The 57,671-nt window shown below is 35.0% G+C and carries 50 protein-coding genes and 1 other RNA gene (1 of these 51 running past the window's edge); 38 read left to right on the top strand and 13 right to left on the bottom strand.

Features of this window, described 5'->3' with window-relative positions; translation table 11 throughout:
* Window positions 1-233, bottom strand: partial view of an aminotransferase class V-fold PLP-dependent enzyme gene (locus DFQ05_RS03270; protein WP_132703530.1) — the 5' portion only. It extends 1,279 nt beyond the left edge of the window; the window shows 233 of its 1,512 coding nt (coding positions 1-233); its start codon is at window positions 231-233; its stop codon lies off the left edge, out of view.
* A 28-nt stretch (window positions 234-261) separates the two neighbouring features.
* On the bottom strand, window positions 262-1,650 hold the full coding sequence (glmM, locus tag DFQ05_RS03265) for a phosphoglucosamine mutase (protein ID WP_132703528.1): 1,389 nt from the start codon (window positions 1,648-1,650) through the stop codon (window positions 262-264).
* A 71-nt stretch (window positions 1,651-1,721) separates the two neighbouring features.
* Here glmM and DFQ05_RS03260 point away from each other — a divergent pair, with 71 nt between their 5' ends.
* The 5 genes from DFQ05_RS03260 to DFQ05_RS03240 all read left to right on the top strand — a co-directional run bounded on the left by DFQ05_RS03260 (window position 1,722) and on the right by DFQ05_RS03240 (window position 11,119).
* Window positions 1,722-2,324, top strand: coding sequence for an acyl carrier protein phosphodiesterase (locus tag DFQ05_RS03260; RefSeq protein ID WP_132703526.1), 603 nt, complete (start codon window positions 1,722-1,724; stop codon window positions 2,322-2,324).
* Complete coding sequence (gene ggt / locus DFQ05_RS03255) at window positions 2,321-4,024, top strand: gamma-glutamyltransferase (RefSeq protein WP_132703524.1); 1,704 nt, start codon at window positions 2,321-2,323, stop codon at window positions 4,022-4,024. The genes DFQ05_RS03260 and ggt overlap by 4 nt, the downstream gene beginning before the upstream one ends.
* 73 nt (window positions 4,025-4,097) lie before the next feature.
* Window positions 4,098-7,340 (top strand): S41 family peptidase, encoded by a 3,243-nt coding sequence (locus DFQ05_RS03250; RefSeq protein WP_132703522.1) that lies wholly within the window; start codon window positions 4,098-4,100, stop codon window positions 7,338-7,340.
* Between the two features lie 202 nt (window positions 7,341-7,542).
* On the top strand, window positions 7,543-8,310 hold the full coding sequence (locus DFQ05_RS03245) for a hypothetical protein (protein WP_241974200.1): 768 nt from the start codon (window positions 7,543-7,545) through the stop codon (window positions 8,308-8,310).
* Between the two features lie 76 nt (window positions 8,311-8,386).
* Window positions 8,387-11,119 (top strand): zinc-dependent metalloprotease, encoded by a 2,733-nt coding sequence (locus DFQ05_RS03240; RefSeq protein ID WP_132703520.1) that lies wholly within the window; start codon window positions 8,387-8,389, stop codon window positions 11,117-11,119.
* 79 nt (window positions 11,120-11,198) lie between these two features.
* Here DFQ05_RS03240 and DFQ05_RS03235 read toward each other — a convergent pair whose 3' ends face one another.
* Window positions 11,199-11,726 carry a hypothetical protein gene (locus DFQ05_RS03235; protein ID WP_132703518.1) on the bottom strand — a complete coding sequence of 176 codons (528 nt, stop codon included), beginning with the start codon at window positions 11,724-11,726 and terminating at the stop codon, window positions 11,199-11,201.
* Between the two features lie 189 nt (window positions 11,727-11,915).
* On the opposite strand from DFQ05_RS03235, the gene uvrA reads away from it, so the two are divergent.
* From uvrA to DFQ05_RS03105, 26 genes are all read left to right on the top strand, one after another.
* Entirely contained in the window at window positions 11,916-14,744 is a 2,829-nt protein-coding gene (gene uvrA, locus DFQ05_RS03230; RefSeq protein WP_132703516.1) for an excinuclease ABC subunit UvrA, read from the top strand.
* 42 nt (window positions 14,745-14,786) lie between these two features.
* Entirely contained in the window at window positions 14,787-15,473 is a 687-nt protein-coding gene (locus tag DFQ05_RS03225) for an LOG family protein (RefSeq protein WP_132703514.1), read from the top strand.
* A 7-nt stretch (window positions 15,474-15,480) separates the two neighbouring features.
* Window positions 15,481-18,321: a gluzincin family metallopeptidase gene (locus DFQ05_RS03220; RefSeq protein ID WP_132703512.1), complete on the top strand. Its 2,841-nt coding sequence runs from the start codon at window positions 15,481-15,483 to the stop codon at window positions 18,319-18,321.
* A gap of 153 nt (window positions 18,322-18,474) precedes the next feature.
* Entirely contained in the window at window positions 18,475-20,886 is a 2,412-nt protein-coding gene (locus tag DFQ05_RS03215; RefSeq protein ID WP_132703510.1) for an alpha-ketoacid dehydrogenase subunit alpha/beta, read from the top strand.
* 251 nt (window positions 20,887-21,137) lie between these two features.
* Window positions 21,138-21,992 (top strand): polyphosphate kinase 2, encoded by an 855-nt coding sequence (ppk2, locus tag DFQ05_RS03210; protein ID WP_073086425.1) that lies wholly within the window; start codon window positions 21,138-21,140, stop codon window positions 21,990-21,992.
* A gap of 10 nt (window positions 21,993-22,002) precedes the next feature.
* A complete protein-coding gene (ppk2, locus tag DFQ05_RS03205) occupies window positions 22,003-22,812 on the top strand; it encodes a polyphosphate kinase 2 (RefSeq protein WP_132703508.1) in 810 nt (269 codons plus the stop codon).
* 222 nt (window positions 22,813-23,034) lie between these two features.
* A complete protein-coding gene (locus tag DFQ05_RS03200) occupies window positions 23,035-23,778 on the top strand; it encodes a hypothetical protein (RefSeq protein ID WP_132703506.1) in 744 nt (247 codons plus the stop codon).
* 101 nt (window positions 23,779-23,879) lie between these two features.
* Window positions 23,880-25,052 (top strand): helix-turn-helix domain-containing protein, encoded by a 1,173-nt coding sequence (locus DFQ05_RS03195; RefSeq protein WP_241974199.1) that lies wholly within the window; start codon window positions 23,880-23,882, stop codon window positions 25,050-25,052.
* Between the two features lie 119 nt (window positions 25,053-25,171).
* Window positions 25,172-25,666 (top strand): DoxX family protein, encoded by a 495-nt coding sequence (locus DFQ05_RS03190; RefSeq protein ID WP_132703504.1) that lies wholly within the window; start codon window positions 25,172-25,174, stop codon window positions 25,664-25,666.
* Between the two features lie 21 nt (window positions 25,667-25,687).
* Window positions 25,688-26,173 (top strand): hypothetical protein, encoded by a 486-nt coding sequence (locus DFQ05_RS03185; RefSeq protein ID WP_132703502.1) that lies wholly within the window; start codon window positions 25,688-25,690, stop codon window positions 26,171-26,173.
* A 12-nt stretch (window positions 26,174-26,185) separates the two neighbouring features.
* Window positions 26,186-26,569, top strand: a complete 384-nt coding sequence (locus tag DFQ05_RS03180; protein ID WP_132703500.1) for a hypothetical protein — start codon at window positions 26,186-26,188, stop codon at window positions 26,567-26,569.
* 8 nt (window positions 26,570-26,577) lie between these two features.
* The gene (locus tag DFQ05_RS03175; protein WP_132703498.1) at window positions 26,578-27,471 is read left to right on the top strand and encodes a GIN domain-containing protein; all 894 of its coding nucleotides are present in this window, start codon (window positions 26,578-26,580) and stop codon (window positions 27,469-27,471) included.
* A gap of 98 nt (window positions 27,472-27,569) precedes the next feature.
* Entirely contained in the window at window positions 27,570-27,953 is a 384-nt protein-coding gene (locus DFQ05_RS03170) for a DoxX family protein (protein ID WP_338419697.1), read from the top strand.
* A 109-nt stretch (window positions 27,954-28,062) separates the two neighbouring features.
* Entirely contained in the window at window positions 28,063-28,719 is a 657-nt protein-coding gene (locus tag DFQ05_RS03165) for a hypothetical protein (protein WP_132703494.1), read from the top strand.
* The gene (locus DFQ05_RS03160) at window positions 28,706-29,767 is read left to right on the top strand and encodes a sensor histidine kinase (protein ID WP_132703492.1); all 1,062 of its coding nucleotides are present in this window, start codon (window positions 28,706-28,708) and stop codon (window positions 29,765-29,767) included. The genes DFQ05_RS03165 and DFQ05_RS03160 overlap by 14 nt, the downstream gene beginning before the upstream one ends.
* Window positions 29,760-30,449 carry a LytR/AlgR family response regulator transcription factor gene (locus DFQ05_RS03155; protein ID WP_132703490.1) on the top strand — a complete coding sequence of 230 codons (690 nt, stop codon included), beginning with the start codon at window positions 29,760-29,762 and terminating at the stop codon, window positions 30,447-30,449. The genes DFQ05_RS03160 and DFQ05_RS03155 overlap by 8 nt, the downstream gene beginning before the upstream one ends.
* Window position 30,450: 1 nt before the next feature.
* Window positions 30,451-30,930, top strand: coding sequence for a hypothetical protein (locus DFQ05_RS03150; RefSeq protein WP_132703488.1), 480 nt, complete (start codon window positions 30,451-30,453; stop codon window positions 30,928-30,930).
* A 10-nt stretch (window positions 30,931-30,940) separates the two neighbouring features.
* Window positions 30,941-31,495: a hypothetical protein gene (locus DFQ05_RS03145; protein WP_132703486.1), complete on the top strand. Its 555-nt coding sequence runs from the start codon at window positions 30,941-30,943 to the stop codon at window positions 31,493-31,495.
* Between the two features lie 139 nt (window positions 31,496-31,634).
* Window positions 31,635-32,717 (top strand): glycine cleavage system aminomethyltransferase GcvT, encoded by a 1,083-nt coding sequence (gcvT, locus tag DFQ05_RS03140; RefSeq protein WP_132703484.1) that lies wholly within the window; start codon window positions 31,635-31,637, stop codon window positions 32,715-32,717.
* Between the two features lie 27 nt (window positions 32,718-32,744).
* Window positions 32,745-33,575, top strand: coding sequence for a sugar nucleotide-binding protein (locus DFQ05_RS03135; protein ID WP_132703482.1), 831 nt, complete (start codon window positions 32,745-32,747; stop codon window positions 33,573-33,575).
* Window positions 33,576-33,625: 50 nt separating this feature from the next.
* Window positions 33,626-33,916 (top strand): 4a-hydroxytetrahydrobiopterin dehydratase, encoded by a 291-nt coding sequence (locus DFQ05_RS03130; RefSeq protein ID WP_132703480.1) that lies wholly within the window; start codon window positions 33,626-33,628, stop codon window positions 33,914-33,916.
* Between the two features lie 3 nt (window positions 33,917-33,919).
* A complete protein-coding gene (locus DFQ05_RS03125) occupies window positions 33,920-35,971 on the top strand; it encodes a carboxy terminal-processing peptidase (RefSeq protein ID WP_132703478.1) in 2,052 nt (683 codons plus the stop codon).
* Between the two features lie 2 nt (window positions 35,972-35,973).
* A complete protein-coding gene (locus DFQ05_RS03120) occupies window positions 35,974-36,999 on the top strand; it encodes an LIC11966 family surface protein (RefSeq protein ID WP_132703476.1) in 1,026 nt (341 codons plus the stop codon).
* A 48-nt stretch (window positions 37,000-37,047) separates the two neighbouring features.
* Window positions 37,048-37,794, top strand: coding sequence for a YebC/PmpR family DNA-binding transcriptional regulator (locus DFQ05_RS03115; protein ID WP_132703474.1), 747 nt, complete (start codon window positions 37,048-37,050; stop codon window positions 37,792-37,794).
* Window positions 37,795-37,859: 65 nt separating this feature from the next.
* On the top strand, window positions 37,860-38,324 hold the full coding sequence (locus DFQ05_RS03110) for a nuclear transport factor 2 family protein (protein ID WP_132703472.1): 465 nt from the start codon (window positions 37,860-37,862) through the stop codon (window positions 38,322-38,324).
* Between the two features lie 103 nt (window positions 38,325-38,427).
* Window positions 38,428-41,022 carry a zinc-dependent metalloprotease gene (locus DFQ05_RS03105; protein ID WP_132703470.1) on the top strand — a complete coding sequence of 865 codons (2,595 nt, stop codon included), beginning with the start codon at window positions 38,428-38,430 and terminating at the stop codon, window positions 41,020-41,022.
* A gap of 141 nt (window positions 41,023-41,163) precedes the next feature.
* Here the strand turns inward: DFQ05_RS03105 and DFQ05_RS03100 are convergent, their stop codons facing one another.
* From DFQ05_RS03100 to DFQ05_RS03080, 5 genes are all read right to left on the bottom strand, one after another.
* Window positions 41,164-41,712: a 1-acyl-sn-glycerol-3-phosphate acyltransferase gene (locus DFQ05_RS03100; RefSeq protein ID WP_132703468.1), complete on the bottom strand. Its 549-nt coding sequence runs from the start codon at window positions 41,710-41,712 to the stop codon at window positions 41,164-41,166.
* Between the two features lies 1 nt (window position 41,713).
* Window positions 41,714-42,796: an iron-containing alcohol dehydrogenase family protein gene (locus tag DFQ05_RS03095; protein ID WP_241974198.1), complete on the bottom strand. Its 1,083-nt coding sequence runs from the start codon at window positions 42,794-42,796 to the stop codon at window positions 41,714-41,716.
* 89 nt (window positions 42,797-42,885) lie between these two features.
* On the bottom strand, window positions 42,886-43,593 hold the full coding sequence (locus DFQ05_RS03090; RefSeq protein WP_132704138.1) for an HAD family hydrolase: 708 nt from the start codon (window positions 43,591-43,593) through the stop codon (window positions 42,886-42,888).
* On the bottom strand, window positions 43,590-44,321 hold the full coding sequence (gene kdsB / locus DFQ05_RS03085; RefSeq protein ID WP_132703466.1) for a 3-deoxy-manno-octulosonate cytidylyltransferase: 732 nt from the start codon (window positions 44,319-44,321) through the stop codon (window positions 43,590-43,592). The genes DFQ05_RS03090 and kdsB overlap by 4 nt, the downstream gene beginning before the upstream one ends.
* A 48-nt stretch (window positions 44,322-44,369) precedes the next feature.
* Window positions 44,370-45,800 (bottom strand): ATP-dependent DNA helicase, encoded by a 1,431-nt coding sequence (locus tag DFQ05_RS03080; RefSeq protein WP_132703464.1) that lies wholly within the window; start codon window positions 45,798-45,800, stop codon window positions 44,370-44,372.
* A gap of 147 nt (window positions 45,801-45,947) precedes the next feature.
* Between DFQ05_RS03080 and DFQ05_RS03075 the strand changes: the two genes are divergently transcribed.
* The 3 genes from DFQ05_RS03075 to rsmD are packed head-to-tail and all read left to right on the top strand — an operon-like array spanning window position 45,948 to window position 47,984.
* Window positions 45,948-46,676, top strand: coding sequence for a hypothetical protein (locus tag DFQ05_RS03075; protein WP_132703462.1), 729 nt, complete (start codon window positions 45,948-45,950; stop codon window positions 46,674-46,676).
* A gap of 2 nt (window positions 46,677-46,678) precedes the next feature.
* The gene (locus DFQ05_RS03070; RefSeq protein ID WP_158281890.1) at window positions 46,679-47,464 is read left to right on the top strand and encodes a DUF3822 family protein; all 786 of its coding nucleotides are present in this window, start codon (window positions 46,679-46,681) and stop codon (window positions 47,462-47,464) included.
* The gene (gene rsmD, locus DFQ05_RS03065) at window positions 47,439-47,984 is read left to right on the top strand and encodes a 16S rRNA (guanine(966)-N(2))-methyltransferase RsmD (protein WP_132703458.1); all 546 of its coding nucleotides are present in this window, start codon (window positions 47,439-47,441) and stop codon (window positions 47,982-47,984) included. Before DFQ05_RS03070 ends, rsmD begins: the two co-directional genes overlap by 26 nt.
* A gap of 31 nt (window positions 47,985-48,015) precedes the next feature.
* On the opposite strand, the gene rnpB is transcribed toward rsmD, so the two are convergent.
* Window positions 48,016-48,349, bottom strand: an RNA gene (rnpB, locus tag DFQ05_RS03060) — RNase P RNA component class A.
* 99 nt (window positions 48,350-48,448) lie between these two features.
* Between rnpB and DFQ05_RS03055 the strand changes: the two genes are divergently transcribed.
* Genes DFQ05_RS03055 through DFQ05_RS03045 form a run of 3 tightly spaced genes read left to right on the top strand, consistent with a single transcriptional unit; the run spans window position 48,449 to window position 51,342 of the window.
* Window positions 48,449-50,191: a DNA polymerase III subunit gamma/tau gene (locus DFQ05_RS03055; protein WP_132703456.1), complete on the top strand. Its 1,743-nt coding sequence runs from the start codon at window positions 48,449-48,451 to the stop codon at window positions 50,189-50,191.
* Window positions 50,192-50,195: 4 nt separating this feature from the next.
* Complete coding sequence (locus tag DFQ05_RS03050; RefSeq protein ID WP_132703454.1) at window positions 50,196-50,759, top strand: hypothetical protein; 564 nt, start codon at window positions 50,196-50,198, stop codon at window positions 50,757-50,759.
* Between the two features lies 1 nt (window position 50,760).
* Window positions 50,761-51,342 carry a MiaE family protein gene (locus DFQ05_RS03045; RefSeq protein ID WP_132703452.1) on the top strand — a complete coding sequence of 194 codons (582 nt, stop codon included), beginning with the start codon at window positions 50,761-50,763 and terminating at the stop codon, window positions 51,340-51,342.
* Window positions 51,343-51,398: 56 nt separating this feature from the next.
* Here the strand turns inward: DFQ05_RS03045 and DFQ05_RS03040 are convergent, their stop codons facing one another.
* The 4 genes from DFQ05_RS03040 to DFQ05_RS03025 all read right to left on the bottom strand — a co-directional run bounded on the left by DFQ05_RS03040 (window position 51,399) and on the right by DFQ05_RS03025 (window position 55,552).
* On the bottom strand, window positions 51,399-51,938 hold the full coding sequence (locus DFQ05_RS03040; RefSeq protein ID WP_132703450.1) for a porin family protein: 540 nt from the start codon (window positions 51,936-51,938) through the stop codon (window positions 51,399-51,401).
* Between the two features lie 97 nt (window positions 51,939-52,035).
* Window positions 52,036-52,941 carry a Ppx/GppA phosphatase family protein gene (locus DFQ05_RS03035; RefSeq protein WP_132703448.1) on the bottom strand — a complete coding sequence of 302 codons (906 nt, stop codon included), beginning with the start codon at window positions 52,939-52,941 and terminating at the stop codon, window positions 52,036-52,038.
* A gap of 1 nt (window position 52,942) precedes the next feature.
* The gene (gene ppk1, locus DFQ05_RS03030) at window positions 52,943-55,000 is read right to left on the bottom strand and encodes a polyphosphate kinase 1 (protein WP_132703446.1); all 2,058 of its coding nucleotides are present in this window, start codon (window positions 54,998-55,000) and stop codon (window positions 52,943-52,945) included.
* Window positions 55,001-55,063: 63 nt separating this feature from the next.
* On the bottom strand, window positions 55,064-55,552 hold the full coding sequence (locus tag DFQ05_RS03025; protein ID WP_132703444.1) for a SixA phosphatase family protein: 489 nt from the start codon (window positions 55,550-55,552) through the stop codon (window positions 55,064-55,066).
* Between the two features lie 422 nt (window positions 55,553-55,974).
* Here DFQ05_RS03025 and DFQ05_RS13590 point away from each other — a divergent pair.
* On the top strand, window positions 55,975-57,671 hold a 1,697-nt coding region (locus tag DFQ05_RS13590; RefSeq protein WP_158281889.1), incomplete at its 3' end, for an HYR domain-containing protein.

Here is a 57,671-nt window from a genome sequence, read left to right as displayed (position 1 = left end):
ACTGTAGTTTCGGTATGTGTATTGGCTACAAAAGGACCAAAATCGTTTAGTAGCTTCTCTTCTATTGGTCTATACAAACGACCAGAAGCTGTCCAATCGGTATAGATTATCTTCTGTTCCCCATAAGGCGAAACAAACGTTTGGTCAATTCCAACAATTTGCGCTCTGAACTTTTTAAAATACTGCTCGAGTTCTGTTGATGACTTTGAAACTGATGTTGAAACAACTGACATAATTGACTGTTAACGTTTTACGAAGATATTAAATATTTGCGATAGCTTTTATCTCTCCTATTATTCTATCAGCAAGCGTATCAGCTTCAATTTGTGATGGTGCTTCGGTGTATATTCTAATAATCGGTTCCGTATTGCTTTTACGAAGATGCACCCAACTATTTTCGAAATCAATCTTAACACCATCTATTGTGGTTAATTTTTCGTGACTGTAGTTAGACTCCATTATTTTTAAAATCCCATCTACATCCAAACCTGGTGTTAATTCTATCTTCTTTTTACTCATAAAATAGTTGGGATAGCTTGCTCTTAAATCGCTCACCGCTATTTTCTTTTCGGCTAAAAGGCTTAAGAATAAAGCGACACCAACTAAAGCATCACGACCATAATGCGATTCTGGGTAAATGATACCACCATTACCTTCTCCACCAATAATGGCATTGTTTTTTTTCATTAAGTCTACAACATTTACTTCACCAACAGCGCTAGCTTCGTAAGTACCGCCATGATTTTTAGTGACATCGCTTAAAGCGCGGGTAGAACTCATGTTACTCACTGTATTTCCAGGAGTTTTGCTTAGCACATAATCTGCACAGGCCACAAGCGTATATTCTTCACCAAACATTTCACCTTTTTCATCCATAAATGCCAAACGGTCTACATCTGGGTCGACAACAATACCAAAATCAGCATGGTTTTTTACAACAGCATCTGCTAAATCTCCTAAATGTTCTTTTAATGGCTCTGGGTTATGCGGAAAATGACCCGTTGGGTCGCAATATAGTTTTACGGCTTCAACACCTAAACGTTCTAATAATAAAGGAATAGCGATACCTCCTGTGGAATTAACACCGTCTACAACAACTTTAAAATTAGCAGCCTCTATGGCTTCTTTATTTACCAATGGCAAATCTAAAACCTCATCAATATGGATATCTATATAGGCATCATTTTTAGTGATTACTCCTAAATCATCAACTTCAGCAAACCTCATATCAGAAGACTCGGCAATCTCTAAAATTTTCTTGCCTTCTTCACCATTCAAAAATTCGCCTTTAGCATTCAACAACTTTAGCGCATTCCATTGTTTAGGGTTATGGCTTGCCGTTAAAATAATTCCACCATCAGCATGTTCTAAAGGCACAGCAATTTCAACAGTTGGTGTAGTTGACAAACCTAAATCTATAACATGAATTCCCATACCAATAAGTGTGTTCATCACTAAATTCTGAATCATTTCTCCAGACAAGCGCGCATCACGACCAACTACAACTCTATAATTTTCTTTAGAACGTTGTTGTCTCAACCATGTGCCGTATGCTGCTGCGAATTTTACAGCATCAATAGGTGTTAAATTTTCTTCAACAGCGCCTCCGATAGTACCACGAATTCCTGATATAGATTTTATTAAAGTCATGTCTATTTTGTTTTTGGCAAATATAATTAGTTAATCCTATTTTATGATTACGAATTTGTAAATTCGGGGCAATGAACTTTTTAGCCCATATTTACCTATCTGGAGAAAACGAACTATTGACCATTGGCAATTTTGCCGCAGATGGCATAAGAGGAAGACGTTATAAAGACTATCCTAAAGCAATGCAAGTCGGTATTTTATTGCATCGGTTTATCGATTCTTACACAGATGCACATCCCAACTTTAGGGATAGCACAAGAAGATTGCATAAAGCTTATGGCCATTACAGCGGTGTCATTGTAGATATTTTTTATGACCATTTTTTAGCAAAAAACTGGAGCGATTATAATGAGCAATCTTTGGACGCTTACATTCAGAACTTTTACAACAGTTTGAAAAGACATTTTGAAATATTACCTGAACGCTTTAAAAAACTAGTGCCCTTTATGATAAACGATAACTGGTTGTTGAGTTATGCCACTATTGAAGGTATTCAGAAAGTTTTAGATGGCATGAATCGTAGAACAAAAGGACGCTCTAACATGAATGAAGCAACAAAGGAACTTGTGGAATTTTATGACGCCTTTGAAAATGACTTTAAACTCTTCTTTGAGGAACTAAAACAAGAAACTGAAACAAAGCGAATAGCATTAGAAAAAGAATACAGCTTATGAGAAAACATCTTTTTTTATTACTTCTAATAGCTCTACTATTCAATTGCAAAGAGACAACTAAAGAATCCAAAACCACCATTAATAATAGAGGACTAATTACCGAAAATGCTATGGTAGTTAGCGCACGTAAAGAAGCATCAAAGATAGGCTCAGATATTATGGCTAAAGGCGGAAATGCCTTTGATGCCATGATGGCCACAGAACTAGCTCTGGCTGTAAGCTACCCTTACGCTGGCAACCTTGGCGGTGGCGGATTTTTGATTTACCGATTAGCCAATGGAGAAGTTGGTGCATTAGACTATCGCGAAAAAGCGCCTCTGGCAGCAACTAAAGACATGTACCTTGATGAAGAGGGCAATGTTATAAAAGGAAAAAGCACTATTGGTCCTCTAGCTATTGGAATTCCAGGTACAATCGCTGGTATTTTCAAAGCTCAAGAACGCTTTGGGAACTTAGATGTAAAAACCATCTTACTGCCTGTGATAGATTTGGCTAATAATGGATTTGTCGTAACCAAAAACCAAGAGAACAGATTTAAAAGTTACGATAGCATTTTTAGAGTTGTTAATGGAAAAAAAATCCTCTTTAATAAAGACTTAAAGGAAAACGATAAAGTCTTCAATTTCGCTTTAGCAGAAACATTAACCCGTATTGCAACTAATGGACGAGATGAGTTTTACAAAGGCGAAACAGCCGAAAAACTCGTGACATTTCTTCAAGAAAAAGGTAGCATTATAACGCTAGAAGATTTAGCAAAATACGAAGCTAAATGGCGTCAACCCATTCAGTTTATGTATGATGATTTAACCATCACATCCATGTCGCCGCCGTCGTCTGGTGGTATTTGTTTAAATCAGATTATGACGATGATAGAAAATTTCGATTTAGCTGGTTATGGACATAACTCATTAAAAACCATCCAAGTATTAGTGGAAGCTGAAAAACGTGCTTATGCAGATCGAAGCTATTATTTGGGCGACCCTGATTTTGTTGAAATACCCACGGAAACCTTAACTAGCAGTGTTTATCTAGAAAATAGAATGAAGGACTTCTCTTTCAATCAAGCAACGCCAGTAGATTCCATCTCTCACGGACAGATTATTGGCTACGAAAGTGACGAAACCACCCATTATTCTATTGTAGACCAATTTGGAAATGCCATTGCCGTTACTACGACCTTAAACGGAGGTTATGGCTCTAAGCTCTACGCAGACGATTTAGGCTTCTTTTTAAATAACGAGATGGATGATTTTAGCTCTAAACCTGGAGAACCCAATTATTATGGTCTTATTGGCGCCGAAGCCAATAGTATTGCTCCAGAAAAAAGAATGCTAAGCTCTATGACGCCCACAATTGTTGAAAAAGATGGCGAGTTGTTAATGACGGTTGGTACACCAGGTGGATCTACAATAATTACCTCGGTTTTGCAGACTATTTTAAATGTGCATGAATTTAAAATGACCATGCAAGATGCCGTTAACGCTCCAAGATTCCATAATCAATGGCTACCAGACGAAATAAGAATGGAACCCAATTCATTTGATAAAAACCTTATCAAACAACTCGAAGCTAAAGGCTATATAATAAATGAGTCACGTTCACCTATTATTGGCATTGTAGATGGCATTCTAAAGCTTGAAAATGGTAATTTAGAAGGTGGCGCAGACAAACGCGGAGACGATACTGCAGTTGGCTTTTAAGGTTTTAACATTGTCTTATAATTTCATATAACGCATAGTTGTATCTTTAGTTGGTATAATTAAATCGACCAACATGAAACATCTATTATCGGGTTTAGCACTACTTCTTATGCTTAATCTTAACGCTCAAGGCACACAACTGCTTAGACAACCAACACTGCATGGAAACGATGTGGTATTTGTTTATGCCAATGACCTTTGGAAGGCCGATGTTAATGGCGGAAATGCCATTCGACTAACTAGTGACGAAGGCTACGAATCTAGCCCGCATTTCTCTAAAGACGGAAAGCAAATCGCTTTTACAGCGCAATACGATGGAAATATAGACGTTTTTGTTATTCCTTCTGAAGGTGGCGAACCAAAACGATTGACCTACCATCCTGATGGCGACTTCGTGCAAGGCTGGACACCTGATGGAAAAGTATTGTTTCGTTCGGGAAGAGAGAGTCAACCAACAATGACCAGTAAATTTTTCGCAGTAGATATCAATGGCGGTTTACCTGAGGCTCTTGATATTCCGCGTGCTGCTTATGGCGAATTATCACCAGACGGAAAATATCTAGCCTACACACCGATTACAGGTTGGGATGCAGAATGGCGAAATTATCGTGGTGGACAAGCCATGCCAATTTGGGTGGTTAATATGAAAACAAAAGCGCTGATAAGAACCCAGCAGCCAACCCAAGAACGTCATCTTGACCCGGTTTGGTTAAACGGATTGGTTTACTATTTGTCGGAGCGCGACTATACGATGAATATATGGTCTTTTAATCCCGATACAAAAGAAGAAAAACAAGTGACGTTTCATAAAAAATTTGATGTCAAAAGTTTAGATGCAAGTGACAATCAAATTGTTTATGAGCAAGGTGGCTATTTACACGTTTATAATCCTTCAAACGGAAATACAAAGCAACTCAACATCACCGTTAATGGCGACCTCAACTTTTACAGGCCAAGATGGGAAGATATTTCAGCAAGAAGTTTAAGCAACCCTAACGTATCGCCAACAGGCAAACGCGCTATTTTTGAACACAGAGGCGAAATTTTCACAGTACCTAAAGAAAATGGTACTTGGACCAACTTAACCAATTCACCTGGTGTTGCAGACCGTGCACCAATTTGGTCTCCAAAAGGTGATAAAGTTGCTTGGTTTTCTGATAAAAGCGGTGAATACCAGCTGATGTTGGCAGACCAAGATGGCCAGAATATAGAAGCTATTACTTTACCAAATCCTACGTTTTATTTTCAACCCGATTGGTCTCCTGATGGAAAGCACATAGCCTACACAGATACACATTACAATATTTGGATTATAAATCTTGAAACAAAAAAAACAAATGTTGTAGATACAGATAGTTATGCCCATCCAAACAGAGCTATGAATCCTGTTTGGTCGCCAGACAGTAAGTGGATTGCCTATGCCAAGCAACAGAAAAGTCATTTTAAATCCATCTTTGCTTACCATATAGACTCTAAAGAAATCATTCAATTAACAGACCCAATAGCAGATGCCATTACACCTGTTTGGGATGCTTCAGGTAAATACCTTTATACACTAGCAAGTACTAATTACGGCTTATCGTCTGGTTGGTTAGATATGAGTAATTACGACCCAGGCGCCAATTTAGCAAGAAGTCTTTATGCTATTGTACTGAGCAAAAATGATAAAGCGCCAAACCTTCCAAAAAATGATTTGGAAGACGTTAAAACTGACGATGACAGCGAAAAGAAAAACGAAGATAAAAAAGACGTTGTAGTAAGCATTGATAAAGAAGGCATTTTTGATAGAGCTGTAGCCTTAGATTTACCAGCAAGAAACTATGTAGCTCTTGCTAAAGGTCCAAAACATAAAATATTTATAGCGGAAACTATACCGAACAAACAAGGGTTTAAATTATATTCTTACGATGTAGAAAAAGAAGAAGCGTCGGACTTTGCCGACGGCGTTACCCAAATTGTGATTTCAGCAGACCGAAAATCAATTCTATTATTTAGTGGTGGAAAATGGATGCTAACAAGTACGTCTTCAGCTCCAAAACCAGGTAAAGATGTCCTAAAAACAAATCTAAAGATAAAATTAGACCCTAAAGCAGAGGCACATCAAATTTTTAAAGAAGGCTGGCGCTATATGCGAGATTTCTTGTACGTGGACAATGTACATGGTGCGCCTTGGGATGAGGTTTACCAATGGTATTCGCCTTGGATAGACCATGTGCGCCATAGAACAGACCTCAACTATGTTGTAGATATAATGAGTGGTGAGGTAGCCGTAGGGCATTCTTATGTCTCTGGAGGCGATTTCCCTGATTTAGACAATGTGCCTGTTGGCCTACTAGGCTGCGATTTTGAAGTTTCTAACGGACGTTATAAAATCTCAAAAATTTATAACGGTGAACGTTGGAATCCAAATCTTGATGCACCATTGGCAAAACCTGGTTTAAATATTAATCAAGGCAATTATATTTTAGCCATTAATGGTAAACCTATTTCAGGTTCTGAAAACATCTACAAACATTTAGAACAAACAGCGGGAAGAGAAATTACTATAACAGTAAACTCTAAACCTTCAGAAAACGGTTCAAGAGACGTTTTAATAAAACCAATTAGAAATGAACGCGGACTTAGAACCATCGATTGGGTGGAAAGCAATAGACGTAAAGTGGATAAATTATCAAACGGGAAATTAGCTTACGTTTATGTACCAAACACATCAGGTGGCGGATTTACTTCTTTCAATCGTTACTATTTTGCACAACAAGATAAAAAAGGTGCGGTTATCGATGAGCGTAACAACGGTGGTGGCTCCGCAGCAGATTACATGATAGATATTATGTCAAGAGAGTTGTTTGGCTATTTTAATAGCAAAGCTAACGACAACAGGCCTTGGACGACGCCAATGGCAGGGATTTGGGGTCCTAAAGTAATGCTTATTAACGAGCGTGCAGGTTCTGGTGGTGACTTGTTGCCGTATATGTTTAAAATGAAAAATATTGGGCCGCTCATTGGAACCAGAACCTGGGGCGGACTAGTTGGTACATGGGATACACCAAGATTTATCGATGGTGGTCGTATGGTTGCACCTCGTGGTGGATTTTATGATGTAGATGGTAAATGGGCTGTTGAAGGTGAAGGCGTCGCTCCAGATATTGAAGTTATTCAGCATCCAAAAGAAACATCTAAAGGTAACGACCCACAATTGGAGCGTGCCGTTGAAGAAGCCATGAAGCTATTAAAAACCGAAGAATTTCAATTAAAACCAGAGCCTGCTCCTCCTATTAGATGGAAACGTCCAGAAGGTTATAAAAATGATAATTAGATTTTTATAGTAATTATTAGAGTGAGGATGTCTTAAAAGTCTATTCTCTGTCTTATTGAGCTTGTCGAAATATTTCAATATTTTGATAATCAATATCTGTTTCGATAGGCTCAACTTGACTGGTTGGGATTAAAACTTTTTAAGACATCCTTATTCTTTTTTAGTCTTTATTGTAATTTTGAAGTTCTAAATCAATAATATCTTGTTTCGTTTCAAAAAAATAAAGCCATTTAGTAAGCTTTCACCAAAGCAAAAGCTAATCAGAATATTAAAGTTCATAGGCGGTGCTGTAATTTTTATTACACTTCCTACACTACTCTTTTTTGGATTTATTTACTTAAAATACAATGAGCCTCTACCCGAAGCTACCGAAAGCCCAAAAGCAGACCTACTAGCCCATAAAATGCTGAACGCTCTTGATTATGAAGCTTATAAAAATACCGATTATATTGAGTGGACATTTAAAAGCATACATAGCTATAAATGGTATAAATCTGCTGATAGTTGTGAGGTAAAATGGAAAGATTTTACAGTAATGCTTCAACTAAAAAATCCAGAAAAATCAAGTGTATTTGTTTCAAATCAAAAATACAATGGTATTGAGAAACAAAATTTAATAACCAAGGCAGAGTCTTATTTTAATAATGATTCGTTTTGGTTAGTAGCACCTTATAAAGTATTCGATAAAGGAACGATAAGAAAGCTGGTAAAAACAGAAGACAATAAAGACGCATTACTTGTAACCTATACTTCTGGAGGCACCACACCAGGAGATTCTTATCTCTGGCATATCAATGAAAAAGGTATGCCAACAAGTTATCAAATGTGGGTAGACATTTTACCAATTAGTGGTTTAGAAGCTACTTGGAATCAATGGAAAACCACTTCTAGTGGGGCCAACTTACCAACACAACACAAGCTTCTATTCTTAGATTTAGAGTTAACTGATATTAAAGGAATTAAATATTGAGGATAACTTTGACGACTTTATTAACACATTTTTTTCTTAAAATCTGTTAACTTTAGCCACTTAAATTTATTTACTCATGAAAAAAATCTACCTATTCTTACTGATTTTGCCCTTTTTTGCTTTTTCGCAAAAAAAATCATTTTGGACAAAAACATCAGCAAGTAAAATTCAGCAGAGCCAATTATTAGAAAGAGGCTCGACACCTACTAAATTTGATGTTTACAATCTTAATTTTGAAGGTATTAAAAACGAACTAGGAAATGCGGTTAGCCGTTCTTCTTCTTTAGAATCTAATACTTACATTAAATTCCCTAATGCCGAAGGGAAATTGGAGCGCTATCAGATTTATAATGCTTCCATAATGGAACCAGAGTTTGCGGCAAAGCATCCAGAAATTCAATCTTACGTTGGTATTAATATTGATAATCCTGGCGTAACGATGCGCTTTAGCACCACTATATTTGGTTTTCATGCAGCGATTTACACAATTGGCAAAACATATTATATAGACCCTTATACAGAAGATTTAAACGCTTATATTCTTTATGCAAAAGAAAATTTATATTCAGATATCGATAGAATAGGCTGCCAATTAACGGATGAAATGGCCTTAGAAAGTCCTTACACACCAGATACTAACCGTGTTTCGGGTCAAAGAAATGCTAATGATGGTCTTTTAAGAACATTTCGTTTGTCCTTATCGTCAACACAAGAGTATTCTAATTTTCATATTAATGCTGCGGGACAGCAAACGGCTTCAGATTTAGTAAAAAGACAAACCGTCTTAGCCGCTATGAACGTAACTATGACTCGTGTAAATGGTCTTTTTGAGCGTGATTTATCTTTAACTATGGAATTAGTTGAGATAATCGACCCTCCATTTTCTAACACTAGTACAATATCTCTTGTCGAGCCAGACGGATTTACTGATAATGACCCAGGAGCTCTTTTAAGTGAAAACCAGTCTATAACTGATACAAGAATTGGTACTGCAAACTATGATGTTGGCCATGTTTTCACAACAGGTGGTGGTGGAGTTGCTATTCTTGGGGGAATTTGTTTTTCTAATGCAAAAGCTAGAGCTGTAACTGGATTACCAAGTCCTGTTGGTGATCCTTACGATGTCGATTTTGTTGCACACGAAATGGGACATCATTTTGGGGCAAACCATACCTTTAATGGTAGTCAAGGTAATTGCTCTGGTACGAACAGAAATGCTTCAACATCGGTAGAACCAGGTAGTGGCACAACCATTATGGCCTATGCTGGAATTTGTGGCGGCGATAATATTCAAAACAATAGTGATGACCATTTCAATGCCATAAGTATAGATGAAATATATGCTAGAATTACATCCTCACCAACCTGTTCTGTTAATACATCAAACGGCAATACAGCACCAACAGTAAATGCAGGACAAGATTATACTATACCATTTGGTACAGCTTTTACATTATCAGGTACGGCAAGTGACCCTGATGGTGGTGCCGTCCTTTCTTATAATTGGGAGCAAGTAAATCCAGGTACTGTGGCTGGACAGCCTTCATCAACCGATACTGATGGACCAATGTTTAGATCAAGACCTTCATTACCTACCGGTGAGAGAACATTTCCACAATTAAGTGACATACTTGCAGATAATTTAACGCCTCAGTGGGAAGTTATCCCAAGCGTAGCACGTACAATGGATTTTGCCTTAACGGTTAGAGATAATCAATCACCAAACGGCGGACAAACCAATAGAGATGATATGACCGTCACAGTTGCTAATACGGGACCATTTGCTGTTACTGCTCCTAATACAACTAACGAAAGTTTTCCTTCAGGCTCAAGCACAACAATTACCTGGGACGTAGCTGGCACTACAGCTAATGGTATAAATACGAATAATGTAAATATTTTATTCTCAACGGATGGTGGTTTAACCTTTAGTACTATCCTAGCTAGTAATACACCGAATGATGGATCAGAAACCATAACTTTCCCGTCTGTTCAAGAGCCCTATTGTAGAATTAAAATAGAGCCTGTAGATAATATTTATTTTGCGATTTCTAAGTCGTTTTCAGTTGGTGCCACTGTTACAGTTACAGAAACTTGTAATACATACACAACTGGACCAATATCTACTCCTATTCCTGATAATGACGGAACAAATAATGGTGTTGTTTTTGTTCCAATCACAGTTACAGAAACTACGCCAGTTACTGATTTAAAAGTAAGTGCAAATGTTTCGCATACAGCAATCGGAGATTTGTTACTACAATTGCAGCCTGCAGGAGATGGATTTGCTAATATTTGGTTCAATAATTGTGGGGTAAATGAGGATATGAATGTAACTCTACAGGATGGTGCTGGTCCTATTGTATGCGGAAGCCCCACAGTTGGTACGTTTTCACCAGATAGTCCTTTGAGTGCATTTTATGACGGAAGTGACAGGTCTGGTGTTTGGAATTTAGTATTTGTAGATTTGGCACCTGTTGACACAGGAATTGTAAACGAATGGTCTGTAGAATTATGTACAACAACTACAAACATAACATTAGATACAGATAATTTTGAGCTTAACGATTTCACCTTATTCCCAAATCCTAATAGCGGTGATTTTACGCTTCAGTTTAATTCTAATTCTGGAAAAGACATCAATGTAGATGTTTACGACATTTCAGGGAAATTAGTTTATAAAAATAGCTACAATGCAACGTCGAGATTTGATAAGCAAATTAATCTTAACAATGTAAGTACTGGTATTTACATTATGAAAGTAAATGACGGTGATAAAAGCGTTACACGAAAACTTATTATAGAATAAACGCCATTAAAAAATAATTCAAACAAAAACGCCGAAGCTAATACCTCGGCGTTTTTGTTTTTACAGGAATTAATATTTCTTATTTTGAAGACTGCCCTTTAAACTGCTGACTTTTAAGTTTAAACAACACATTAAAACTTGTTAAACTACCGTAGCTACGCGTAATATATTGTTGCAAGTCTATTTTTTCTTGCTCGTCCAAATTCTTACTAGAATTAATTTTCTGCTCCATAACTCTAAGTCTATCGCGAACCATCGTTATCTTATGAAAAAACGTGTCTATGCCCATTTCTTTTCCTTGAAGATTTGTATCACCTGGTTCTAAAATAAGTTTTCCGCCTTTCCATTTATCTGCTATTGAAACAACCTCAGATACATCAGACCATTTTTTAAGAATAGTCTTAAGGCTTTTTTCAACTTCATAGAAACTTACTGTATCTACGTCATCTTCGGTGGCTTCAATTACTTCAAAATCTTCATCTAATTCTAAAGTTTCTAGACCGTTCTCAATAAAGGTTACCCAATAATGTTGCGATGTCACATTAGTAACAACACCTTTTCCATATTCAGCGTGATTTATTCTTGAGCCTATTCCTAGTAATTTCATTGTTTATAATATTTGTTATGCGTTAAAATTAAAGCTATTGTTTTCAAAACTTTCACACAATTATAAGAATTTCATAGTAAATGGTCCTACCAAATTAACAACTAAAAATCGTACCTTTGCAAACTTGTCGGCCAAAGTAAAAATTGCTTCGGTTGGCATTGCTAGTTCACAAGAAAAATTACACAGTTTATGACAACATACGAGGATTCTATTGAAGTAAGGGGCGCCCGCGTTCACAACCTAAAAAACATAGATGTTACTATTCCTCGTGAAAAATTAGTTGTTATTACAGGATTATCTGGCAGCGGAAAATCTTCATTAGCTTTCGATACTATTTATGCTGAAGGACAACGCCGCTATATCGAAACATTCTCTGCCTATGCACGTCAGTTTTTAGGAAGCTTAGAGCGTCCTGATGTTGATAAAATCGATGGTCTATCTCCTGTAATTGCTATTGAGCAAAAAACCACAAGCAAATCACCACGCTCTACCGTTGGCACCATTACAGAAATCTATGATTTTCTAAGGCTCCTTTTTGCTCGTGCTGCAGATGCCTACAGTTACGAAACTGGAGATAAAATGGTAAGCTATTCCGATGAGCAGATTAAAGATTTGATTTTAGAATCTTTTAAAGGAAAACGCATTAATATATTAGCACCTGTGATTCGTTCTCGTAAAGGACATTATCGCGAGTTGTTTGAACAAATTGCCAAACAAGGTTTTGTAAAAGTTCGTACCGACGGTGAGATTGTTGACCTCGAAAAGGGTATGAAACTCGACCGCTACAAAACACATGATATAGAAATTGTTATTGACCGTTTAAAAATTGACGATTCAAAAGACAACGAAAAACGCTTAATGGAGTCTATTAATACAGCGATGTATCATGGTGACGATGTGCTCATGGTTATAGACCAAGATACCAACGAACCGCGCTACTTTAGTAGGAATTTAATGTGTCCGTCTTCGGGGATATCGTATCCAAATCCTGAGCCTAATAATTTTTCATTTAACTCCCCAAAAGGTGCTTGCCCTAAATGCAACGGTATTGGTGAGTTGTACGTTGTAAATGAGAAAAAACTAGTGCCAGACGACTCTTTATCCATTAAAAACGGAGCTTTAGCACCGCATGGACCGCAAAAAAAGAGTTGGATTTTTAAGCAATTCGATACCATAGCACAACGTTTCGATTTTTCACTAGACACGGCTTGGAAAGACATCCCAGAAGACGCCAAGCAAATGATTTTTTATGGTGGAAAAGAAAAATTTACAGTTGAAAGCAAACTGCTAGGTGTGGCCAGAAATTACGATATTGATTTTGAAGGTGTTGCCAATTTTATAGAGAGCCAGTATAAATCTAATTCGACGTCACTGGTTAGATGGGCAAAGGATTTTATGGATAAGGTGGAGTGTCCAAAGTGCAATGGTTCTCGCTTACGTAAAGAATCGCTTTATTTTAAAGTGGACGATAAAAGCATCGCTGACCTTGTAAAAATGGATATTATAGAGCTAGGCGAATGGATAGAACATCTCCCCGAAAGACTCACGGATAAACAAAACAAAATTTCAGGAGAGATTATAAAAGAAATTAAAAGTCGTGTTCAGTTTTTATTAGATGTTGGTCTTACGTATTTATCGTTAAACCGGAGTTCTAAGTCGCTTTCTGGTGGTGAGGCACAACGCATACGCTTAGCAACACAAATTGGCTCTCAATTGGTCGGTGTACTTTACATTTTGGACGAACCGAGTATTGGTTTACACCAGCGTGATAATGAAAAGTTAATCAATTCGCTAGTTTCGCTTCGTGATGTGGGGAACTCTGTTATTGTTGTAGAACACGATAAAGACATGATAGAACGTGCAGACCATGTTATAGATATAGGGCCGTTTGCAGGTAAACATGGTGGTGAAATTATTAGTGAAGGAACACCTGCAGAGCTTCAAAAACAAGACACGCTTACTGCGAAATACCTTAATGGCAAAAAAGAAATTGGCATACCCAAAAAGCGTCGTAGTGGTAATGGTAAAAAGTTAGTGTTAAAGGGCTGTACTGGTAACAATCTTAAAAATGTGTCAGTAGAATTTCCATTGGGTCAAATGATAGGCGTGACAGGTGTATCTGGAAGTGGTAAATCTACGTTAATTAACGAGACACTCTACCCTATCCTTAACGCTCATTATTTCAACGGTGTTAAAAAACCTATGCCTTATAAAAGCATTAAAGGATTAGAACATCTCGATAAAGTTATTGATATTAACCAATCGCCTATTGGTAGGACGCCACGAAGTAATCCTGCGACGTACACCAAAACGTTTGATGAAATCCGAAAGCTTTTTGCACAAATTCCTGAAGCTATGATTCGCGGTTATAAACCAGGACGCTTTAGCTTTAACGTTGCTGGTGGACGCTGCGAAACCTGCCAAGGTGGTGGTTTAAAAGTTATAGAAATGAATTTCCTTCCAGACGTTTATGTCGAGTGCGAAACCTGCCAAGGCAAACGTTTTAATCGTGAGACCTTAGAGATTCGTTACAAAGGCAAATCTATTAGTGATGTACTGGATATGACCATTGACGAAGCTGTAGATTTTTTTGAGCATATCCCTAAAATTTTCAGAAAACTAAAAACCATAAAAGACGTTGGACTAGGCTATATTACTTTGGGTCAACAAAGTACAACACTCTCTGGTGGTGAAGCCCAGCGTATAAAGCTAGCAACAGAACTAAGCAAACGCGATACAGGAAATACGTTTTACATTCTCGATGAGCCAACAACAGGCTTACATTTTGAAGACATTAACGTATTAATGAAAGTATTAAATAAATTAGCAGACAAAGGCAACACCGTATTAATTATAGAGCACAATTTAGATGTCATAAAAACCGTTGATTATATTATAGACATTGGTTACGAAGGCGGTAAAGGTGGCGGACAAGTTGTTGCTAAAGGAACCCCAGAAGAACTAATTAAAAATAAAAAAAGCTACACAGCTAAATTCTTAAAGAAAGAATTAAATTAGCGAGTTACGATTACGTAAAACGCACACTACAAATAGTATTATATGAGAAAAGGAAAACACTATAAAGGCTGGAACGAGATAAAAACAAATGACTCATGGGCAATTTTTAAAATCATGGGCGAGTTCGTCAATGGTTATGAGAAGCTAAGTAAAATTGGGCCTTGTGTCTCTATTTTTGGTTCCGCACGTACAAAACCAGAGCACGATTATTATCAACTTGCCGAAGAAGTAGCGAGCAAAATTGTAGATAGTGGATATGGTGTTATTACAGGTGGCGGACCTGGTATTATGGAAGCTGGTAATAAAGGCGCCCATATTGCAGGCGGAACTTCGGTAGGATTAAATATAGAATTACCTTTTGAGCAACACGATAATCCGTATATAGATTCTGATAAAAGTTTAGATTTCGATTATTTCTTTGTTCGTAAAGTTATGTTTGTAAAATACTCCCAAGGCTTCGTAGTTATGCCTGGTGGTTTTGGTACGTTAGACGAACTTTTTGAAGCAATTACACTAATACAAACGCACAAGATAGACACCTTTCCTATTGTGCTTGTAGGTACTAAATTTTGGGGTGGTTTGGTCGATTGGATAAAAAACACATTACTAACAGAAGGTAATATTAGTCCTAAAGATATAGACTTAATTCATGTTGTTGATACTGCTGACGAGGTTGTAAGTATTCTTAACAATTTCTACGAAAAATCAGATTTAAGCCCTAATTTCTAATTATAATTTGAATAAACTTAGTCTTATAACCTTAGTTGCTTGCTTCTTTATCTTTTTGGGTTTTTCTCAGAATAAGATAGCGTTGAAGGGTACTGTTTATCCAGAAACTAAATCGATTCAAATTAGTCAAACGATTGTTTATAAGAACACATCGAAAGATACGCTAAACACCGTTTATTTAAATAATTGGAATAACAGTTACGCGACCAAATCTACTGCCTTGGCAAAACGATTTGAAGAAGAATTTAGCACTAAGTTTCACTTGGCTAAAAATAGTCAGAGAGGTTTTACAGTAATAACCAAGCTAACCAATGATACAGGGACTAATCTCTATAACGAAAATATAGAAAACCAAATCGATGTCTTAAAAGTGGAGTTAGATGTGCCTCTAAAACCAAACGAAGCATATACACTTCATCTTAATTATACACTTACACTACCCGATGCTTCGTTTACAGATTACGGTTTTACAGAAAATCAAAATTTTGAATTAAAGTACTGGTATCTCACTCCAGCCGTTTACGATGGTGAGTGGCACTACTACAGTAACAAGAATTTAGACGATATGTACATCCCAAAATCGGATGTTTCTATTAAACTAAGTTATCCGAAGTCATATCATTTAACCACAGAATTAAATACTGTTGGCTTAACAACAACAGGCGACACAAAAACAGCTATTTTAGAAGGTAAGGATAGAGTTGACACCTACTTGTCTTTAAACAAGATTACATCGTTTCAGCAAGTTACTACTGATGATTTCACGCTAGTTTCAGATATTTTCGAAAAAGGACTTTCGCCCCAAGACAAGGCTATTATAACCGATAGAGTTACTAAATTTCTAGTAGATAATCTTGGCGATTATCCGCATGACCGCTTATTAGTTAGCCAAATAGACTATAACAAAAACCCACTTTACGGACTTAATCAACTACCTAGTTTCTTAAGACCTTTTAAGAATGATTTTCAGTACGAACTTAAGCTACTAAAAACGGCACTTAATAAATACATTTATAACGTTCATCTGGTAAATCCACGAAAAGACCATTGGTTAAACGATGGTTTAATAATTTACTTTTTAATAAAATATGTCGAAGACTTTTATCCAGATAGTAAACTCTTAGGAACCTTAGCTAATGTATGGGGTATCAGAGCATTTCATTTAGCAGATTTAGATTACAATTTTCAGTATTTCTTATACTCTATGGAAGCTGCCAGAAAAAATAACGACCAACCCATTACGCTGCCTAAAGACGAGTTGACCAAATTTAATGCAAATATTGCTGGACGCTACAAAACGGGTATTGGTTTTAACTATTTAGACGATTATGCCACAGATATCGATTTTAGGAGTTTAGTAAAATCGTATCTAGCAGACCATCAACTAGAAAGTGTAAAAACAGAGGAATTTGAACGCTTCATTACTTCCAAATCTAGTAAAAGTTTAAAGTGGTTTTTTACAGATTACTTAGACACGAGAAAGAAAATAGATTTTAAGTTAACTAAAGTAAGAGCTTCTGAAGATTCAATTCAACTTACTATAAAGAATAAGCGCAATAATAACATGCCTATTTCTTTATTTAGCCTAAGGAATGATTCGGTTGTAAACAAAATATGGATAGATAGTGTTAGCGATACCAAAACCTTAAAAATTCCGAATTACGATACAGAACGCTTGGTGTTAGACTACGACAATGTAGTTCCAGAGTTTAATCAACGCGATAATTACAAATCGACCAATGGCTCTTCGTTTTGGGCAAAACCACTGCAGTTTAGACTGTTTAAAGATGTGGAAGACCCCTATTACAATCAGGTGTTTTTTATGCCATTGGCGGAATTTAAAAACATTTACGACGGATTTACTTTAGGCGCAAAAGTTTACAACAAAACCATTTTAAGAAAACGACTTAATTACAGATTTTCGCCACAATACGCGCTAAACTCAAAATCGCTAACAGGCTCAGGAACTGTATTTTATACCCATAACCTAGAAAATACCAATTTGTTCAATATTACCTATGGTGTAGATGCCAGCTACCAATCCTTTGCCCAGGATGCATTTTTTAGGCGTATTCGCCCAAATATTTCGTTTGGTTTTAGGGATAAAGACGATTTAAGGTCCGATAAGCGTCATGTCATATCGCTTCGTTATGTCGATATTGCCAGAAGTATTGGTCCTGACGCTATTATCGATGAGATTACTGACGAACCTGACTATGGTGTTTTAAACTTACGTTACGTAAAATCTAGTCCTGGACTCATTAACTTTTCACGCTTTTTTGCCGATTTTCAGGTGTCCAGTAAGTTTAGCAAATTCGCTGTGAATTACGAGTTTAGAAAACTCACTAAAAATAACCGAAATGTAAATCTTCGCTTATTTGCAGGTACGTTTTTAACTAATAACAATGACCCCAATTCTAATTTTTTCAGTTTTGCACTAGATAGACCAACGGATTATTTATTCGATTTTAATTATTTAGGACGTTCTGAAGCCGCAGGACTATTTAGCCAGCAAATCATTATTGCCGAAGGTGGTTTTAAATCGCAATTAGACACAGCCTTTGCCAATCAATGGATGGCAACAGCTAATTTTAGTACGTCTATATGGCGTTATATTCAGTTTTACGGAGATGTTGGTTTTCTTAAAAACAAATTTAATAGCGCTAAATTTGTTTACGATTCTGGCATACGCCTTAATTTAGTAGAGGATTATTTCGAAATTTTCTTTCCGCTCTACTCTAACAACGGCTGGGAAATTGGTCAAGACAATTACGACCAAAAAATCCGCTTTATGTTTACCATTGACCCACAAGTACTCTTGGGCTTATTTCGAAGAAAATGGTATTAACATATTCTTACTGAAATGTTAAATTTCGATATTATTTTTAATAATTATCGAAATAACGGTGTTTTACTAAGAATAATTCAAAATTATAACACATTTTCATATTGCTTAACATCGTAAGAAACCTTACTTTTGTAAGACCAAAAATTAATGTACATGAAGCCAAATACCAATACCAAAACTGAGATTACATTTGAAGATTTTAAAGCAGAAGTTTTAAATGATTACAAAACTGTAGTCACCAGTCGTGAGTGTAGCCTTTTAGGCCGTCGCGAGGTATTAACAGGTAAGGCAAAATTTGGAATTTTTGGCGACGGTAAAGAAGTTCCACAAATTGCTTGGGCAAAGGCATTTCAGAACGGTGATTTTCGTTCGGGATATTACCGCGACCAAACCTTTATGATGGCTATTGGCGAATTATCGATTGAACAGTTTTTTGCAGGATTATACGCCAATACCAATTTGGAGGACGAACCAATGTCAGCTGGTCGCCAAATGGGAGGCCATTTTGCCACACATAGTTTAGACGAAAATGGCGAATGGAAAAACCTCACTGAGCAGAAAAACTCAAGTGCGGATATCTCTCCTACCGCTGGACAGATGCCAAGACTATTAGGTCTAGCACAGGCTTCTAAAATATACCGAAATGTAAAAGATATTGATGCTACTAAATTTTCTAAAGAAGGAAACGAAGTGGCCTGGGGAACTATTGGTAACGCTAGTACAAGTGAAGGTCTGTTTTTTGAAACTATAAATGCTGCTGGCGTTTTACAAGTTCCAATGGTGATTAGCATTTGGGATGACGAGTATGGTATTTCTGTGCATGCAAGACACCAAACGACTAAGGAGAATATTTCTGAAATTCTTAAAGGTTTCCAACGTGATGAAAACGGAAATGGTTACGAAATTCTCAGAGTTAATGGATGGAACTATCCTGAATTGATAGACACGTATCAGCGTGCATCTCAAGTGGCGCGAAAAGAACACGTTCCTGTTATGATTCATGTGCAAGAATTAACGCAGCCACAAGGCCACTCAACCTCTGGTTCTCATGAGCGTTACAAAGACGAAGCGCGTTTAGCTTGGGAAGCAGAATACGACTGTAATGCGCAGATGCGCCAATGGATGATTGCCAATAATATTGCCAGCGACGAGGAATTAAAAGCCATCGAAAAAGATATTAAAAAAGCCGTAAGAGACGGCAAAAAAGCCGCTTGGTCTGCATTTATAAACCCTATAAAGGCTGAAAGAGACGAAGCCGTTTCTTTATTAGACCGCGTTGCTAACTCTAGTGCTAACGGTGTGTTTATTACCAAACTTAAAAACGATTTAGAGGCTATAGACGAGCCTATTCGTAAAGATATATTATCGGCAACACGTAAAGCCTTACGCTTTGTGGTTTCTGAAGCTTCTGCCGAAAAGACAGAGCTTCAAAACTGGATAACTACTTATATTAATACAATTCAACCCAAATACAGTTCGCACTTATTAAGCCATTCAAATAAAAAAGCACTTAATCAAACCGAAGTCTTACCAACATACGATGCAAATGCCGAAGAGGTTGATGGTCGTGTGGTATTGCGTGATAATTTCGATGCTATTTTTAGCAATTACCCAGAAGCCTTAATCTTTGGCGAAGACGCTGGGCATATCGGTGACGTTAACCAAGGTTTAGAAGGTTTACAAGCCAAATATGGCGAACTAAGAGTTGCGGATACAGGTATTAGAGAAGCTACCATTTTAGGCTCTGGTATTGGTATGGCCATGCGTGGTTTGCGACCTATTGCAGAAATTCAGTACTTAGATTACATCTTGTATGCGTTACAATTAATGAGTGACGATTTGGCAACTATACATTACCGTACAAAAGGGCGCCAGAAAGCACCACTAATTGTAAGAACACGTGGTCACCGTTTAGAAGGTATCTGGCATTCAGGCTCACAAATGGGAGGCATCCTTAATTTAGTACGTGGTATTCATGTGCTTGTACCAAGAAATATGACCAAAGCTGCAGGATTCTATAATACACTTTTAGAAAGTGACGAGCCTGCTTTAGTTGTAGAATGCTTAAATGGTTACCGTCTTAAAGAAAAAATGCCAAATAACATTGGTAAATTTAAAACGCCTATTGGAGTTGTAGAAACCATTAAAGAAGGTGAAGACATTACTTTAGTCTCTTACGGTTCTACGTTACGTATAGTTGAGCAAGCGGCAAAAGAATTATTAGAAGTAGGCATACATGCCGAAATTATTGATGTACAGTCGCTACTTCCGTTTGATATTAATCACGATATCGTTAAAAGTATTGCTAAAACCAACCGTTTAATGGTAATTGACGAGGATGTTTCTGGCGGTGCTTCGGCTTATATCTTAGACGAAATACTAAACAAACAGAACGCTTACAAACATTTAGACAGCCAACCAAAAACATTAGCTGCCAAACCGCACAGACCTGCTTATGGTACTGATGGCGATTACTTTTCGAAACCATCTGTCGAGGATGTATTTGAAGCCGTTTACGAGGTGATGCACGAGGTGAATCCAACGGATTTCCCTAAGCTGAGATAAGTTTATTTTTTGTATAATATTAAAAGAGGCTGTCTGAAAAGTATAGTATAAGTAAATCTGTCACATTGAGCGGAGTCGAAATGTATTGAAATTCAATCTTTTAATTTTCTCGACTACGCTCGAAATGACAGAAAAAATTACTGTTCAGACAGCCTCTTTTGTTTTTTATAAAGTCATTATGATTTTTATCATATACCAGTATTTCTAATTATAGTAAGTTTAATTCTTATATCACATACTCAACTAAATATATGCTTACAGAAGAACTCTTAAAAACTCTAAAAACAAATACAGATTTAGTTGCATACCTAACAGCAAATAAAGAACATAATCCGATTTATAAATCTGCTCTTGAGAAATTTGAATACGAACAAGAACTACTACCTCTTCAAGCAGAGTTGGTTGAATTTCAGCGTTGGGTTCAGAAAGAAAATAAAAAAATAGCCATCATTTTTGAAGGCAGAGATGCTTCTGGAAAAGGTGGTACAATTAAACGTTTTAAAGAACATTTAAACCCTAGAGCAATGCGGATTGTAGCTTTAAACAAACCTACAGAAGTAGAAAAAAATCAATGGTATTTTAATCGCTACATTAAAGAATTACCAAACGCAGGAGAAATTGTATTTTTTGATCGTAGTTGGTATAATCGCGCTGTTGTTGAGCCTGTCATGGGATTTTGTGACAAAAAACAATATAACCGATTTATGATACAAGTACCAGAGTTTGAAAACATGCTTCATGAATCTGGCACTACAATTATAAAATTTTGGTTTTCCGTATCTAAAGAAGAGCAACAACGGCGTTTTGAAAAACGTTTAAATAATCCATTAAAAAAATGGAAATTTAGTCCTGTAGATGAAAAAGGTCAAGAATTATGGGATGATTTTTCAACTTATAAAAATCAAATGTTTTCTAGGACACATAATTCCTTTTCACCTTGGGTTATTGTAAAATCAAATAACAAAAAACAAGCACGACTTGAGAGTATAAAATATGTTTTAAGTCTTTTTGACTACGATAATAAAGGCAAAAACTGCAAAACAATTTTACCGGACCCAAATGTAGTACAGCGCTATTTTAGAAATACAATTCAATTAGACCGTTAAACCCTTCATCATGATAGAAAAAGATTTAAAAATTATCAATTCAAAAGAGGGATTAGAAGCACTGTTAAGGCTAGATCGATTAGATACTAATAAAGCTATACGCAATGTTAAGTACGAAAAACGCTTGTCTCGTTTGCAAGAAGAAATGCTAATACTTCAGCAATGGGTTGCTAAAAACAATAAAAAAGTTGTTATTCTTTTTGAAGGACGAGATGCAGCCGGAAAAGGTGGAGCCATACGTCGTATAATACAACATCTTCCGCCAAGAGCTATTAGAGTTGTAGCTTTACCTAAACCTAATGAAACTGAGCAAGGACAATGGTATTTTCAACGCTACATCAATAGGCTACCAAACAATGGCGAAATTGTATTCTTTGACCGTAGCTGGTATAACCGTGCTGTAGTAGAACCCGTAAATGAGTTTTGTACCAAAAAAGAGTATGATATTTTTATGAAACAAGTAAACGAGTTTGAACAAATGATTCAAGACTCTGGTATTTATCTACTAAAACTCTACTTTTCTATTACTAAAGCCGAACAAGAACGTCGGTTTAAAGACATTATTAGTTCTCCTATTAAAAAATGGAAATATAGTGCAGTAGACAGACGTGCATTATCTCTTTGGGATGAGTATACAACCTACAAAGAAGCTATGTTTGAAAAGACACAACAATATGCACCTTGGAAAATTATAAAAGCTAATAGAAAGACCAATGCTCGTATTGCTGCATTTGAATATATACTTAAAGAAATACCTTATGAAACTAAAGACTTAGACAGAATACGTCATAAGTCCATGCGTAAATTATTAGAAGATTAAGACATCTTGCTAAAAATCATATAAGAGGCACTAATGAATATGATAAATACACAGCCGAAAATGGAGTTATTACAAAAGTGGTAGCAGAAACAACTCAAGAATAATTACAATCTAATCAAAGGCTTGTAATCGTCAAGACACAGTAAAAATTATGTGTACAGCTCATTTTATTAATCAAGAATCATTTATTAATATTGATAAAAAATAGTAAAGAACAATTTTATGCGCAGAAGGTCAATAAACATTTACAGTCTATTATTTATTACGTTAATACTTCTTAGTTACACAAACAAACTACATGCACAATTCTATATTACGAGTAGAAGTCTAAAAAAAGAACAACCTAGAATTGCTTTTGATTCATTGACCTATACATCTGTTAATAATGAAACAGTATCAGGTTTTGGTTTTGTTAACCCTATAGATGCCAAATCAATTGTATTTGTAAAGGAAAAGCCTAAAGAAAATGTTGTTAAAGGATGGAAAGACATAAAAGTAAAATCTGCAACAATATATACTTCAAAGCTCAAAGACTTATCTTTTAAAATGCTTGACTTAGACCCTAACCTAGATTCTATTCAGAAAAAAAGAATATTATCTACTAATTATGCTATAGACGATACTATACAGGTGTTCTTCTTAAGAAATATAAAAGGTGCTATAGCCAATAGTCTGCGTACGTTATATTATGAAAATAGCAAAGCTCGAATTTTTAAAGATATAAGTTCAAATTATTACGCAACTTCGCAGATAGTTTACTTTCAAAAGAAAGAAAAACCAGTTTATGAAAGCGACACCTATTTTCTAAATTATAATAATCATAAAGCTTTTAAAAAATCTGTAAAACGCTTCTTTAAAACCTGTCCAAAAATTGTTGAAAATGCTCAAAATGGGGATTACTTTCCAAGAAGCGGAAAAGCTTTTAGAAAAATAGCTGATGATTATGAACGTTATTGTGAAAATTGATGGAATTTTTCCTGTAGTTTGCCTTTGAAACAATTTGAGCCGTATTCATTTTTCAATTCTCTCGTAAAATAGATACATTTAGGTTTTAAATCAAGCACAGAATGTTTCCAGATTTTAACCGTTGGAGTTTACCGCTTTTAATTTTGGCTTTGCAAGGCCTTGTTTTTGTGTGTCTTCTATTCGGTAGGTATTTTAAAAAGCGTAACCTTTCAGATTTATTTTTAGGATGCATTCTATTACTTACCTCATACTCTCAGACTTGTTATACTCTAGGATTTATGGGATGGTATGATGCTTTTAGAACTACAAAAATCAATTACTTTCTTATAAATATTGGCATTGCATTAGCGCCATTGATTTACTTGTATGTCAAGTCTGTTACGACTTCAAATTTTAAATTCAAAAAAAGCTATTGGTGGCATTTTGCTTTGGCAATAGCTTTCGTAGTCTACCGATTTTCAATTTACACTTATGATGCGCTGCAACCTGGATTTAGTGGTACGCAGAATGGTGTGCTTAAAATCTCCTTAGATGAGGAATACATTTTAAGCATCATGTCTTACATAGAACCTCCGTTTATGTTGCTGTATTTAGCATTTACGTTTCAACTATTTTATAGCTACCGTAAAAAGATTATGCAGTATTTTTCAAATACGTATAAGCTAGAACTTAATTGGATTTTAACTTTCTTAATACTCTTTAGCACGCTATTTCTTTACGGTACCGTTCAAGATATTATCGGTTCTCGTTTTATGGAATTGGGATATCAAGAACGTTGGTGGCTCAACTTATTGGCTGCTTTGGTGACCTTATTTGTTGGTATTAAAGGTTACTTTACAGACACCACAAAACTGAATAAATTAGACTTTAGCTTCTCTCCAAAGACTATTGGAATTCCAGAAGAAAGAGATAACATAGAGCATAAATCTGTTTCTGAAGACGATATTGCTACGGTGAATCATTTAATGGTAGAACAAAAAGCCTATTTAAATCCTGAGCTTAATTTATCAGACTTAGCCAAAATGGCGAACATGACTAGAGGACAACTTTCCGAAACTATAAATTCGGGCTACAACAAAAACTTCAACGATTTTGTAAATGGCTACCGTGTTGAAGCGTTTAAAACTATGCTGAAAGAAAATAAACAACAACAATTATCCTTACTTGGTATTGCCCAAGAATGTGGTTTTAATAGCAAGGCTACTTTCAATAGAGTATTTAAAAAGCTAACGAGCTTCTCTCCTACCGAATATTTAAAAACACAACTAAAATAAGACGTCTCAAATCGTATTTAGGACGTTCTAGTACGCTTTAAGTCGTTCACGGAGCGTTTGTGTCGCAAATTTGTGTCATCAATCTCGCTGATGTATGTCAGCTTTAAAACACAAATACGATGACACGCTTAAAATCTCTCCTCAAATTTTTAATTAAACCTACTGTTCAGAAAAACTGGTTTTCAGATTTAGTCTTCTTTATCATCAGATTTGGATGCGGAATTGGACTCTCTATTGGTTTTGGTGCCGATAAATTTGGTGTGCCATGGACGCCAGATAGTCAAAATCTCAACTTATTCGAAGTTGCTGCCTGGTTCCCAGAAGATGTTAAAGCTTACGGCGGCATATTTGCTATGTTCCCCATCTTTTTTGCTTGGATGGGCGCTTTTAGCGAAGCTGTAGGCGGAATTCTATTGGCTTTGGGTATTGGCACGCGTATCTCTTCTTTCTTAATTATGTGTACCATGCTCGTTGCTATTTTTCTACAAAAATGGAATGGACCTGCTTGGAATATGCTACCTGCAATGGGCTTTTTATGGGTTGCTATTTACAACTTAACATTGGGTTCAGGACGCTTTGGACTTGACTTTCTTATCAGTAAAAAATTAAAATAATCATTTAAAAAACAACATAGTATGAAAACTCTATTAACAACATTCGCTTTACTGTTCACAGTAATAACTATTAACGCACAAGACACCATTTCACTTTCAGATTTTGAAAGTATGAACAATACCAGTTGGGAAGGCACTTTAACTTACAAAGACTACCAATCTGGCAAACAAGAAACTGTAGATGCTACTATGCAGTTTAAGATTGAAGGTGACAAGTTAATCTCCAACGTACAATACACTTACGAGCCAAGCAAAAACCACAAAGGCTCTGTGAAAATCAAAAAAAACGGCACCTATTTTGGCAATGAGAAAGTGCTAAGTTTTAAAGAAGAAAACGGAACAAAAACTCTAGTGACCACCTACCAAAGTAGAGATAATGGTAAAAAGGCCGATATGTTTATCACGCATACTTTAACGGATTCAACATATACTGTGACAAAAGAAGTCTCATATCTAGACAGTGATGAAAAATTTGTAAGAAACACTTACAGTTACACTAAACTTTAAAATAAAGAACTTATGAAAAATTATAAATCACTTTTAGTTCTAATCGCAATCTTATTTATAACAAGTTGCGTACAAGAAACACATCTCAAAACCATCACATTTAAAGTAGATATGAGAGGTTTAGATAATATTACTAATCCAGGCGTGAGAGGTCAGTTTACAAGTCCGGCTTGGAAAGCGTTAGTTCCGCTTACAGATGAAAACAATGACAGTATTTATGAAGCTAAAGTAGAATTTCAAGCGGCGCAATACGATATCAAATTCAAATTTGTAAATAATGACGAATACGAATTACAAAATCAGCCAAACCGTTCGATAAAATTTGAATATGAGCCTGAAAACTTCACTTATGAAGCAACTATCAATAATCCTAAAGCAAAAACCACAAAAAAATAATTCGTAATATGAAAAAGTTAAGCTTATTGCTAATGTTTGTAGGATTTGCAGGTCTAGCACAAATAAAAGGAAACAAAAATGTAGAAACACGAGCATTTCCGTTTGAAAATGTTGAAACTATAAAAATAGATTTATACGCCAATATTACCATTGATAATTCCGCGAGCGAAAGCTTGGAAATCACGGCAGACTCTAACCTATTTAAATATATTGATACAGAAATTGTAGATGGCACCATTCACTTTAGTCAGCTAAAATGGATTGCACCTACTCAAAAGATTATCATCAAAATTGGTGCGCCCAACCTAAAGCGCGTGGTGCACGATACGCACGACAAAACCATAATTACCAATGTAAACAATGCTATTTTAAGAGTTAATGCCAATATTGGCAAGGTAATTATAGAAGGAAAAACAAAAGAGCTACGTTTGGGCACAGAAATAGGTCAAATAGACGCATCAAACATAGAGGCAGAAAAGGTTTTCTTAAACCTTTGGGATTCTGGGACTATAAAAGTCAACCCAACCAAATATTTATGGGCAGATGTTTCAAACGATGGAAAATTACTTTATACACAACTTCCAAAAGACAATAAAATAAAAACGAAGTCTGGCGGCATGGTAGAATCGTCTTCAAATTACAAGATGAAAAAAGAAGATATAAAGTGGATATCTTTTAAAATAAAAAACAATTCGTCTAACAGAAATCAATTTATCGTTAAAGGACCAAAAGCAGACGGTAGTTATTTTTGTTATGGTTTCCCTATGATGCCCAACTCTAAACGTAAAGAAAAATGGTCGGTAGGCACAAAAGTTTACAAACAAAACGCATTGGGCTTTAAAAAACTATTAGTGATTATTATGCCAGAAGACGAAGGTAAAGTCGTCAATCTATTTGAATAGACGTAATTGTAGAACACATGTTTTAAAAACTTCAAAATTTGAAGGTTTAATATTTCTGTCTATATTTAGACGATAACTAATTAATAAAACCCATTATTTTGAAAACAAACTACAACGACCTAGCGTTATTTATCCATAGAGTTGGATTCTCAGCACTAATGCTAATAAATCATGGTATTCCAAAACTCGATAAACTAAGCGGACCAATAGAGTTTGCAGACCCACTAGGTATTGGTGCAACGGCATCGTTAATCCTTTGTCTTGTTGGCGAAGTATTAGCACCAGTACTAATTATTTTTGGCATAAAAACTAAGTTTGCTGCAATTCCGGCGGCTATTACAATGGCCGTCGCAGCATTTATTGTTCACGGTAGCGACCCATTAGCACGTAAAGAAATGGCATTATTATATTTAATTGCTTTTGTGATTATCTTTTTGGCTGGTCCAGGAAAATTCTCTATAGACGGAAGAAAGGGACGCTAGAACTTATAATTTCAAAGTGTTTGACATGAGTTGCAACGTGTTTGTCGAAAAACGTTGCAACTCATTGTCTTTTATAAGAGTTTAGCTGAAACTTTTAAAATCAAAAATTATGAAAACGAGATTAGTATTAGTGAGTTTATGTGTTTTGCTATTTAGCTCTTGTATTGTAAAATCTATTCAGCCGTTTTATACAAAATCAAGCATAAATTATTCTGGAAAGCTTGTAGGCAATTGGACAGATAATAAAAACGGACAATGGGATATTCGCTCGTTTAAAGACGAATGGGAAAAAGAAACAGACCCAAATACAACGTTATCTAAAGAATCGAAAGAGGCTTTTGAACGCTTTAAAGATGGGTATTACATTAAGTATAAAAAGAAAGATACTGAAGCCTCGTTTATCGCCATGCCCTTTATGGTAAATAAACACCTTTTTATAGACCTTACACCTTTTGAATACGATAGTGATGATTTAAATAAATTAGTTGCGCAGCACCTATTAAAAACCCATTCTACCGCTTTTGTAGATATCACAAATGAAGGCTTTACTTTAAAATGGTTATCAGAAAAGGCAGTCAATAAACTGATAACTGAAAAACGATTACGCATTAAGCACGAAAGAACTGGTATCGACGAAGATTTGGTCTTAACTGCCTCAAGTGATGAACTGCATAATTTTCTAAAGAAATTTATGGTCTCAGATTTTGAAGATAAATGGGATAATGATGATATTAGAAGATTAAAGCCAAACAATGCAAAGCCTTAATATTAAAACCATATTACAACGCAGCAATTACCACAGACCGCTATTATTTAATGGCATTCTGTGGTTTTTGGCATTTCTTATTTTACTCTTTATTTTTTCAAAAGGAAAAACTCCAATTACTGCAGATTATATATACACATTAGGCTTTTTAGTCGTGGTAATAGTTCCTGTTTCCATCAACTTTTACATACTAATACCCAAGTTTTTAAAACAAGAACGCTATGCCATATATATCCTCCTTTTTATTCTGAATTTTGGTGTGTTTTCATTTCTAAACGCACAGTTTTTTAATTCAATTCTAGATATTTTATTTTCTAAATATTTCTTTATCTCCTATTTGTCTAAAACCAATATTTACTTAACCTATGGCATTGTTTTAATTGCAACAACGCTCCTTAAATTGGCTGAAGACTGGTTGTATTACAACACCAATGAGAACAAGCTATTAAAACTTCAAAATCAGCAAATACAAACACAATTATCAGCCTTACGAGCTCAGATAAATCCGCATTTTTTATTCAATTCACTAAATGTTATTTACGCCATGGCATTAGAAAAAAAGGAGAATATAAAAACTGCTATTGTAGAACTTTCGGACATTCTACGTTACATTATTTACGATTCGGACACAGAGCGTGTTTCACTTAAAGACGAATTAGAATTACTGCACAACTATATTTCGTTTCAAAAATATCGTGGACACTCAGAAAATACGGTTGATGTCATTGTAGATATCGAAGATGAGACCTTCAAAATATATCCTATGCTTTTGTTACCACTTTTAGAAAACGCGTATAAATACGGATTTTCTGAAGATAATACCTTAGACAAAATTAAGATAGAGTTTATTCAAAAAAGTGATGATTTTATGTTTAGAATCGAAAATTCAAATGGAAATAATCAACAGAGTATAGACGACAACTATTCTGGCGTGGGCTTAGAAAATTTGAAGAATAATCTAAATTTGGTCTATCCAAATAGGCATAATCTTAATATCGAAAACACAGCGCAAACCTTTATAGTCACTCTGAATCTAAAGAATGAATAACCAAAACCGCATAACCTGTATTATTGTTGATGACGAATTATCGTCTCAAAAAGTGTTGCAGCATTTTGTTTCAGAAACCGAAGTTTTAGAGCTTAAACAAACTTGCAGTAATGCTGCGGAAGCCTTTAAATATCTACAACTCAATTCGGCAGTGGACTTGTTATTTTTAGATATTAATATGCCAAAACAAACTGGATTGGATTTTTATAAAAGTTTACAGCATCCGCCAGCTGTAATTTTCACAACCGCTTATCCGCAATATGCTGTAGAGGGTTTTGAGGTCAATGCTACCGACTATCTTTTAAAACCAATTGCTTACGAACGATTTTTAACGGCGATTAATAAAGTTCTGAATGAAAAAGCACTTCAGCCAAAACAAGATTTCTTGATTCTAAAAGAAAATAAAGCACTGCATAAAGTCTTCTTTTCAGACATTGCTGTTATTGAAGCCTTTGGAGATTATGTAAAAGTGCATTTGGCAGACAAAACGATAGTAACGCACAGTACATTTTCTGGTTTTATTGAGCAATTACCAACTCATTTCATCAGAGTTCACAAATCGTTTAGTATTAATTTGAATAAAATGGAGCAACTTTCGGGAAATCAAATTCAGATTTCTGGACATAAAATTCCTATAGGACAAACCTACAAATCAAAAGTTTTAAAAGCCTTAGATTTGTAATATGAAGGCTGAGTCTATAGTTACCATAAAAAAGGAATTACAACATCTTCCTAAAGAAGAATTATTACAATTATGCTTACGACTAGGGCGATTTAAGAAAGAAAACAAGGAACTGCTTACCTATTTACTCTTTCAGGCTCACGATGAAGAAGGTTATATAGAGAGTATTAAAGAAACCCTAGACGCGCAATTTGAAAGTATGAATACGGACAGTTATTTCTACATGAAAAAAACCATCCGAAAAATTCTGCGCCAGATAAAAACCTTTAGTCGTTACAGCCTTACCAAAACGACGGAAGTTGAACTTCTACTCTACTTTTGCGAACGTCTTAATCGGTTAAAACCTAACATTCATCGTAACCGAACCCTTGATAATTTGTACCAACGGCAAATCAACGCTGTTGAGAAAAAGATTTCGACATTTCATGAAGATTTGCAGTATGATTATCAAGTATCATTAAACCAATTACGAATTAACTAGGGTTAAAAAAATGAGAGAAATAAAAATTATATTCTTTGCAATAGGTACATTTTTCGGAATAGAAAATAGCAGTATTTTTTCAGTAACTACAACCGTAAATATTGACACAAAGCAACGCATAATTTCAATTACACAGGAGAACTTATTCGCCTTAAGTCGAAGTGCTGAAGACAGTATTAATATTTATAATCAATTACTTAAAATTGGTCGTCCAAAAGATGAAGTGCCATCTTGGCGTGATGAGTTTAAAGATTATGAATTTAAAACTATTGAATTAATAAGCGATAAAAATAATAATCAACTTAATGCTAAAATTCAATTAAAGTATAATCATCAAAAACAACTCGAAGACTATGCTATTGATTATGTATCCGATAGCAATGAGTACGCACTTATTAATATTGACTCTTGGAATATTAGCACAGAAAAAGGAAGTTTAAAAGAAAATTTCTGGTATTTTGATAGTGATATTTCATTTACTCTTTCACCGACCAAGACTATGCCAGAGGCATATAAGATTCATAAAACAAGTCTTTATAATTATTGGGAAAAAATAAAACAATGAATATAAAATTTGAATCTTAGACATTTTTCTTTTTTAAATTAAAAATTAGCAGGATTTACAAAAAATAAATCTATTTTACAGGCCATACATTCGTCCAAAAAATCCTTAATTTAGCGTTTCAAAATTTGAAACGTAAATCATGAAAAATACTGCATTAACAGATACTCATATAGCTTTAGGTGCAAAGATGGTGCCTTTTGCAGGCTACAATATGCCTGTACAATACGAAGGTGTAAACATAGAACACGAAACCGTTAGAAATGCGGTTGGCGTATTTGATGTATCTCACATGGGAGAATTTTTAATCGAAGGACCAAACGCCCTAGATTTAATCCAAAAAGTATCTAGTAATGATGCGTCAAAATTAGAAGTCGGTAAAGCACAGTACAGTTGCTTACCAAATGATGATGGCGGAATTGTTGACGATTTAATTATCTACAAGATTAAAGAGGAAACTTACCTCCTAGTTGTTAACGCTAGTAATATAGAAAAAGATTGGAACTGGATTTCATCAAAAAACGATGTCGGTGCCGAAATGCGTGACTTAAGCGAGGATTATTCATTACTTGCCATTCAAGGCCCAAAAGCTGTTGAGGCCATGCAATCTCTATCTAGTCATAATTTATCAGAAATCAATTTCTACAATTTCGTCGTTGGTGATTTTGCAGGAATAGAACACGTAATCATTTCGGCTACAGGTTACACTGGTAGTGGCGGATTTGAGATTTATTGCAAAAACTCTGAAGTGAAACAGATTTGGGATAAAGTGCTTGAAGCTGGAGCCGATTTTGGCATTAAACCCATCGGATTAGCAGCGAGAGATACACTACGTTTAGAAATGGGATACTGTCTTTATGGTAACGATATCGATGATACGACTTCACCTATTGAAGCGGGATTGAGCTGGGTTTGCAAATTCAATAAAGAGTTTACAAATAGTGAAGCACTACAAGCCGAAAAAGAGCGTAAACCAGAAAACAGACTCGTAGGCTTTAAAATGGACGAGCGTGGTATTCCACGTAACGGCTATGATATTGTCGATAGCTCAGGAAAAACTATTGGACGTGTAACGTCTGGAACCATGAGTCCAAGTTTAGGTATTGGTATAGGTCTTGGTTATGTACCGCGCGTTTTTGCTTCGGCGGATAGTAAAATTAACATCCAAGTCCGTAAAAAAGCAATTCCTGCTACTGTGGTAAAATTACCATTTTATAAAGGCTAAATTTCTGTTCTTAGCGTTGTAAGATTAATGAAGAAGATAGAAAAGAAATATAGAATCTTGGTTCTTGGTGCTAGTGGTTACTTGGGCAATGCTATTTATAAAGAACTTTGTGTTTACTTTAATACCTACGGCACTTATTTTACACCAAAAAGGGAATTCGAGAGGAATAAACATTTTTTTCAATATAACATTGAAGAAGATGACATCTACGACATTTTAGAAGCCACAAAACCAGATATCATCGTTTCGGCTTTACGTGGCGATTTTCATGCACAGACTATAGCGCATGCACATCTTGCCGAATATGCTTTAGAATACGGCTCAAAAATAATATTTCTATCATCTGCCAATGCATTTGACGCATACAGCAAATATCCAAGTTACGAGACAGACAAAACCCTAAGCCATAGTATTTATGGGCATTTTAAAATAAAAATTGAAAATATGCTAATGCGTATGCCAAAACGGCAATACGCCATATTACGCCTGCCAATGGTTTTTGGCACTAATTGTCCTAGAATACAAGAGATAAGACAATTGATTTCGGATAAAGCATCTGTAGAGTTGTTTCCTAACTTAATAATGAATGTGACACTCGATAAAAAAGTGACACAGCAAATTCATTATATCATTAACCGAAAAAAATCTGGAGTCTTTCACTTAGGAAGTGTTGATTTGGTACATCACGACGAATTTGTTAAAGAATTAGTAGCCAGCATATTCCCCACTAAAGTCTCTTTTAAAAACGTCTACACAACCAATGACGACCGTTATTTGGCGGTGTTACCAAAGTATAATTTATTACCTAAACACCTTCAAATAACAAGTGAAACCGTTTTAGAAGAACTTCAGAAATAGTTTGTAAAAACAACAATATGTATTACATTTCAGTCTAAAATTACTGTGCTATGAAATTAGACGAATCAACTATAGAAAAACGATTACTTCATTTACCAGAATGGGACTACTACGATGATGCCATCCATGCAGAGTTTGAGTTTGAAAACTTTAAAGATTGCTTTAGCGCCATGAGCCGTATTGCATTTGAGTGCGAAGCGCTTAACCATCATCCAGACTGGTCTAACGTTTATAATGTTTTAAAAATATCACTATCCACTCATGATGCAGGCGGCGTTACCGATAAAGATTTTAAATTAGCGCAGGCTATAGAAAATATTGTTGTGCCTGAAGACGAATAAACTTTGCATAAAATTTTAAAATTTCTAGTTTTTATTATTGGTTTAGTAAGTACAAACTTAAACAGCCAAAGTAATTCAATCTGTAATAAAGTTGAAGCTGTTTCAAAACTTGTAAATACGTTTCATTACAATCCAAAACCTTTAAACGACAGTCTTTCTGTTGGAATCTATAATTTATTTATAGAATCCTTAGACCAAAAAAAACGACTGTTTAAACAATCTGATACCGCAGCTTTTAATTCTGACGCTTATAAAATTGATGATTATATTTCTAAGAAAAAATGTGGTTTTTTAGATAAATATACAAACACAATTCAGGCTAGAATAAGTGATTCTAAAACCTATCTCGAAGGCTTAAAAGATGCGAATTTAGATTATACAGGCAAAGACAGCCTTTATTTTAATGGCGGAAAGGTGACGCGCTATTTTAAGGACGATAATGCCGTGAAGCGGTTCTGGAATAAACGTGTCCGCTACGAACTTATCTATAGGCTTTTAGAACATGATTCGGTTTTACAGAATCTAAAAGAAAATTTTAATACCCTGGAAAAACAGTTTAGACCAGAAATTATCGAAAAAGAGATTTGCTTCCTTAACGAGATTGAAAATAGAAATGGTGGTGTAAAAAAAATGGTCGAAGAGGCATTTCTTAATGCTTATTTGCAGTACCAAGACCCCAATTCATCCTACTTTAATCCTTCGGATAAATCCTTGTTCGAGCAAGGCGTATCTAACAGTCAACGTTCTTTTGGGATAACGACATTTAAGGACGATAATGGTCAGATTGTAATAGGCACTATAGCTTCAGGAAGTCCCGCGTTTAAAAGTGGTGGTTTTGATGTTAGAGATGAAATAATCTCTTTAAAATCAGAAGTTTCAGAACTAAAAACAGATTGTATTTCTAATGATGATATCATTGCTTTTTTAAATGATGAAACTATAGATAAAATAGACTTCAAAATAAAAAAGAAATCTGGCGCCATAAAAACAATAGCACTTACCAAAGAAGAGCTTAAGGTAGAAGAAAATACAGTAAATGGTTATGTTATTGGTGGCGATAAGCCTTTGGGTTATATCAAAATTTCTAGTTTTTATACAGATTTAGAGACGTTCGATGGCTTAGGTCTTACCAATGATGTGGCTAAGCAGCTTTACCTTTTGCAAAGAGAAGGTATCGAAGGGTTAATTATCGATTTAAGGTCTAATGGCGGAGGCTCGATGAAAGAGGCTTCGGAATTATCGGGAATGTTTATAGACCGCGGTCCTGTAGCTATTACAAAAGACAGGTTGGATGGTTTGTATACCGTTAGAGACCCAAATCGTGGTATGGCGTTTTACAAACCAATCGTTATTTTAGTGGACCATTTTAGTGCATCTGCTTCAGAATTTTTTGCAGCGGCAATGCAAGATTACAAAAGAGCAATTGTTATAGGTAGCAAGACCCATGGCAAAGCAACTTCGCAACAAATAATTCCTTTAGGTATAGATAAAGATTTAGGCTTTTGCAGACTAACAATCCAACAATTTTTTAGAGTTACAGGAAAGAGTCATCAAATAGAAGGTGTAGAACCAGATGTAGAAATGCCCGATTTTTATGATGATTTTGAAACAGAGGAGCGTTTTTATAAATATGCTTTAGAAAATGAAACTGTAGAAACAACCTTACCCTTCAAGCCTTTGAAACTTTATAATCTTGAAACTATAAAAGCTAAAAGCACTGACAGAATTTCTAAGAATAGTGCTTTTAAAGAAATTAAATCTATCAACAGAAATATGCTCACCAACGTAATTAATCGTAAAGCAACAGTGCCGTTAACTTTAGATGGTATTTATAAGGATGCTGACAATTTTAAACAAGTCTGGTTAGCGTATTCTAATTTTAACAACAGCCAGAAGCAGTATCTAGACTTTAAAAACACGTCTTCAACTAAAGAACGGTTAGCGTATAACCAAATAGAAGAAGAATTAAATAGGCAACTACTACAATCACTTTCAAAAGACCTATATATCTATGAAGCAGTTAATGTGCTTCAAGACATACTTAATCAAAATTAATCATGAGAAAAATTACCTTTATTTTACTATTAATCAGTGTTTCATTTGTTTCTGCTCAATCCTTTGATTCTGCAAATGCTTACCTAGATTTTGTGGGCGAACATCAAGAAAACATTACCCAAAAGATGTGGCAATACACCAAGGCAGTTGCGCATGGCAAAAGTGATAGAGCGGTAGAAAATAAAAGAAAATCATTGGTAAAAACTATCGATAGAGCCATGGGCAAAATAGATAAAGCAAATGGGTATGATGGTGATACTTTTAAGACCCAATTACTAGAAAAACTTCAGTTTAACAAAGACTTACTAAATGACGATTATGCTAAAATCATAGATATGAAAGCCGTGGCAGAGCAGTCCTATGATGCTATGGAAGCCTATATGTTGGCACAAGAATTGGCTGATAAAAAGTTAGAGGAGATTCAGAAAACTTACGAAACTAACCTTTACACATTTGCAAATAAGCACAACATTCAAATAATAGAATCTGAAACAGATTTAAGTAAAAAGATGAAAATCTCTAATACTGTTTTTAAGTATTACAAAGAGCTATATCTTATTTATTTTAAGGTTTTTATTAACGAAGTTTACCTAATGGATGCCTTAAACAAAGGTGATGTAGCTGGCATACAACAAAATGCAAATGCCTTAAGCGAGAGCGCAAAAGAAGGACTTTCTATATTAAAAGACATAGAGCCATATAATCAAGATACTTCAATTATAGACGCTACAAAAAAGACTTTCGAGTTTTTTAAAGATGAAGCAGAAATTAATATTCCTAAAATCACAGATTTTTTAATCTTAAATGAAAATTTTGAAAAGATTAAAGCCACATTAGAAAAAACACCCGAGCGAAAACGTACAAAAAAACAAATTGACGACTATAACAATAAAGTGAACGAAATGAATAAAGGTGTAAAAACCTACAACGACACTAACGCAAAGTTAAATAAGAAAAGAGCCGAGGTAATAAATAACCTAAACACTGTTAATCAAAACTTTTTAAGTCGTCATATTCCTAATGACTAAAAAAAGAAGATAATTATTTAAATTTGGCATCATAAAAATTTAGAAACTATGGGAAGAGCTTTCGAATTTAGAAAAGCACGAAAAATGAAGCGCTGGTCAGCAATGAGTAAAGCCTTTACGCGTATTGGTAAAGATATTGTAATGGCTGTAAAAGAAGGTGGACCAGACCCAGATAGCAATAGTAGACTTAGAGCAGTAATACAAAATGCAAAGTCTGTTAACATGCCTAAAGACAATATAGAACGTGCTATAAAAAGGGCATCCGATAAAAGTCAAGGCGACTACAAAGAAGTAATATTCGAAGGTTATGCTCCTCACGGCATCGCCATTTTAGTAGAAACCGCCACAGATAATAATACCAGAACCGTGGCTAATGTAAGAAGTTATTTTAATAAGTGCGATGGTAGCTTAGGCACCTCAGGTTCTGTAGTTTTTATGTTTGACCATACGTGTAATTTTAAAATTAAAGGTGAAGAGCTTGATTTAGAAGAACTAGAACTAGAACTGATTGATTTTGGTGTAGAAGAAATATTTGAAGACACCGATGAAGACGACGATGGAAACGAAGTGAAGAGTGTAATGATTTACGCACCTTTCGAAAGCTTCGGTAAAATTCAGTCTTATTTAGAAGAAAATAATATTGAAATCCTTTCCTCTGGTTTTGAGCGTATCCCACAAGTCACAAAGCAGTTGACACCAGAACAAATTGCAGATGTAGAGAAGCTTTTAGAAAAGATTGAAGAAGATGATGACGTACAAAACGTGTATCATACTATGGCAGAATCTGTAGAATAAATCGATTAATGATTTATCTTCATTATCAAGCCTTTATTAAAAAAAGGCTTTTTTTATATTGAAATATGATTGATTTAATAGAGAAATTTTACGATGCTTTTCAGAAGCTGGATTCAGAAGCTATGACGAGTTGTTATCATCAAGAGGTAGTTTTTAAAGACCCAGCTTTTGGTGTTGTAAAAGGCAAAGATGCTAAGAATGTGTGGCGCATGTTATGCGCTTCCCAAAAAGGTAAAGATTTTAAAGTTAAATTTTATGATATAAATATTTATGACGATAAAGTGTTTGCAACGTGGGAAGCAGACTATATTTTTAGTAAAACAGGACGTGAAGTTCATAATAAAATTTCTGCAGAATTTGAGTTTAAGGATGGCTTAATTATAAGACATACAGATAGGTTTAATTTGCATAAATGGGCAACACAAGCATTTGGATTTAAAGGATGGCTTTTGGGTGGCACATCATTTTTCAAAAGAAAACTTCAAAAACAGACTAACGCATTACTAGACAAGTTTGAAAAAAAGCACTAATCTTTTAACACTCGTTAACTTATAGCAAAACTCATATTTTATATCTTGTTGAACTATTCTTCTAAGGAATACATCTATTTACCACTAAACCAAATTATTAATTATGAAAATGACATCAATCAAAGCCATAAAACTTATGACTATGGCTCTACTTTTGTGTGCTTTTATAATGCCGCAAAATTCTTTTGCACAACGCAAGAAAAAAAGAAAAAATGATAAGACTGAAGCAGCTGCTCCTACTCCTCCTAAGAAAAAAGAAAAATCAATCAAAGACTTAACTAAGTCCAGTAAAAAGATTGAAGGTCTTTTTACCATTTATCAAGATACAATCACTGGCACTATGCATATGATTGTAAAAGAAGACCAAATTGGCAAAGAATATATTTATTTTAGTCAAGTTTCTAACGGTAGTACAGATGCAGGTTTATACCGTGGTGCATATGGTGGCTCAAAGGTTTTTAAAGTGAATAAGAACTTTAATAAACTAGAGTTTGAAGGACAAAACACCTCGTTTTACTTCGATGAAAATAATGCCATATCACGTTCAAAAGATGCAAATGTTACAAACGGAAAAATGGCTTCTATTAAAGTGGAAGTATATGACAAGGAAACCGGAGAGTATCTTATAAAAGCCGATGATATTTTCTTAAAAGAGACATTAAGACAATTAAAACGTCCACGTTTTCCTGGCCAATCACCTTTTGCTTTTTCACTAGGAAACCTTGACAAAAATAAAACTACTGTAAAAGCTATAAATAATTATGAAGACAATACCAACTTAGAAGTTGAATATGTGTATTCTAATCCATCAGTTTTAAACGGTGGTTCTGCAGCTATCGCGGATGGAAGAAATGTTAGTGTACAAGTATTTCACAGTTTTATTGCCATGCCTGATAATGATTACGAAATACGTTTAGATGACCCAAGAGTTGGTTATTTTACCACGCAGGTTGAAGACCAAACTGCGACAAATTCTACTCCTTACAGAGATTTAGTCCACCGTTGGAATCTTAAAAAGAAAGACCCAAATGCTGCGATTTCTGAGCCCGTAAAACCAATTACATGGTGGATGGAAAATTCTACACCTGTAGAATGGAGAGAAACTATAAAGCAAGGGGTTTTAGAGTGGAACAAAGCTTTTGAAAAAGCTGGTTTTAAAAACGCTATGGTGGTAAAAATGCAACCAGATGATGCAACCTGGGATGCTGGGGATATCAATTATAACGTATTACGCTGGACATCTTCTCCAAATCCTCCTTTTGGTGGTTATGGACCAAGTTTTGTAAATCCTAAAACAGGTGAGATTATGGGTGCAGATATAATGTTAGAGTATGTTCACTTTACTAATAGAGTAATGTACGATAAGCTATTTGATTTGTCTGCCAAGCCACAAGCTTTTGACCCTTCAGAATTCTTAAGAGAGAATATAGTGTTCTGTTCAATGGGACATTTGATGCATGAAAACACCATGTTTGGTCAAGCTGTTTTAGAAGTTGCTGGAGCTGATGATTTAGAAATGGCGCGCATGAAAAAAGAAGCCATGTTAGCTTTAATTATGCATGAGGTTGGACATACCCTTGGCCTTAATCATAATATGAAAGCTAGTCAATTATTCTCACCAGAACAATTAGCAGATGCAGATTTTATAGAGGGTAAATGCCTTACAGGTTCTGTAATGGATTATGCAGGTATTAACTTAACATTAGACAGAAGCAAGCAAGGTCAATATTACGACACCTCTGTAGGACCATATGATGTTTGGGCAATTCAGTTTGGGTATACACCTTTTAAAACTGGAGCCGAAAAAGAAGCACTTTTAAGTCAGTCTACTAAACCAGAACTTATTTTTGGAAATGATGCAGATGATATGCGTGCTCCAGGAAAAGCTATTGACCCACGTGTAATGATTGGTGATTTATCTAATGACCAAATTGGATATTCTATTGACAGATTTAAACTTGTTGACCAAATGATGGGTAACATTAAGACTAAGTTTGCAAAGCGAGGAGAATCTTTCCAAGAAATGCGTCGTGCCTATTATATTCTTAGCGGGCAACGCGCTACAGCTGGTAATGTTATTTCAAGATTTATTGGTGGTGTTTATGTAGACCGTGCTATGGTAGGACAACCTGGAGCTGCTAAGCCATACACGCCTGTGAGTTTAGAAGACCAGAAACGTGCAATGGACGCCCTTAAAACTTATGTTTTTGCGCCAGATGCATTTGATGCACCTAACGATTTGTATAACTATTTAGCCATGCAACGTAGAGGTTACAACTTCTTTGGTGGACCAGAAGACCCAAAAATTCACAATCAAGTATTAAACTATCAAAGAGGCGTTTTAATTCATATTCTTCACCCAAATACTTTGCAACGTATTACTGACAGTGAGTTATATGGAAATAAGTATAAGTTATCTAGTTTTATGACGGACTTAAATAACGCTATTTTTAAAGCTGATATCTATGGAAATGTAAATTCTTTCAGACAGAATTTACAATTAGAATACACTAACATGCTTATAGATATGCTTACGGGTAAACAAAGTGGTAGATTTACAAATAATGCAAAATCTATGGCGCTTTATAACTTAAAAAATATTAGAACATTGGCAGCTCCTACAGGTGATGTATCATCTAAGGCGCATAAACAACATTTAAGAACGCTTATTGATAATGCTTTGAAAGAAGTTAAATAAAAGTTCAAAACTACGTATTGAAAAAAGGCTATCATTCTCATGATAGCCTTTTTTAATGGTAATGTTTCTTTCTATTGACACTGGGGTTTATTTTATGTTTCATTACATTTATAATAAATCAAACCTTGTGCCAAACTAGATTTAGGAATAGTCAGGCACCTTTCCTACAACACCCTCATAAAAAGCATGCATAAATGCAAAATCTGCATCCTTATCATCCGTTGGATAAAAAGGTTCTGAAATTTTATTTTGCTTATTCTTAAAATCTAAAGTAAACATGATAATTGGAACATTGGCTACTTTTGCGATATAATAAAAACCTGTTTTCCACTCGCTCACCTTCTTTCGCGTACCTTCTGGCGCAAGAGTTAATCGGAATTCGTCCTCGCCTTCAAATAATTTTGCTATAGCTTCAACTTTATTTTGTCCTGGCGTTCTATCTACGGGACGTCCACCTATGGCTTTAAAATAATAATTAAAAGGCCATACGAACAGTTCTTTTTTTCCAATAAAATTGGTTTTAACTCCAGTAATTTTTCTAAGATAAAGCCCAACAAAAAAATCGTGCCAGCTGGTATGAGGTGCTGCTATGATAACCGCTTTTTTAACTGTGTCCTTCGAAAAATTAGTGTTTCCAACGACTTTCCAGCCAAATACCTTAAAATATAGAAACCTTGCAAGCGCCTTCATACTACATTTTTAGATAAAGCGCTTTTAATTTTTTACGAGTTATAGTCTCTTTCCAATTTTTACCAACAGCGTTTTCCCACAAAGGTTCAAGACTTAAGGCTACATCAATCATAATATCAAACTCTTCGTCCTCGAGATTAGCACAAACGCCTTTAGGTAATTCGATATTATGCTTTTGTTTCATCTCTTTAAACAATTTAACGCCATCTGGATAAAATTCTTCTAAATGGTCGAAAACGATACAATTACCTAAACCGTGTTTTATGCCCAATAAAAACCCGAGTCCATAACTCATAGCGTGAGCCACACCGACTTGAGAGTAAGCGATACTCATACCACCATGCCAAGACGCCATCATTAATTTGTCTTGAGCTTCTTCCGCATTAAGATTATCGCTTAGAAATACCTCTTTACATATTTGGAAAGCTTTCTCACCGTAAGATTGGCTAAAGGCATTTAAATAACTTCCGTTGAGCGATTCTACACAATGCACAAAACAATCCATACCCGTATAAAACCATTGGTCTTTTGGTACATCTTTGGTTAATTCTGGGTCTAAAATAACTTGGTCGAAAGGTGTGTAATCGCTATTAATCCCTAATTTACGTTCTGGCCCAGTTAGTATTGTTGTTCTAGACACTTCAGCGCCTGTGCCAGATATTGTAGGAATTCCAACATGATAAATTGCTGGGTTTTTTACCAAATCCCAACCTTGATAATCTTTAGATTCTCCTGGGTTTGTTAGCATTAGTGATACGGCTTTTGCAATATCTAAAACTATGCCACCACCAATACCAATAATACCAGATGGGCGCTCGCTAAATTCTAAAATCAAATCTTCGACATACTCGTCTATTTGCGAGGTTTTGGGTTCCTCTGCTGTTGGAACGTATATTATTTTATCCTTATAAGATAAACTAATCCTAGAAGTTAACCAATGATTTCCTTTAAAAACATCATCGACATAATATATAAAAGGAGTTTCACGACCTTTACGTTTAGCTGAGATAATTTCATCTAATTGATTAAAACTACCTCTGCCAAACATGACACGAGAAACCATCGGAAAATTCTTATAACTCATTAATTCAATTTCTAAAACAAAAATATAAATACTTACACGTTCTACCTATAGTTTTAAATAATATTGATGTTTGCTAATACATATTTACCCTAAGAACTTAAAAGTTTAGGGATTTCGCCTATAGACTTAACAGTTACGTAATCTGCATCATCCGCTTCTTTTTTAGACACTCTTTCGTGCTGCCATGTTGTATGAAACGGTACATGAATAGCTTTGGCTCCAATTGCTACCAAAGGCAAAATATCGGATTTTAAAGAATTGCCCACCATTAGAAACTCTGACGGCTTAATATCTAAATGCCCTAGTAACTTGGAATAGTTTGTAGCCTCCTTCTCGCTCAACACTTCGATATGATGAAAATAATCTATCAATCCTGATTTCTCTAATTTCCGTTCTTGGTCTAGTAAATCGCCTTTTGTAGCCAAAATTAGTTTGTATTCTTTAGATAGTGATTTTAAAGTATCTTCAACATCCTCTAATATTTCTACAGGCTTGTTTATCATGTCTTTACCAATATCTAATATTTTCTCTATTGTTTTACTAGATACGGTATAGTTAGACAATTCTAAAGCTATTTCTACCATAGAAAGCACAAAACCTTTTACACCGTAACCGTAAATCGGTAGATTTTTCATTTCCATTTTAAAAAGCTCTTGGTCTATCTTATTTGCTGTTTCAAACTGAGATAATAACTGAGCAAACTCCTGCTCTGCGTCTCTAAAATAGGTTTCGTTAACCCAGAGTGTGTCGTCTGCGTCAAACCCAATAACTTTTATATTTCTGTAATCTACATTCAATTTGCCCAAAGTTTTTTAGCACGTTCTAAATCTTCGGGTGTATCAATTTCTACACCTTGTACATTAGTTTCTACCATTTTAATGCGCTTTCCGTATTCTAAGTACCTAATACATTCTATCTTTTCGGTAGCCTCTAAAAACTGCATAGGCAAAACAGTAAAATCTAATAACGCTTGCTTTCTAAAGGCATAAATTCCTTTATGTTTAAAATATCGTGATGTAATGCTTTTATCACGTGGATAAGGAATAGGGCTTCTAGAAAAATAAAGTGCAAAATTATTCTGGTCTACGATTACTTTTACCGTATTTGGGTTTTCAATCTCTTCCCAATCTTTAATTTCTACCATAAGGGAAGCTAAATCGATAACTTTTTCTTGATCATCCTTAAAAACATCTAATACTTTAGCTAAGCTCTGACGCTCTGTAAAAGGCTCGTCGCCTTGCACATTGACTACGATATCACAATCGATATTTGCTACAGCTTCTGCAATTCGGTCACTACCAGACTGGTGTTCCTTTATACTCATAATCGCTTTGCCATTATTCGACGTGATTTCATCGAAAATAACTGCGCTATCTGTAACAACATAGACTTCTGAAAATAAGCCTGTAGCAACTGTCGCCTCATAAGTCCTAGTAATCACCGTTTTACCAGCTAAATCCTGCATTAATTTTGCAGGAAATCGTGAAGCTGCATAACGCGCAGGAATCATAGCAATAACTTTCATCTAAAGGTTGTTTTGTTAATCAAAAATAATAGTTTGAATTGATAAAAGCTATTCTACAAAAGAATCATCCTTAAAACCAATGAGATATAACTTTTCTTTTGCTCTTGTTACAGCCGTATATAACCATCTAATATAATCTCTGTCTGGTCCATTGGGCAAATAGGGTTGCTCAACAAAAATAGTATGCCATTGTCCACCTTGAGACTTATGACAAGTAATGGCATAAGAAAACTTAACTTGTAAAGCATTAAAAAACTTATTATTCTTTACACCCAAAAAACGCTTGTAGTTTGATGCTTCGTTGGCGTAGTCTTTAGCAACTTCTTGATAGAGTCGATTAGACTCATCGTAAGTTAAAGATGCACTTTCGGAAGAAATAGTATCTAAAAGTAAAACCGTCTCAAAAGGACGCATTCTAGGATAATCGACCATTTTTACTTTAACCTCGGCAAATTTAAAACCGTAGAGTTCTTTAATACTAAAAATCTCCAAAACCTCGATAATATCACCATTAGCAATAAAACCAGCTTCGGTCGTTGGTTTTATCCAAAAATAATTATTCTTAACCACCATGAGATAATCTCCTGCTGACAACTCACTTTCATTAAAAAGAATTCTATTACGGATTTGTTGGTTGTATAAATTTGCACGTTTATTACTCCTAACAATAATGGCGGTTTCCTCGTATCCTAAATTACTGTACGAGTCGTTTATAGCGTCCATGATTTCGTGACCATCAATAAGCCTTACAATATCTTTGTAAGGATTCACATTAAATTTAAAGCTGTCATAAAAATTACTTTCTAAAACTGCTCTTAACTCTGTGGCATTATCTAATATGCCAGAATCTTGCTCTTGGCGCACCACTTCATCCAACTCTACGGACTGCACAGCTTTATTATAATTTAGGTCTAATTTTGAAGCATCCAGTGCTGGACTTAACTCAGACTTAACAGGTGGTAATTGTGCCGTATCGCCTATTAACAGCAATTTACATTTATGCCCAGAATACACATACTGAATTAAATCGTCTAAAAGCGAACCATTTTCGAAAAGCTTTGAGTCTGCTGGTGTATCCGGTATCATAGAGGCTTCATCTACAATAAAAATGGTATTACGATGCTTGTTAGGTTGCATAACAAACTTTACGCCTCCACCTTTCTCTTTCTTAGGAAAGTAAATCTTTTTATGAATAGTAAAGGCTTCCTTATTAGAGTAGTTAGAAATAACCTTTGCAGCACGTCCGGTTGGGGCTAAAAGAACTGCACTTACTTTTGCTTGCCATAAATGGGCCACCATTGTTCCGATAATGCTAGTTTTCCCTGTTCCTGCAAACCCTTTTAGTAAGTATAACGAACTGGGATTCTTATCAAAAATAAACTCGGATAATTGCATTAATACAATATCTTGTTTTTCAGTAGGTTGAAAAGGAAACTTAGACTTAATTAGTCTGTAAAAATCTGATGGTTTTTCTATCATTAATACTGTAAAACTAAATGGCAAGATACTATTATATATTCACTTTTATGCGTTGCACAAGTTGTCCTTAATTATTTTTATTTATTATGTTTTTGTGAACAAAAAAAAATTGTAGATTTGCGAAAGACCTAATAAAATAAACTAACTATGTTAAAAGTAATTCTCGCAATTGTTGCTATTATTCTCCTAACTATACTAATCGTTTGGTTAATAGATAAATTTGTTCCTAAAAAAATTAAGCCAGTTCTAAACTTAGTACTTTGGGCTTTAATTGTTTATTTGGGCTACATTACTTTTAATTCAGTTTATGACGAGTTAAGATTTGAGAAAATTAAAGACGAGCGCTATCAAGTTGTTGTAGATAGACTTATAGATATTCAAAAAGCACAAATAGCCTACAAAGATGTTAACGGAAAGTATACAGATAAGTACGATAATTTAATTCGTTTTATCGATACGGCTCAAGTGCCAATTACACAAAGACGCGACAGTACAGTCAGAGATGATGAGCAAAGTCGCCGTTATGGTATTGATATGTTTAAAACAATAACGTTAATCGATACCTTAGATTATTATTCGGTTAAAGATTCTCTATTTAAAAAAGTAGACCATACCAAAATTATGAATGTTGGTGTCGGTGCAGAAGGTGCTAAGTTTGAATTAAAAGCTGGTACTATAGATGATATTCCTGTTTTTGAAGCTAGCGTTGACAAAGCCGTTGTGTTACACGACCAGGATAAGAACTTGGTAGCTAATGAAAAGCAAACGGTGTCTGTGGACGGTGTTAATGGACCAAAAATAGTTGTAGGTTCTATGAACGAAATTAGCACAGCTGGTAACTGGCCTAAAAACTTTGCCAAAAACAAAAAAGAATAGTTTTGACTAAAAAACAATTTAAAGATATGTCCATTCAAGTTAAATTGAATGGACTTTCTTTTTGCGTTCTTAATAAATCGTCTCAAAAGTTAGAACATCTAAGTTCTATGTCTTTTGGAGAGAAACTAACACCTTTTGATGTACTTAATCGGCTAAAAGATGAGTTAGCCTCTAATACCGTCTTTTCAGAAGAATTTAATAGCGTTAGTGTTATACACTATAACGAACTCGCTAGTCTAGTTCCTTATGCCCTTTATGACGAAGCTTTGAATGCCGAATATCTAAAGTATAATTCTAAAATCTTAAAAACAGACTTTATTGCCTCGGATGTACTAAAAGACAACCAAATGGTATCGGTTTACGTTCCCTACATTAATATCAATAATTACATTTTTGAAACCTTTGGTGAATTCTCTTATACCCACGCCTCTACTATTTTTATAGAGGCAACAGGCTGTATTTCGGAGGAAGTGGATGATGCGGTTCTTTTTGTGAATATGGAAAACCAATCCATGCAAGTTCTTCTTAGAAGAGGAAATTCTGTAGAATTTTACAATTATTTTGAATTTACGACACCAGAAGATTTCATTTATTATCTGCTTTTTACTTGCGAGCAAAAACACCTTAATCCAGATAGTATAGAATTAAAGTTTACGGGTGATATAAGTAAGGAAGATGAATTTTACCAAATAGCCTACAAATATATAAGACACGTCTCTATCTTAGAAAATTCTAAAGATTTTTTAATTAAAAACAGCTTTAATGCGAATAATTTCAGGACAGTTTAAGGGTCGAAAAATACAAGCTCCTAAGCAATTGCCTGTAAGGCCTACCACAGACATGGCTAAAGAGGCCTTATTTAATATTCTGAATAATAGATACTATTTTGATGATATATCTGTTTTAGACCTATTCTCGGGAACTGGTAATATTAGCTACGAATTTGCCTCTCGTGGTACAGAAAATATTTTGGCTGTTGATGCTAATTTTGGCTGCATAAAGTTTATAAATAAAACAGCGGAGGATTTTGACATGCCTATAAAAACTGTAAAAAGTGATGTCTTTAAGTTCCTTGAAAATTCAAAACAACAATTTACGATAATCTTTGCAGATCCTCCATACGATTTTGGCTTGGAAGCATTTGCTAAAATACCAGAATTTGTATTTAACAATAAATTACTTGAAGAGGATGGATTACTAATAGTAGAACATTCTAAACATACAGATTTAAGCAAGCTAGACTATTACAATTTATCTAAAAGTTACGGCGGAAATACGTTTAGCTTTTTTGAAGCGGCTAAAAAATAACAAAGCCTTCTACCATAGTAAAAGGCTTGTTAAAATTAGTAAATCTATAAGCCGAATTCTGTATACTGGCTCTGACAAATCATACCAGTACCCTTATCATTTATCTACATTTATTGTTACCAATAAACTCTAGCTGTCTACCCTCCAGCAATCGGACGTGCAGCCCTTAACGCTGGTTTACATGACATTGCACCTTATAGAGTTTACCTGATTTCACTACAGCATTACCTGTACATTCTTTCTGTTGCACTTTTCCTCACCTCACGGTGGATGGCTGTTAACCACTATAATGCACTATGGTGTTCGGACTTTCCTCTCAAGTACTAAACTTGGTTTAGAACGCGAGCGATAAGGCGATTTACTGCTGCAAAAGTAATTAAATTGTTAATAACTCCTATTAAATTTAGTCCTCTGAAAATTACTATTTCATCCTTATTATTAAATTTGTAATTCAGTAGTTTTTTATGGAACATTTTGTAGTATCGGCCAGGAAGTATAGACCTCAGACATTTAAAGATGTTGTGGGTCAGCAGGCTATTACAAATACGCTTTTAAATGCTATTGAAAATAATCACTTGGCCCAAGCTTTGTTATTTACTGGACCGCGTGGTGTTGGTAAAACTACCTGTGCTCGTATCCTAGCTAAAATGATAAATAGCGATGGTCTTACAAGTGAAGATGAAGATTTTGCCTTTAATATTTTTGAGCTAGACGCCGCCTCTAATAACTCAGTTGACGATATAAGAAATTTAACAGACCAAGTGCGTATTCCACCACAGGTCGGTAAATATAAAGTCTATATCATTGACGAGGTTCATATGCTATCCCAAGCTGCATTCAACGCTTTTCTTAAAACGCTAGAAGAACCACCAAAGCATTGTATTTTTATTTTAGCAACTACAGAAAAGCATAAAATAATTCCTACGATTCTTTCTCGTTGTCAAATTTTTGATTTTAAGCGAATTACGGTAAAAGACGCCAAAGACTATCTTAAATACATCGCAGAAGAACAAGGTATCACGGCCGAAGACGATGCCTTGCATATTATCGCTCAAAAAGCAGATGGCGCTATGCGAGATGCATTGTCTATTTTTGACCGTGTGGTTAGTTTTTCTGGTAAAAATTTAACACGCCAAGCGGTTACAGAAAATCTAAATGTTCTGGATTACGAAACGTATTTTACAAGTACAGATTTAATTTTAGAAAATAAGATTCCCGGATTACTCGTTCATTTTAATACGGTTCTTTCAAAAGGATTCGACGGACATCACTATATTGCTGGTTTAGCTTCACATTTTAGAGACTTATTGGTTTGCAAGAACCCATCAACTATAGAACTTCTAGAAGTCGGAGACGACACAAAAACCAAATATATAGAGCAGTCTCAGAAATGCTCTCAGAACTTACTAATTAAAGGTATTGACATTGCTAACGACTGTGACTTAAAATATAAAAACAGTAAAAACCAAAGACTGCTTGTTGAGTTAGCTTTAATGCAATTGGCCTCTATCACTTTCGATGGAGAAAAAAAAAATAGCAGACATTACATAATTCCGCCTTCTTATTTTAAAGCTAAAGGAATTGTCCCAATACCTGTGGCAAAACCTGAATCTAAATCAGAACAACAATCAGAACCTACTAAAGAAAGAGAAACTTTAAAATTAAATACGAATACAACGGAGATTACTAAACATAGTGAACCTCAGGAATCAATACCGCTACCCAAACTATCTATAAATAATCCGACAAAAGTTACATCTGGACTTTCGCTTAAAAGTATCCGTGAGAAAAAAGAGCATCTAATTAAGCAAATGGATGTTGTTATCGACGAGGAAAATTTACCGAAAGAACCTGTCTCTCAAGAACAATTTTTAGATGCTTGGAACGCTTATATAAAATCACTTCATAAAAAAGGTGAAAAGATAATGGCTTCTATAATGGAAATGGAGGTGCCAAAGCTAGACGATACTGCAATTTGCATCACCTATTCCAATAACACCAATAAGATTGAATTGGAACGCGCACAATATCCACTTCTAGCCTATCTTAGAAAAGCGTGTAAAAATTACGACCTTCATCTTAAAATTACTGTGAATGAAGAAGTTGCTAAAAAGTATGCTTTTACACCGCAAGAAAAATATCAAAAACTAAAAGAGAAAAACCCTAATATAGACCTCCTAAAGAAAACTTTTGGACTAGACGTTTAAAACTATGCGAACCCCTATACTTCTTTTATGCATGGCTCTTATTGGCCTTACAGCCTGTGAGGGAAGAAAAACCATGAAACGTTCGTTATCAGAAAGTATTAAAACTTATACAACTTCACATTATATAGAAGAAACTAATTACATACCTGAAGCTTACAGAGAAATAGATATTGATACCACTTTAAGTAATGGTTTTAATGTTAAGATTAAAACATTTACAAATATGAAAACTTATATCCCTAAGTCAGAGCTTAAAGACTCAATAACTTATAACAAAAAATATAGAGCCATAAATAGCGAGGTCGTTATCTTCCATAAGAATAAAAAGGTTTTTGAAGATATTATTGATAAGGACTTCTTAATATCAGAAAATAACACAATTAAAGATTTTGCATTATTGTCTAACATAAGAGGTGTATGGTTAAATCAGTATCAAAACTATGAGAATAAGGTTGTTCTAGATATTAATTTATGTACCGTAGAATCGTACGATTGCAAATCGATGAAGCTCTCTATTGATAAAAATGGTAATTACACCTTATCTTTGACAAAAGAAAATTTACTATAAAATGCTAGGTTTAAAATTACCAACTGACCCAAGATGGGTTAATATTGTTGAAAAAAACATCGAAGATATTTTAACCGACCACGCTTATTGCGAACAAAAAGCGGCAAGTACAGCAATTTCTTTAATTGTAAGCTTCCCAGAATATACAGAACTTGTAAAGGAAATGACTGATTTGGTGAACGAAGAAATGAGTCATTTTAAAATGGTGCACGACTTAATTATAGAACGTGGTTGGACACTTGGCAGAGACAGAAAAGATGATTATGTTTTACAACTACTAAAGTTTTTCCCAAAAGGCGGAAGTAGAACAACTCAACTGGTTCATAGATTACTTTATGCTGCTCTAATAGAAGCTAGAAGTTGCGAACGTTTTAGATTGCTTTCTGAAGAACTTGCAGATAAAAGACTAGCAAAATTCTACCGAAAGTTAATGATTAGTGAAGCTGGCCATTACACAATGTTTCTAAAATTTGCCAGACAATACGGTGATAAAAAAGAAGTAAATGCTAAATGGCAAGCACTGTTAGATTACGAAGCTAAAATTATGAAGTCGTTAGGCAATAAAGAGACCATACACGGATAAAAAAAGCCTCTTGTTTACATCACAAGAGGCTTTTTATTTAATATCATTTGTACTTATTAGATTTTTATTCCTACACCTACCTGAATTGTGAATTGCGTTGCCTCTAAAGGAGCTAAACTTTCGTCTAGTAAGTTCTTAAAATCATAGCCAGCACGCACGTCTATAAAATAATCTTCTAAAAACTTATATTCTATACCGCCAACACCTGAAAATCTTATTGTATCGTAAGCATCCGCACTTTTCCATGTTTTTACGCCAATTTGTGGTCCAGCACCAATCATAAAATTATTTCCAATCTGAAATCTTAGTTGAATAGGTAAATTGAGATAATTAGCTCTCCAATCCTCTTCCTTAGCACCTTCTGCGGACCATTGCAATTCTGTATTTAGCCACAAGGTTTCTGATAATGAAAACTCTGCAAAGCCACCAAAATAAAAACCATTTCTATGCATGTTTCTCGATACAGGAGCAGGATCAAAATCTAAATTAGAAATATTTACACCAGCCCTAACACCATAACGTGTTGTTTCATATCCCTGAGAAAAACAAAAAGCTAGTGATAGCAATAAAAACGACGTAAGTACAATTTTTTTCATAAGAGTTGATTATTTATCAATACGAATATAAGTTGAATATGTTATAGTAGTCTAATTATTAGACTTTTGTTAAAAAAAACAGGATAAACGGTAATCATCACAAATCTATACTCTTTATCGATTCATAGTATATACTTTTTATAATACCATCTGACAGCCCAATTTTTGGTACAAGTATGTCCTTAGCTCCACTCCACTTCATTGCAGAAAGATATATGCGCAACGCTGGTATAATTACATCTGCTCTATCTTGATTAAGATTTAGTTCGGTGATTCGTTCTTCGTAACTGTAATTTTGTAGCTCGTTATAATAGCTTGTTAAATAAAAATAAGACAGAGGCTTACCAATATCTTTTCCAGATATTTTAAAAATTTTATTGATGTTTCCTCCAGAACCGATAAGCTCAATTTTATCAAAACTCTTAGTATTGCTTTTAATCCAGTTTTCCAATGCTCGCCAAGTTTCGTTTTTAACACTATCGTTTAACAAGCGTACCGTTCCTATTCGGAACGATTTAGATTCGACTTTCTCGGAATTGTGAATAATAGAGAATTCAGTGCTACCACCACCAACATCTACGTATAAATAGGTTTTGTCTGGATTTATAAACTTGTGTAAATCTGTTGCAGCTATAATTGTGGCCTCCTCTTCGCCATCAATAACATCAATTTTTATATTACTTTCCTTTTCTACCAATTTACAAACTTCTGCTCCATTAGATGCCTCTCGCATAGCCGATGTTGCACATGCTTTGTATTTTGCGATGCCATGAGACTTCATTAACAAGTAGAACGCGGTCATCGTATCTTTGATTCTTTGAATGTTATAATCTGAAATTGAACCCGAAATAAACACATCTGCACCAAGCCTAATAGGAACTCGAACTAATGCGTTTTTCTTAAAGATTACTGGCTTATCTTCTTGCTCTATAATACTGGTTACCAAAAGCCTTACAGCGTTAGAACCAATGTCGATAGCTCCATATTTTTCAATCTTCAGCATACTAATCGTTCAGTTTATTTTTATAATAGTCGTACACTTCGAATTGCGAACGAATCTTTTTCTGGGTATTGGTTATCCTATAACTATTATCTTGACTTTGGTTAATGACTCTTGCTTTTACATTATCGCTCCAATATATATCGAACATATCTAGTAACTCTGCCTTTATGTCTTCATCGTAAATTGGACATGTAACTTCAACTCTAGTCTCGATATTTCTTGTCATCCAATCCGCAGACGAAATGTATATTTTTGAATCGGTATTATTACCAAAAATATATAATCGGGTATGTTCTAAAAATTTATCAACAATACTTATAACCTCAATATTTTCGCTCATTCCTTCAATCCCTGGCACTAAACAGCAGATGCCTCGTACAATCATTTGTATTTTTACGCCATTTCTACTTGCTTCATATAGCTTATCAATCATGTTGTAGCTACTAATGCTATTCATCTTTAATCGAATGTAACCTGCTTTTCCACTCTTTGCTTTTTCGATTTCTTTATCGATTAGTCCGAATAGTTTGGTTTTTGTGTAATGAGGTGATGTTATAATATGCTTATACCTATATATCTTGTAATTTACTTCTAGAAAATTGAAAACCTTATTTAAATCTTTTAGTAATTTTTGGTCGGATGTTAAAAGCGTAAAATCCGTATAAAACTTAGCGGTATTTTCATTAAAGTTTCCGGTACTAACAAAGCCATAGCGCTTAATTTTAGAACCTTCTTCTCTCTCGATAACACACATTTTACTATGTACTTTAAGACCAGTAACTCCAAATAACATAGTCACACCTTCGCTTTGCATTTGCTCGGCATATTTAATATTTGCCTCTTCATCAAAACGTGCTCTTAACTCTATGGAGACAGTTACTCTCTTACCATTTTTGGCCGCATTAATTAAGGAACTTGCAACATGAGAAATTTGGGCTAAGCGATAAATGGTAATTTTAATCGATTGTACTTTAGGGTCTAGCGCAGCTTCTCTAAGAAACTTTACGACGTAAGAAAATGTATTATATGGCGCGTGTACCATATAATCTTTTTTAGAAATAGTACTAAAAATGCTTTGGGTAAGACTTAAACCTTTTATGGGAAGCGGTTCTATTTCACTGTAGAGTAAATCGTTTCTTCCTAAACTTGGAAACCCCATGTAATCTCGACGATTATGGTAGCGGCCACCAGGAATAACACTGTCTTTAGAATCGATACCCATTTTATCCATTAAAAATTCTAACGTGTCCTCCTCAATCGTCTTATCATATACAAACCTCACAGGTTCTCCTATCTGGCGGTCTCTTACACTATCGGAGATTTTAGCCATAAAACTCTTGCTTAAATCACTATCGAAATCGAGCTCTCCATCTCTGGTGATTTTAATCATGTTAGCGGTAATGGACTTATAATCAAAAATGTTGAAAATATCTTTTAAACAATAGCGTAGCAAATCGTCTACTAAAATAATGTAGCTCTTACCATTATACTCTGGCAGAACTACAAACCTGTCCATGGACTTGGATATTTCTAACAAAGCATATTGTTGTGCATCATTAGTCAATTCCATTTTTACTGCAAGATAAGCTGCTGTATCCTTTAGCAACGGTAACTCTATCTGGTCGTTTAATATAATTGTAACTAAAGCCGGACTGACCTTCTGAAAAAAATAGTCTTTTATATAATCGTGATGAAATTCTTCGATTTCAGTTTCATTAATAATATAAATATTCTCTTTTTTTAATTCCGAATGAATACTATCTAATATCTCTAAACTCGTACTTTGATGCTCTATAACTGTTTCAGTAATTTTCTGGAGTAAATCACTGGCTTTTATACCACCAAGCTGACTCTTTCCTCCTTTACCCGCCTGGTCTATACGCTTAATCGTTGCGTATCTCACTTTAAAAAACTCATCTAAATTATTAGAAAATATACCTATAAATCTTAAGCGCTCAATTAACGGAACGTTTTTGTCTGCAGCCTCTTGTAGAACTCTTGCGTTAAACTGAAGCCAACTTAATTCTCTATTTATATAACTATTTTCGGTTTTTGTCATGTAGGAAAGATTTCCTCAAATATAATTGTTCAAAAAAAGAAGTGCTAAGGAATTATTAAAAATTTAAGGTCTAAAATCTCTTGGAAACATAATAAGCTCTGTCTGCCCATATTTGGCATATTTCCACGAATCGACATTAAACTTAATAAGTACCAAACCTGCAGTCGGTAAATTATCAATATACTTGTCTCCCATTTGGTTGGCAATGGTCGTAAATGCATGGTTATGACCAAAAATAGCAACTGTATTTAAGCTGTCGCTTAGGTTGTTAATATACCTAATTACAGACTCACCACCGAAATCGTACAAATCGTCTACGATTTCGATTTTACTACTCGGCCAATTTAAATTTTGCTTAAAAATAGTACATGTAGTATGTGCCCTCTTGGCCGGACTAGTGTAAACGGCATCTACAATAATGCCCTTGCCAGAAAATTCTTTAGAAATGAGGAGTGCATCATCTACTCCTCTTTGTTTTAAAGGCCTTTCTTTGTCTGATACGTTGTATTTCCAGGACGACTTAGCGTGTCTAACTAAAATTAGTCTCTTCATTCAAATTGAATTTACATTTTTTATTAATGCGTCAGTGTTACAACTTAAAGCTATCCATTCTTATCACTAATTAGATGATTACGGCTTAAAAAAAATGATTAAAACCTAAATTTTTCAGAAAACAAACAAGACTAAATACAACTTTAAGGCGATTAAAAGTACAAAAAAATCGACTAATGGTAAATCATTGCTTCTTGTCGAATATATGAGCATTTAACGAGTTTTATTTGCTTAAACAAACTGTTGTTAGTTGCTTTGTTAAGCTATTATCAATATTCAAAAGATACTCTCTCAAAGAGTATTTTAATTTCTTCCCCCATAACATATTGTAATTAGTATTGACCTTATTTACTAAGGTTGAAAATGCTATACATAAGAATTATAGTCTTTTTAGGACTGTTAAGATATAACTAAGAACTGTTATGAGAACTACTACATTAAGGGAAATTTGGAAGTACAACCTGTACTTCGTTTTAGCTTTTAGTCTATTGAGTATAACTAATTTAAATGCTCAATGTACTCTAGATGTAAATGATGCCAATCAACCAAACATCTTACAAAGTGGAGATTTTGGTTACATCAATGGAATAAATGGATTTAATCAGTATCAAATTACTGGTGCTGATTTTATTTCGTGGCTTAATTCTACAACTGTTTTAAACAATTGTACGGAAGTTATAATTCCTGCTGGTTATGCTGTTATTCTAAACGGAACACAAGTTATTCCTAATCATATTAATAGAATAACTATTCAGGACCAAGGCCAAATACTATGGGCAACAAATAATACAGATTTAATACTGCCCCAAGACACTGGCTTAGTTATAGATAATGTCACTGACGTAGGCTCTACCACTGGTGCCATTGGTTCTACAACTAACTCATGTGGTAATAACAAAGCCATAATTATAGGTTCTGTTAAATATTCGGCATGTTCTGGTGGTGGTAATGTATGTTATACCTTCGCTGAATTAATTAATGTTGGTGGTACACCACGAATAGACCCTAATGTTGCGGTAATAGGTGGAGTTGGAAATGATGTTTGTTTCGACTCGGCTTTCTTAGACGCCACTATTAATGGACTACAAGATGGTATATCAGTTACATCATATACATGGACTCTAGCGCCTGTACCGCAAGCTGGTACGGCTACGTTTTCTCCTAATAATACTGAAGATACAACCGTTACAGTATCGACCCCAGGTAATTATACATTTAGAATTACTGTTGTTTTTCCCTTAGGTCCTGATTGTATAAACGCTTCTGCAACAATATTTACAGATATAAATCTTGATTTTTTACCAGCCATTACAGGAGATTTCACGTTTTCACCAGATGCCTGCGGCAATACTATAAATTTTAACGCAACATCTAATGACCCGTATCCTAATCCTCCAGGTGTTAATGATATTACCTATTCTTGGGATTTTGGTGATGGCACAACTAGTACTGATAAAAATCCAACACACACATTTCCTGCAAATGATAATATAGACGACTATACGGTGACACTGACAATTTCTGATGCTGATGGTTCTATTGCCGACTGTAATAGTCAGACAATAACAAAAACAGTTTCAGCAGTAGATAATGAACCGCCTACTATCGATTGTCCTGCGGATATTAACCTAAACGTCGATGCTGGTAACTGCTCGGCTGTAGCGACATTCGCTACGCCTGCTGGTGATGATAACTGTGGCGTAGCTTCTGTAATACAAACTGCTGGCCTTCCGTCTGGTAGCGCTTTCCCTGTTGGAACTACTCTTGTGACTTTTGAGGTAACCGATACTGCTGGTCTAACTGCAGAATGCTCTTTCAATGTTGTAGTAACGGATAATGAACCGCCTACTATCGATTGTCCTGCGGATATTAACCTAAACGTCGATGCTGGTAACTGCTCGGCTGTAGCGACATTCGCTACGCCTGCTGGTGATGATAACTGTGCTGTGGCTTCTGTAATACAAACTGCTGGCCTTCCGTCTGGTAGCGCTTTCCCTGTTGGAACTACTCTTGTGACTTTTGAGGTAACCGATACTGCTGGTCTAACTGCAGAATGCTCTTTCAATGTTGTAGTAACGGATAATGAACCGCCTACTATCGATTGTCCTGCGGATATTGT

Origin of the sequence: Winogradskyella wandonensis (genome assembly GCF_004346845.1) — a bacterium.
Lineage (GTDB): Bacteria > Bacteroidota > Bacteroidia > Flavobacteriales > Flavobacteriaceae > Winogradskyella > Winogradskyella wandonensis.
This window is presented reverse-complemented; position numbering and strand designations above follow the sequence as displayed.

Bases quoted from the DNA above. Each gene is read 5' to 3' on its own strand.
- glmM (WP_132703528.1), bottom strand. From the start codon at position 1,650: ATGACTTTAATAAAATCTATATCAGGAATTCGTGGTACTATCGGAGGC.
- DFQ05_RS03260 (WP_132703526.1), top strand. From the start codon at position 1,722: ATGAACTTTTTAGCCCATATTTACCTATCTGGAGAAAACGAACTATTG.
- ggt (WP_132703524.1), top strand. From the start codon at position 2,321: ATGAGAAAACATCTTTTTTTATTACTTCTAATAGCTCTACTATTCAAT.
- DFQ05_RS03250 (WP_132703522.1), top strand. From the start codon at position 4,098: ATGAAACATCTATTATCGGGTTTAGCACTACTTCTTATGCTTAATCTT.
- DFQ05_RS03240 (WP_132703520.1), top strand. From the start codon at position 8,387: ATGAAAAAAATCTACCTATTCTTACTGATTTTGCCCTTTTTTGCTTTT.
- DFQ05_RS03235 (WP_132703518.1), bottom strand. From the start codon at position 11,726: ATGAAATTACTAGGAATAGGCTCAAGAATAAATCACGCTGAATATGGA.
- uvrA (WP_132703516.1), top strand. From the start codon at position 11,916: ATGACAACATACGAGGATTCTATTGAAGTAAGGGGCGCCCGCGTTCAC.
- DFQ05_RS03225 (WP_132703514.1), top strand. From the start codon at position 14,787: ATGAGAAAAGGAAAACACTATAAAGGCTGGAACGAGATAAAAACAAAT.
- DFQ05_RS03215 (WP_132703510.1), top strand. From the start codon at position 18,475: ATGAAGCCAAATACCAATACCAAAACTGAGATTACATTTGAAGATTTT.
- ppk2 (WP_073086425.1), top strand. From the start codon at position 21,138: ATGCTTACAGAAGAACTCTTAAAAACTCTAAAAACAAATACAGATTTA.
- ppk2 (WP_132703508.1), top strand. From the start codon at position 22,003: ATGATAGAAAAAGATTTAAAAATTATCAATTCAAAAGAGGGATTAGAA.
- DFQ05_RS03200 (WP_132703506.1), top strand. From the start codon at position 23,035: ATGCGCAGAAGGTCAATAAACATTTACAGTCTATTATTTATTACGTTA.
- DFQ05_RS03195 (WP_241974199.1), top strand. From the start codon at position 23,880: ATGTTTCCAGATTTTAACCGTTGGAGTTTACCGCTTTTAATTTTGGCT.
- DFQ05_RS03190 (WP_132703504.1), top strand. From the start codon at position 25,172: ATGACACGCTTAAAATCTCTCCTCAAATTTTTAATTAAACCTACTGTT.
- DFQ05_RS03185 (WP_132703502.1), top strand. From the start codon at position 25,688: ATGAAAACTCTATTAACAACATTCGCTTTACTGTTCACAGTAATAACT.
- DFQ05_RS03180 (WP_132703500.1), top strand. From the start codon at position 26,186: ATGAAAAATTATAAATCACTTTTAGTTCTAATCGCAATCTTATTTATA.
- DFQ05_RS03175 (WP_132703498.1), top strand. From the start codon at position 26,578: ATGAAAAAGTTAAGCTTATTGCTAATGTTTGTAGGATTTGCAGGTCTA.
- DFQ05_RS03165 (WP_132703494.1), top strand. From the start codon at position 28,063: ATGAAAACGAGATTAGTATTAGTGAGTTTATGTGTTTTGCTATTTAGC.
- DFQ05_RS03160 (WP_132703492.1), top strand. From the start codon at position 28,706: ATGCAAAGCCTTAATATTAAAACCATATTACAACGCAGCAATTACCAC.
- DFQ05_RS03155 (WP_132703490.1), top strand. From the start codon at position 29,760: ATGAATAACCAAAACCGCATAACCTGTATTATTGTTGATGACGAATTA.
- DFQ05_RS03150 (WP_132703488.1), top strand. From the start codon at position 30,451: ATGAAGGCTGAGTCTATAGTTACCATAAAAAAGGAATTACAACATCTT.
- DFQ05_RS03145 (WP_132703486.1), top strand. From the start codon at position 30,941: ATGAGAGAAATAAAAATTATATTCTTTGCAATAGGTACATTTTTCGGA.
- gcvT (WP_132703484.1), top strand. From the start codon at position 31,635: ATGAAAAATACTGCATTAACAGATACTCATATAGCTTTAGGTGCAAAG.
- DFQ05_RS03135 (WP_132703482.1), top strand. From the start codon at position 32,745: ATGAAGAAGATAGAAAAGAAATATAGAATCTTGGTTCTTGGTGCTAGT.
- DFQ05_RS03130 (WP_132703480.1), top strand. From the start codon at position 33,626: ATGAAATTAGACGAATCAACTATAGAAAAACGATTACTTCATTTACCA.
- DFQ05_RS03120 (WP_132703476.1), top strand. From the start codon at position 35,974: ATGAGAAAAATTACCTTTATTTTACTATTAATCAGTGTTTCATTTGTT.
- DFQ05_RS03115 (WP_132703474.1), top strand. From the start codon at position 37,048: ATGGGAAGAGCTTTCGAATTTAGAAAAGCACGAAAAATGAAGCGCTGG.
- DFQ05_RS03110 (WP_132703472.1), top strand. From the start codon at position 37,860: ATGATTGATTTAATAGAGAAATTTTACGATGCTTTTCAGAAGCTGGAT.
- DFQ05_RS03105 (WP_132703470.1), top strand. From the start codon at position 38,428: ATGAAAATGACATCAATCAAAGCCATAAAACTTATGACTATGGCTCTA.
- DFQ05_RS03100 (WP_132703468.1), bottom strand. From the start codon at position 41,712: ATGAAGGCGCTTGCAAGGTTTCTATATTTTAAGGTATTTGGCTGGAAA.
- DFQ05_RS03095 (WP_241974198.1), bottom strand. From the start codon at position 42,796: ATGAGTTATAAGAATTTTCCGATGGTTTCTCGTGTCATGTTTGGCAGA.
- kdsB (WP_132703466.1), bottom strand. From the start codon at position 44,321: ATGAAAGTTATTGCTATGATTCCTGCGCGTTATGCAGCTTCACGATTT.
- DFQ05_RS03080 (WP_132703464.1), bottom strand. From the start codon at position 45,800: ATGATAGAAAAACCATCAGATTTTTACAGACTAATTAAGTCTAAGTTT.
- DFQ05_RS03075 (WP_132703462.1), top strand. From the start codon at position 45,948: ATGTTAAAAGTAATTCTCGCAATTGTTGCTATTATTCTCCTAACTATA.
- rsmD (WP_132703458.1), top strand. From the start codon at position 47,439: ATGCGAATAATTTCAGGACAGTTTAAGGGTCGAAAAATACAAGCTCCT.
- DFQ05_RS03055 (WP_132703456.1), top strand. From the start codon at position 48,449: ATGGAACATTTTGTAGTATCGGCCAGGAAGTATAGACCTCAGACATTT.
- DFQ05_RS03050 (WP_132703454.1), top strand. From the start codon at position 50,196: ATGCGAACCCCTATACTTCTTTTATGCATGGCTCTTATTGGCCTTACA.
- DFQ05_RS03045 (WP_132703452.1), top strand. From the start codon at position 50,761: ATGCTAGGTTTAAAATTACCAACTGACCCAAGATGGGTTAATATTGTT.
- DFQ05_RS03040 (WP_132703450.1), bottom strand. From the start codon at position 51,938: ATGAAAAAAATTGTACTTACGTCGTTTTTATTGCTATCACTAGCTTTT.
- DFQ05_RS03035 (WP_132703448.1), bottom strand. From the start codon at position 52,941: ATGCTGAAGATTGAAAAATATGGAGCTATCGACATTGGTTCTAACGCT.
- ppk1 (WP_132703446.1), bottom strand. From the start codon at position 55,000: ATGACAAAAACCGAAAATAGTTATATAAATAGAGAATTAAGTTGGCTT.
- DFQ05_RS03025 (WP_132703444.1), bottom strand. From the start codon at position 55,552: ATGAAGAGACTAATTTTAGTTAGACACGCTAAGTCGTCCTGGAAATAC.